This window comes from Treponema primitia ZAS-1 (genome assembly GCF_000297095.1).
In the GTDB taxonomy this organism is placed as follows: domain Bacteria; phylum Spirochaetota; class Spirochaetia; order Treponematales; family Breznakiellaceae; genus Termitinema; species Termitinema primitia_A.
Genome location: NZ_AEEA01000057.1, coordinates 1 through 57,671, shown reverse-complemented (window position 1 = coordinate 57,671; position 57,671 = coordinate 1). Strand labels below are relative to the sequence as shown.

Annotated in this window: 53 protein-coding genes and 1 pseudogene (1 of these 54 running past the window's edge); 49 read left to right on the top strand and 5 right to left on the bottom strand. The window is 53.0% G+C overall.

Features of this window, described 5'->3' with window-relative positions; translation table 11 throughout:
- The 43 genes and pseudogenes from ftsW to TPRIMZ1_RS0110450 all read left to right on the top strand — a co-directional run.
- Positions 1 to 429, top strand: the 3' end of a protein-coding gene (ftsW, locus tag TPRIMZ1_RS0110655; RefSeq protein WP_010259217.1) for a putative lipid II flippase FtsW. Its footprint begins 708 nt before the window's first position; the window shows 429 of its 1,137 coding nt (coding positions 709-1,137); the start codon falls outside the window, past its left edge; it ends in the stop codon at positions 427 to 429.
- Positions 422 to 1,246, top strand: coding sequence for a cell division protein FtsQ/DivIB (locus TPRIMZ1_RS0110650; protein WP_010259214.1), 825 nt, complete (start codon positions 422 to 424; stop codon positions 1,244 to 1,246). Before ftsW ends, TPRIMZ1_RS0110650 begins: the two co-directional genes overlap by 8 nt.
- Complete coding sequence (ftsA, locus tag TPRIMZ1_RS0110645) at positions 1,236 to 2,507, top strand: cell division protein FtsA (RefSeq protein WP_010259212.1); 1,272 nt, start codon at positions 1,236 to 1,238, stop codon at positions 2,505 to 2,507. Before TPRIMZ1_RS0110650 ends, ftsA begins: the two co-directional genes overlap by 11 nt.
- A 66-nt stretch (positions 2,508 to 2,573) precedes the next feature.
- On the top strand, positions 2,574 to 3,809 hold the full coding sequence (ftsZ, locus tag TPRIMZ1_RS0110640; RefSeq protein ID WP_010259210.1) for a cell division protein FtsZ: 1,236 nt from the start codon (positions 2,574 to 2,576) through the stop codon (positions 3,807 to 3,809).
- On the top strand, positions 3,810 to 4,739 hold the full coding sequence (locus tag TPRIMZ1_RS0110635; RefSeq protein ID WP_232616811.1) for a tyrosine recombinase: 930 nt from the start codon (positions 3,810 to 3,812) through the stop codon (positions 4,737 to 4,739).
- Positions 4,740 to 4,748: 9 nt separating this feature from the next.
- Positions 4,749 to 5,498, top strand: a complete 750-nt coding sequence (locus TPRIMZ1_RS0110630; RefSeq protein WP_010259206.1) for a tetratricopeptide repeat protein — start codon at positions 4,749 to 4,751, stop codon at positions 5,496 to 5,498.
- Positions 5,491 to 6,443 (top strand): annotated as a pseudogene (gene dprA, locus TPRIMZ1_RS18820) (DNA-processing protein DprA). Before TPRIMZ1_RS0110630 ends, dprA begins: the two are co-directional and overlap by 8 nt.
- A gap of 5 nt (positions 6,444 to 6,448) precedes the next feature.
- Positions 6,449 to 8,572, top strand: a complete 2,124-nt coding sequence (gene topA, locus TPRIMZ1_RS0110620) for a type I DNA topoisomerase (protein WP_010259203.1) — start codon at positions 6,449 to 6,451, stop codon at positions 8,570 to 8,572.
- Entirely contained in the window at positions 8,562 to 9,482 is a 921-nt protein-coding gene (locus TPRIMZ1_RS0110615; protein WP_010259200.1) for a tyrosine-type recombinase/integrase, read from the top strand. The genes topA and TPRIMZ1_RS0110615 overlap by 11 nt, the downstream gene beginning before the upstream one ends.
- On the top strand, positions 9,479 to 10,024 hold the full coding sequence (hslV, locus tag TPRIMZ1_RS0110610; RefSeq protein ID WP_010259197.1) for an ATP-dependent protease subunit HslV: 546 nt from the start codon (positions 9,479 to 9,481) through the stop codon (positions 10,022 to 10,024). The genes TPRIMZ1_RS0110615 and hslV overlap by 4 nt, the downstream gene beginning before the upstream one ends.
- The gene (gene hslU / locus TPRIMZ1_RS0110605; RefSeq protein ID WP_010259195.1) at positions 10,024 to 11,586 is read left to right on the top strand and encodes an ATP-dependent protease ATPase subunit HslU; all 1,563 of its coding nucleotides are present in this window, start codon (positions 10,024 to 10,026) and stop codon (positions 11,584 to 11,586) included. Before hslV ends, hslU begins: the two co-directional genes overlap by 1 nt.
- A 39-nt stretch (positions 11,587 to 11,625) precedes the next feature.
- The gene (flgB, locus tag TPRIMZ1_RS0110600; protein ID WP_010259193.1) at positions 11,626 to 12,042 is read left to right on the top strand and encodes a flagellar basal body rod protein FlgB; all 417 of its coding nucleotides are present in this window, start codon (positions 11,626 to 11,628) and stop codon (positions 12,040 to 12,042) included.
- A gap of 8 nt (positions 12,043 to 12,050) precedes the next feature.
- Entirely contained in the window at positions 12,051 to 12,509 is a 459-nt protein-coding gene (gene flgC / locus TPRIMZ1_RS0110595; RefSeq protein WP_010259190.1) for a flagellar basal body rod protein FlgC, read from the top strand.
- 20 nt (positions 12,510 to 12,529) lie between these two features.
- Positions 12,530 to 12,928 (top strand): flagellar hook-basal body complex protein FliE, encoded by a 399-nt coding sequence (locus TPRIMZ1_RS0110590; protein ID WP_010259188.1) that lies wholly within the window; start codon positions 12,530 to 12,532, stop codon positions 12,926 to 12,928.
- Between the two features lie 45 nt (positions 12,929 to 12,973).
- Positions 12,974 to 14,680, top strand: coding sequence for a flagellar basal-body MS-ring/collar protein FliF (fliF, locus tag TPRIMZ1_RS0110585; RefSeq protein WP_010259186.1), 1,707 nt, complete (start codon positions 12,974 to 12,976; stop codon positions 14,678 to 14,680).
- Positions 14,681 to 14,683: 3 nt separating this feature from the next.
- Positions 14,684 to 15,742 (top strand): flagellar motor switch protein FliG, encoded by a 1,059-nt coding sequence (gene fliG / locus TPRIMZ1_RS0110580; RefSeq protein ID WP_010259184.1) that lies wholly within the window; start codon positions 14,684 to 14,686, stop codon positions 15,740 to 15,742.
- Complete coding sequence (gene fliH, locus TPRIMZ1_RS0110575) at positions 15,742 to 16,719, top strand: flagellar assembly protein FliH (protein ID WP_038078510.1); 978 nt, start codon at positions 15,742 to 15,744, stop codon at positions 16,717 to 16,719. Before fliG ends, fliH begins: the two co-directional genes overlap by 1 nt.
- A gap of 10 nt (positions 16,720 to 16,729) precedes the next feature.
- Positions 16,730 to 18,079 (top strand): FliI/YscN family ATPase, encoded by a 1,350-nt coding sequence (locus tag TPRIMZ1_RS0110570; protein WP_010259179.1) that lies wholly within the window; start codon positions 16,730 to 16,732, stop codon positions 18,077 to 18,079.
- Positions 18,076 to 18,507 carry a flagellar export protein FliJ gene (fliJ, locus tag TPRIMZ1_RS0110565; protein ID WP_010259176.1) on the top strand — a complete coding sequence of 144 codons (432 nt, stop codon included), beginning with the start codon at positions 18,076 to 18,078 and terminating at the stop codon, positions 18,505 to 18,507. The genes TPRIMZ1_RS0110570 and fliJ overlap by 4 nt, the downstream gene beginning before the upstream one ends.
- Positions 18,508 to 18,835: 328 nt before the next feature.
- Positions 18,836 to 19,249 (top strand): aspartyl protease family protein, encoded by a 414-nt coding sequence (locus tag TPRIMZ1_RS0110560; RefSeq protein WP_010259173.1) that lies wholly within the window; start codon positions 18,836 to 18,838, stop codon positions 19,247 to 19,249.
- Between the two features lie 80 nt (positions 19,250 to 19,329).
- Positions 19,330 to 19,806, top strand: a complete 477-nt coding sequence (locus TPRIMZ1_RS20865; RefSeq protein ID WP_232616808.1) for a hypothetical protein — start codon at positions 19,330 to 19,332, stop codon at positions 19,804 to 19,806.
- Complete coding sequence (locus tag TPRIMZ1_RS20860; protein ID WP_232616807.1) at positions 19,713 to 20,303, top strand: ABC transporter substrate-binding protein; 591 nt, start codon at positions 19,713 to 19,715, stop codon at positions 20,301 to 20,303. The genes TPRIMZ1_RS20865 and TPRIMZ1_RS20860 overlap by 94 nt, the downstream gene beginning before the upstream one ends.
- On the top strand, positions 20,293 to 21,048 hold the full coding sequence (locus TPRIMZ1_RS0110550) for an ABC transporter permease (RefSeq protein WP_010259171.1): 756 nt from the start codon (positions 20,293 to 20,295) through the stop codon (positions 21,046 to 21,048). The genes TPRIMZ1_RS20860 and TPRIMZ1_RS0110550 overlap by 11 nt, the downstream gene beginning before the upstream one ends.
- Positions 21,045 to 21,749, top strand: a complete 705-nt coding sequence (locus tag TPRIMZ1_RS0110545; protein ID WP_010259169.1) for an ABC transporter ATP-binding protein — start codon at positions 21,045 to 21,047, stop codon at positions 21,747 to 21,749. The genes TPRIMZ1_RS0110550 and TPRIMZ1_RS0110545 overlap by 4 nt, the downstream gene beginning before the upstream one ends.
- A gap of 21 nt (positions 21,750 to 21,770) precedes the next feature.
- Positions 21,771 to 21,962 (top strand): DNA-directed RNA polymerase subunit omega, encoded by a 192-nt coding sequence (locus TPRIMZ1_RS0110540; protein ID WP_010259167.1) that lies wholly within the window; start codon positions 21,771 to 21,773, stop codon positions 21,960 to 21,962.
- Between the two features lie 6 nt (positions 21,963 to 21,968).
- A complete protein-coding gene (gene miaA / locus TPRIMZ1_RS0110535) occupies positions 21,969 to 22,949 on the top strand; it encodes a tRNA (adenosine(37)-N6)-dimethylallyltransferase MiaA (RefSeq protein ID WP_010259165.1) in 981 nt (326 codons plus the stop codon).
- 68 nt (positions 22,950 to 23,017) lie between these two features.
- Positions 23,018 to 24,148, top strand: a complete 1,131-nt coding sequence (locus TPRIMZ1_RS0110530) for a class II aldolase/adducin family protein (protein ID WP_010259163.1) — start codon at positions 23,018 to 23,020, stop codon at positions 24,146 to 24,148.
- Complete coding sequence (locus TPRIMZ1_RS0110525; protein ID WP_010259160.1) at positions 24,145 to 25,518, top strand: PHP domain-containing protein; 1,374 nt, start codon at positions 24,145 to 24,147, stop codon at positions 25,516 to 25,518. The genes TPRIMZ1_RS0110530 and TPRIMZ1_RS0110525 overlap by 4 nt, the downstream gene beginning before the upstream one ends.
- Complete coding sequence (locus TPRIMZ1_RS0110520; protein ID WP_010259157.1) at positions 25,515 to 26,762, top strand: SDR family NAD(P)-dependent oxidoreductase; 1,248 nt, start codon at positions 25,515 to 25,517, stop codon at positions 26,760 to 26,762. Before TPRIMZ1_RS0110525 ends, TPRIMZ1_RS0110520 begins: the two co-directional genes overlap by 4 nt.
- 27 nt (positions 26,763 to 26,789) lie before the next feature.
- Positions 26,790 to 28,067 carry a zinc-binding dehydrogenase gene (locus TPRIMZ1_RS0110515; protein WP_010258837.1) on the top strand — a complete coding sequence of 426 codons (1,278 nt, stop codon included), beginning with the start codon at positions 26,790 to 26,792 and terminating at the stop codon, positions 28,065 to 28,067.
- Positions 28,068 to 28,154: 87 nt separating this feature from the next.
- Positions 28,155 to 29,393 carry an L-rhamnose isomerase gene (locus TPRIMZ1_RS0110510; RefSeq protein WP_010258833.1) on the top strand — a complete coding sequence of 413 codons (1,239 nt, stop codon included), beginning with the start codon at positions 28,155 to 28,157 and terminating at the stop codon, positions 29,391 to 29,393.
- Between the two features lie 13 nt (positions 29,394 to 29,406).
- Positions 29,407 to 30,906, top strand: coding sequence for an FGGY-family carbohydrate kinase (locus TPRIMZ1_RS0110505; RefSeq protein WP_010258830.1), 1,500 nt, complete (start codon positions 29,407 to 29,409; stop codon positions 30,904 to 30,906).
- 130 nt (positions 30,907 to 31,036) lie between these two features.
- Complete coding sequence (locus TPRIMZ1_RS0110500; protein ID WP_010258826.1) at positions 31,037 to 31,561, top strand: ribosome assembly cofactor RimP; 525 nt, start codon at positions 31,037 to 31,039, stop codon at positions 31,559 to 31,561.
- Between the two features lie 4 nt (positions 31,562 to 31,565).
- Positions 31,566 to 33,140: a transcription termination factor NusA gene (gene nusA / locus TPRIMZ1_RS0110495; RefSeq protein WP_026043670.1), complete on the top strand. Its 1,575-nt coding sequence runs from the start codon at positions 31,566 to 31,568 to the stop codon at positions 33,138 to 33,140.
- Between the two features lie 9 nt (positions 33,141 to 33,149).
- The gene (infB, locus tag TPRIMZ1_RS0110490) at positions 33,150 to 35,963 is read left to right on the top strand and encodes a translation initiation factor IF-2 (protein WP_026043669.1); all 2,814 of its coding nucleotides are present in this window, start codon (positions 33,150 to 33,152) and stop codon (positions 35,961 to 35,963) included.
- A gap of 3 nt (positions 35,964 to 35,966) precedes the next feature.
- Positions 35,967 to 36,320, top strand: coding sequence for a 30S ribosome-binding factor RbfA (gene rbfA / locus TPRIMZ1_RS0110485; protein ID WP_010258819.1), 354 nt, complete (start codon positions 35,967 to 35,969; stop codon positions 36,318 to 36,320).
- Complete coding sequence (gene truB, locus TPRIMZ1_RS0110480) at positions 36,307 to 37,209, top strand: tRNA pseudouridine(55) synthase TruB (RefSeq protein ID WP_010258815.1); 903 nt, start codon at positions 36,307 to 36,309, stop codon at positions 37,207 to 37,209. The genes rbfA and truB overlap by 14 nt, the downstream gene beginning before the upstream one ends.
- On the top strand, positions 37,196 to 37,990 hold the full coding sequence (locus TPRIMZ1_RS0110475) for an FAD synthetase family protein (protein WP_010258814.1): 795 nt from the start codon (positions 37,196 to 37,198) through the stop codon (positions 37,988 to 37,990). Before truB ends, TPRIMZ1_RS0110475 begins: the two co-directional genes overlap by 14 nt.
- 12 nt (positions 37,991 to 38,002) lie before the next feature.
- Complete coding sequence (gene rpsO, locus TPRIMZ1_RS0110470; RefSeq protein WP_010258812.1) at positions 38,003 to 38,272, top strand: 30S ribosomal protein S15; 270 nt, start codon at positions 38,003 to 38,005, stop codon at positions 38,270 to 38,272.
- 96 nt (positions 38,273 to 38,368) lie between these two features.
- The gene (gene pnp / locus TPRIMZ1_RS0110465) at positions 38,369 to 40,558 is read left to right on the top strand and encodes a polyribonucleotide nucleotidyltransferase (protein ID WP_010258810.1); all 2,190 of its coding nucleotides are present in this window, start codon (positions 38,369 to 38,371) and stop codon (positions 40,556 to 40,558) included.
- Positions 40,536 to 41,018: a dUTP diphosphatase gene (dut, locus tag TPRIMZ1_RS0110460; protein ID WP_010258808.1), complete on the top strand. Its 483-nt coding sequence runs from the start codon at positions 40,536 to 40,538 to the stop codon at positions 41,016 to 41,018. Before pnp ends, dut begins: the two co-directional genes overlap by 23 nt.
- The gene (locus tag TPRIMZ1_RS0110455; RefSeq protein WP_010258804.1) at positions 41,015 to 42,298 is read left to right on the top strand and encodes an LptF/LptG family permease; all 1,284 of its coding nucleotides are present in this window, start codon (positions 41,015 to 41,017) and stop codon (positions 42,296 to 42,298) included. Before dut ends, TPRIMZ1_RS0110455 begins: the two co-directional genes overlap by 4 nt.
- On the top strand, positions 42,295 to 43,359 hold the full coding sequence (locus TPRIMZ1_RS0110450) for an LptF/LptG family permease (protein ID WP_010258801.1): 1,065 nt from the start codon (positions 42,295 to 42,297) through the stop codon (positions 43,357 to 43,359). The genes TPRIMZ1_RS0110455 and TPRIMZ1_RS0110450 overlap by 4 nt, the downstream gene beginning before the upstream one ends.
- A gap of 29 nt (positions 43,360 to 43,388) precedes the next feature.
- Here TPRIMZ1_RS0110450 and TPRIMZ1_RS0110445 read toward each other — a convergent pair whose 3' ends face one another.
- Positions 43,389 to 44,567 (bottom strand): MFS transporter, encoded by a 1,179-nt coding sequence (locus TPRIMZ1_RS0110445; RefSeq protein ID WP_010258797.1) that lies wholly within the window; start codon positions 44,565 to 44,567, stop codon positions 43,389 to 43,391.
- Positions 44,568 to 44,756: 189 nt separating this feature from the next.
- On the opposite strand from TPRIMZ1_RS0110445, the gene tgt reads away from it, so the two are divergent.
- Positions 44,757 to 45,890 (top strand): tRNA guanosine(34) transglycosylase Tgt, encoded by a 1,134-nt coding sequence (tgt, locus tag TPRIMZ1_RS0110435; RefSeq protein ID WP_010258794.1) that lies wholly within the window; start codon positions 44,757 to 44,759, stop codon positions 45,888 to 45,890.
- Entirely contained in the window at positions 45,887 to 47,548 is a 1,662-nt protein-coding gene (locus TPRIMZ1_RS0110430) for a HEAT repeat domain-containing protein (protein WP_010258790.1), read from the top strand. The genes tgt and TPRIMZ1_RS0110430 overlap by 4 nt, the downstream gene beginning before the upstream one ends.
- Here TPRIMZ1_RS0110430 and greA read toward each other — a convergent pair.
- Together greA and TPRIMZ1_RS0110420 are read right to left on the bottom strand one after the other, a co-directional pair.
- On the bottom strand, positions 47,545 to 50,241 hold the full coding sequence (greA, locus tag TPRIMZ1_RS0110425) for a transcription elongation factor GreA (protein WP_010258786.1): 2,697 nt from the start codon (positions 50,239 to 50,241) through the stop codon (positions 47,545 to 47,547). The genes TPRIMZ1_RS0110430 and greA overlap by 4 nt on opposite strands.
- A gap of 22 nt (positions 50,242 to 50,263) precedes the next feature.
- On the bottom strand, positions 50,264 to 51,241 hold the full coding sequence (locus TPRIMZ1_RS0110420) for a tetratricopeptide repeat protein (RefSeq protein WP_026043666.1): 978 nt from the start codon (positions 51,239 to 51,241) through the stop codon (positions 50,264 to 50,266).
- Between the two features lie 158 nt (positions 51,242 to 51,399).
- Between TPRIMZ1_RS0110420 and rpe the strand changes: the two genes are divergently transcribed.
- From rpe to TPRIMZ1_RS0110400, 4 genes are all read left to right on the top strand, one after another.
- Complete coding sequence (gene rpe / locus TPRIMZ1_RS0110415; RefSeq protein WP_010258781.1) at positions 51,400 to 52,056, top strand: ribulose-phosphate 3-epimerase; 657 nt, start codon at positions 51,400 to 51,402, stop codon at positions 52,054 to 52,056.
- Between the two features lies 1 nt (position 52,057).
- Positions 52,058 to 53,179, top strand: coding sequence for a tetratricopeptide repeat protein (locus TPRIMZ1_RS0110410; protein WP_026043665.1), 1,122 nt, complete (start codon positions 52,058 to 52,060; stop codon positions 53,177 to 53,179).
- A 74-nt stretch (positions 53,180 to 53,253) separates the two neighbouring features.
- Positions 53,254 to 54,096, top strand: coding sequence for a type IV toxin-antitoxin system AbiEi family antitoxin domain-containing protein (locus TPRIMZ1_RS0110405; RefSeq protein WP_081503657.1), 843 nt, complete (start codon positions 53,254 to 53,256; stop codon positions 54,094 to 54,096).
- Entirely contained in the window at positions 54,093 to 54,881 is a 789-nt protein-coding gene (locus TPRIMZ1_RS0110400) for a nucleotidyl transferase AbiEii/AbiGii toxin family protein (RefSeq protein ID WP_010258772.1), read from the top strand. Before TPRIMZ1_RS0110405 ends, TPRIMZ1_RS0110400 begins: the two co-directional genes overlap by 4 nt.
- Positions 54,882 to 54,912: 31 nt before the next feature.
- Here the strand turns inward: TPRIMZ1_RS0110400 and TPRIMZ1_RS0110395 are convergent, their stop codons facing one another.
- Together TPRIMZ1_RS0110395 and TPRIMZ1_RS0110390 are read right to left on the bottom strand one after the other, a co-directional pair.
- Positions 54,913 to 57,306: an ATP-binding protein gene (locus tag TPRIMZ1_RS0110395; RefSeq protein ID WP_010258768.1), complete on the bottom strand. Its 2,394-nt coding sequence runs from the start codon at positions 57,304 to 57,306 to the stop codon at positions 54,913 to 54,915.
- Positions 57,307 to 57,393: 87 nt separating this feature from the next.
- Positions 57,394 to 57,671: VOC family protein (locus TPRIMZ1_RS0110390; RefSeq protein WP_010258765.1), on the bottom strand; the 278-nt coding region annotated here is incomplete at its 5' end.

Genomic DNA, 57,671 nt, shown 5'->3' with positions numbered 1-57,671 from the left:
TACCAGGTTCATTCTTCCCTGCTCTCCATCGGCTCAGGCGGGCTTTTGGGAAAGGGTTTTGGCCAGGGCACCCGGAAAATTGCCAGCGTTCCGGAAATACATTCGGACTTTATCTTTTCGTCTTTTTCCGAAGAGGCGGGCCTTGCGGGGGTGTTTTTGTTCTTCTTAATTTTCATGGTTTTTGCGATCCACGGATACCGGGCGGCTATTAAGTCAAATGATATGTTCAGAAGGCTTTTGGGTTTCGGTCTGGTTACCATGATCAGTTCCCAGGCGCTTTTGAATATCGCCGTGGTTTCCGGGGCCGTACCCGCCACGGGGGTTCCCCTGCCGTTCTTTTCCGCCGGCGGTTCCTCCCTGGCAATAACATTACTGATCGCGGGACTTATCGTTAATATTTCAAGAAACAGAGAGGTGGACCATGTCTGAGGGGTTTGTGTTTGAAAATACTCTTCCTGAAGAAAATCCGGTTCATTCCAAAATGGACAGACGGCTCAAATGGCTTCTGATTGCCCTGGCAGTAATTTTGGCAGGCGAGCTGATCTGGGTCCTGGGGGTTACCCCCTGTATGCCCCTGTCGGTGATAGAGATATCGGGAATTCCCGAACTTGACCGGGGCGCCGTATTAACCCAGGCGGGGATTGGGGTCCATACTTCCTACATGACCATGGATGCCCGCGGGGCGGAACTTGCCCTGGGGGCCATGTATCAGGTTGAGTCCGCCAGGGTAACAAAACAGTTTCCCGATACGGTTAAGATTGTTTTAGAAAAGCGCAAGGCGGTTGCCATGGCCCTTGCTCCGATAAACGGTAAAATAGAGCCGGTGTTTTTCGACAGATATGGTGTGGTTTTTAAAATTGGAGAGGATGTGGCGGAAGGGGGAATACATACCCTGCCGATTATTTCGGGGTTGGTCTTTGAAAACACCTCCCTGGGTATGCGGCTTCCCGCACTTTTTCAGCGCTTCCTCACGGATTTGGGGCGTCTGAATAGTTCGGCGCCGGAGCTGCTGGGAACAATTTCGGAGATCCAGGTCAAGGCCAAACCCTATGATGGGTTTGAGCTGGTGCTTTTTCCGGTTCACTATCCCGCTAAAATCCGGGTAGGGAATGAATTAACCCAGGATACGATTCGGTATATGCTCTTGCTCATTGATGTATTTATAAAACAGGGCGTTATGGTGGATGAAATTGATTTCAGAACCGGCACGGCGTCCTATAAAAAGGAGGCCGCCCTTGGCCAATGATGGATTAGTGGTAGGCCTTGATATCGGCACCACCAGTATCCGTGCTGTTATCGGCGAACGGACAGAGAAGGGAACCATTGAAATTACCGGCGTAGGGATAAGTCCTTCCTCGGGGCTGCGGAAAGGGGTGGTGGTAAATATTGAAGCTACCCTGCAGTCCGTGGCGGCTGCCATTGAAGCGGCGGAGATGATGAGCGGCCGGGAGGTACATGCCTGCTGGACCGGCATCGGGGGCAACCACGTCGATGGGGTGAATTCCCGGGGTGTTGTGGCGGTTACCGGCCGGAGCCGGGACGAAAAGGAAAACCGGGAAATAGGGCCCGAGGATATAGTCAGGGTGCTGGAAGTTGCCCGGGCCATGGTCTTCCCCATGGATCGCCAAATCCTGGAGGTGATACCCCAAACCTATATTGTGGATAAACAGCCGGGTATCCGGAATCCTCTAAACATGATTGCCAGGGGCCTGGAAGCGGAGGTACATATCATCACCTGTTCCGCCAACAGCGCGCAGAATCTGATCAAGTGCGTTAACCGCGCGGGGTTCCGGGTTAACGATCTGATCCTGCAGACTCTGGCTGCGGGCCGGGCGGTACTTACGGAGGAAGAAAAGGAATTAGGGGTTGCCCTGGTGGATCTTGGCGGCGGTACCACCGATGTGATGGTCTGCTGCCAGGGAGCTCCCTATTCAACCCTCTCGGTCCCCCTTGGGGGGGCCGAAATAACCCAGGATATATCGATTGTAAAAAATATTTCCTTTGAAAATGCAGAACGGGCTAAGATTGACGCCCGGTGCTGTATAGCGGAACTGTTGGAAAATGATGATGATATTATCATTGAAGGCCTGGGGGGAAGACCTCCTCTGCCCATTCCGAAGTCTCAGATTGCAGTAATTGTGCGGCCCCGCTTGGCGGAGATATTCCGCATGGTTAAGGATAAGCTGGATGCTCTTCCGCTGAGCAGGCCTTTGGGCGGCGGAATTGTGCTTACCGGTGGGGGTGCGGAATTTCTTGGGGCGGTTGAACTGGCAGCCCAGATTTTTAAAATGCCCGTGCGGATCGGTAATCCCCTGTCAATGGGGGGGCTGCAGGAACGGTACAACAGCCCGTTATTTGCCACAGCGATAGGATTAGTGTTGGAAGGAAATATCCGGGAAGATGTAAAAACCCCCGATAGGGGGCCGGATACCAAGGTACGGGAGAAGAAGGGACAGGTTTCCTTCTTCGGTAAAATATGGGAATGGTTAAAAAAGGAATTTTTTTAAACTATAAGGGGCGCATGGGAACGCCCTGAAATTTTATCAAAAAAGTGATTTGGGAGGGGAAGCTGCATGAAGAATTTTGAGGTTCATGAAGAAACAGTAATGGGGCCGAGACCGACGAAGATCAAGGTTTTCGGCGCCGGCGGCGGGGGCTGCAATGCGGTAAACCGTATGATCGAACACGGTTTGCAGCAGGTAGATTTTATCGCGGCAAATACGGATCAGCAGGCGCTGAACCTGAGTAAGGCCGGGACAAAATTAGCCCTGGGCGCCAAATCCACCGGTGGGCTTGGGGCAGGGGGCAGGCCGGAGGTCGGCGAAAAGGCCGCCATGGAGGACAGGGATTCTATTGCCAATGTTCTCAAGGGCGCCGACATGGTTTTTGTTACCGCCGGAATGGGCGGCGGTACCGGTACCGGTTCGGCTCCCATCATCGCCCAGGTAGCCCGGGAGAATGGGGCCCTTACCGTAGGGGTGGTAACCAAGCCTTTTGCCTTCGAGGGTCAGAAAAAAATGAGCCTCGCCGAAGAGGGGATCGCTAAAATGCGGGAGGCGGTGGATACCCTTATCATCATCCCCAATGAACACCTTATGTCAATAATTGATAAGAAAACGTCAATGAAAGAAGCGTTCCTCAAGGCCGATGATGTGCTTCGTCAGGGCGTACAGGGTATAGCGGATCTTATCACCGTACCCGGGGATATCAATGTTGATTTTGCGGATGTAAGAACCACCATGCTGGGGCAGGGGGACGCCCTTATGGGTATCGGTATAGGCGAGGGGGGTGACCGCGCTAAGGATGCGGCCTCAAAGGCTATTGATAATCCCATGCTCAAGGATACTACCATTGCCGGCGCCCAGCATATCCTGGTTAATATCACCGGTGGGGAGGATCTTTCGGTTTTTGAAGTTGCGGACATCGTCAATTACATTAAGGAAAAGGCGGATCCCAATGTATTCATCAAATTCGGGACTGTTTTGAACACAAGCCATGCGGATCAAATACAGGTAACGGTTATTGCCACCGGTTTTCGTGGGCAGAACATCAAAGAGACTGCGGCCGCGAAATTCCAGGAGGAGACGAAGACTAAGGATACCGGCTTTATCGACATAACCGAGTGGGAAAAGGTGACCAGCCACTCCAAACGGGCTGCGGAAAACTTCACCAACGGCTCCGGGGAATTTTCTTCCCGCCGGACCGCTCAGGATTTGAATGTTCCCGCGATTTACCGGGACAGGGATTATTTACTCCAATTTGAGAAGGGGAGAAGCGAGAAAACCGGTTCTGATAACAGGGAAATATAGGTGCCCGTACCGATGACCGCTGGCCCGAATTTGTTGGAACGTTTTTATTCCCGGCTTATCGCCATGGAACGTCGTTCCCCGATGACCGCCCAAACCTACCGTTTTGAGGTTCGTCGTTTTCTGGAATGGCTTCCCCTTGCGGGACTTAAGGTGGAGACCGTGGAATCCCTGGAAATTTCCCGGTACCTGGACGAGCGCAGGGAAAAAGATCGTATAGATTCTCGTTCCACCGCTAAAGCAATTTCCGCCCTGCGATCATTCTTCCGGTATATCGGGGATGAAGGGTTACGGGATGATAATCCTGCGGCTATTCTGGAACCGCCCAGAGGAAGCCGGCATTTACCGGAGGTGCTTTCCCAGAAACGGGTGGAGAGCATCCTGGAGGGTACGGATTCGGATAATCTCCTGGGTTTACGGGATAGGGCTATGTTTGAGCTGATCTACTCTTCGGGTCTGCGGGTTTCCGAAGCGGTGGCCCTGAATATTCGGGACCTCTATTTCCACGAGGGTATTGCCCGGGTACGGGGAAAGGGGAATAAGGAACGGCTGGTTCCCTTTGGGGGGGAGGCAGCGCTCTGGCTAAGGCGTTACTTGGAAGAATGCCGCCCCAATTTGGTGAAAAGCGGACGGACATCGGCCCTGTTTCTCGGCAGGACCGGGAAGCGGCTTTCCCGTAAGGGTATTTGGCGTAATTACGCCGCCCTGTCCGGTCCTGGGGGAACCAGTACCAGGGTCCATACCCTGCGGCATAGTTATGCCACGGAGCTCCTCGCCGGCGGCGCGGATCTCCGGTCCGTACAGGAACTTCTGGGGCATGTGGATCTGGCTACCACCCAGATCTATACCCATGTGGATGTGGCCTTGCTTAAGGAAAGCCTTAAGCGGTATAGACCAAAGCTGCGGGATCTTAAAACCGCCGGAAAGGCGTAGGGGTAGGTAATGAAGGTAAAAAAAGAAGTGGTTGTAGGGCTTATCGTAATTGTCCTCATCGCTTCCCTTGTTATGGTATTCTTAGGGTATAACCGGAATAAGCAGTGGGATACCCTGGCAGGACAGATTGCCGCCCTGAGTCCCGGAAATGGCCCTCCGGAGACTATTCAGGGGCTGCGTACCGCCATCAACGCCTACGAGGCTAAGATTGAGCAGCAGGTTAAGGACGCGGCTCAAACGGGGATTTATTGGAAGATCCTGGCCTACCGGCTCCAGGACAAGGGGCTCCACGGTGAAGCCTTGGAAGCCCTGGAGCGGGCTATCGCCTATAATCCCATGGATGCGGCCCTCCATTATATGGTAGGGGTTTCCGCGGGAGTTGTGGCTAAATCCTCACTGAACTTTGAAGGGAATCCGGGTAATTTGACCCGGGATAATTACTATACCCTTGCGGAGAATGGGTACCTCAGGGCCATTTCTCTGGACGAGCGCTATGTCAGGCCTCTGTACGGCCTGGGGGTGCTCTATGCCTTTGAGCTTGACCGTCCCCGGGAGGCCATACCCTACCTGATGCGGAGTCTGGAAATAAGCCCCGATGTGGATACCATGTTTGTTTTAGCGCGGTCTTACTATATGATAGAAGCCTACCGGGAGGCGGTGGCGGTATACGAAAGGATCATTGATTTTACCAAGGATCTTGAAAAGGTGAACGAAGCCCAGATGAACCGGCAAAGGATATTGGACATAATTTATGGATAAACGGGGTTTGTTGGACTTGGTCATTAACCGTATCCCCAATCTCGGGCCTCGGGAAAAGATTGTATTAGGTGAAAAATTTGACCGGGAGGAAGATTTTTACGTACTTTCAAAGGGAGATATAGAGCAGATAGTCAAGCGCCCCCTGAACAGCCCCTGGACTATGGATGCGCTTAGGGTACAGGCTGAAAAGGATGCAAACGCCGGACGGCTCCGTGGGATAGACTATATTTCCCATGGGGATTCTCAGTATCCCCCATTGCTCCGGGAGCTTTTTGATCCCCCGGCGTTGCTTTTTTACCGGGGTGTACTTCCGAACCCGGAACAGACCATGACGGCGGTGGTCGGAACCCGGCGGCCCTCCGGCCAGGCAGCAGCCCAGGCCTACGATTTGGCGCGGGAACTGGCCCGGGGCGGAATGCCCGTGGTTTCCGGTCTGGCCCTGGGTATCGATGCCCTGGCTCATCGGGGTAACATGGATGGCGGGGCGCCTACCGTAGCGGTGCTGGGTTCCGGTTTGGACCAGGTCTATCCGGTGTCAAACCGTACCCTGGCCCGGCGTATCCTGGAAACCGGCGGCGTCCTTCTGAGTGAGTACCCCCCGGTACGGAACCGTTCCGGTGGAATTTCCCCGCCCGTAACCGGATCATCTCCGGCCTCGCCCGGGGGGTTCTGATAGTGGAGGCCCCTAAGCGTTCCGGCGCTTTAATCACCGCCCAGTTTGCCCTGGATCAGGGCCGGGATCTTTTTGCAGCCGCCGTTGGGGTATCCTCACCTTTGGGGGAGGGAACCAAAAAACTGGCGGAAGACGGGGCGCGGGTAATAGTCCGGGCTGCGGAAATTTTTGAAGAATGGGGCATGGCATACCCGGAAGATACAAGTAACGCCACCGGAACCGATCTGGCCTTAAGTTTAGGGCGGTCCCTTAATATTGTTTGCGAGGAATAGGATACATGGCAGTAAAAACCGTTAAGAAAGCAAGGGACAAAAGGATTTTGGTGATCGTGGAATCGCCGGCTAAAGCAAAGACCATTGAAAAATACCTTGGCCCGGATTATACCGTCAAAGCATCCATGGGCCACCTGATCGATCTGCCCAAATCGCGGCTTGCCATTGATGTGGACAAAAACTTTGAACCCGAGTATATCACCGTCCGCGGCAGGGCGAAGATTTTAAAGGAACTCCTTGGGGACGCCAAAAAGGCGGACTCGGTGCTGCTGGCCAGTGATAATGACCGGGAAGGGGAGGCCATAGCCTGGCATCTGCGGAATGCCATTGTTGCAAAAACCGATAAGGTACCCATCCAGCGGATCAGCTTTAATGAGATAACCCCGGCGGCGATTAAGGATGCGGTGTCCCACCCGGCGGCCATCAACGAATCCCTGGTAAACGCCCAGAAGGCCCGGCGGGTGCTGGACCGTCTGGTGGGATATAACCTTTCACCATTACTGTGGAAGAAGGTAAAAAACGGCCTTTCCGCCGGAAGGGTTCAGTCCGTAGCCCTGCGGCTCATCTGTGATCGGGAAAAGGAAGTGGAAACCTTTATCCCCGAAGAATACTGGACCCTGGAAGCGGATTTCAAAGTGGGCAAGTCCGTATTCACCGCCCAGCTGGTTACCTGGAAGGGCGCCAAGCCGGAACTGAAACACGAAGCGGATGTAAAGGCCATAGTGGATCTGATCACCGGCGCCGACTGCTTTGTCCAGGACATACGGGAAACCGAAAAAACCGTTAAACCCAAGCCGCCCTTTACCACATCCCAGCTGCAGCAAACTGCGGCAAACCGCCTGGGCTTTACCAGCAAGAAGACCATGCAGGTAGCCCAGCAGCTCTACGAAGGGGTGAACATCGGCAGCTCCCGCATAGGGCTTATCACCTATATGCGTACCGATTCTGTGCGCATATCCCAGCTTGCCCTGGACGAGGTTCGTACCTGGCTTGGGGAAAAGTATCCCGGGGATCTTCCGGAAAAGGCGGTGGAGTATACCGTGGGGAAGAAAGCCCAGGATGCCCACGAAGCCATACGGCCAACCTATGTACACTATACCCCGGATGATATGAAGGATCACCTGACCCGGGATCAGCTCCGGCTCTATACGATCATCTGGGAACGTTTTGTTTCCAGCCAGATGAAGAACGCGAAAACCAGAACGGTGAGCACCGATATAAAAGCCGGGGATGGTATCTTCCGTATCGCCGGCACCAAAATTGTGGACAAGGGATTTTACCGGGTGTTGAAGCTCCTCAATTCAAAGGAAGAGAAGGGCAGCGCCTATCCTTCACTGAAAATCGGGGACAAGGTTGAGATAGATAAATTCCACCCTGAACAGCATTTTACCCAGGGACCGCCCCGGTACACCGATGCTTCTATCGTGAAAACCCTGGAAGAAAAGGGCATAGGCCGGCCTTCAACCTACGCCCCCATCATTTCGGTGCTTTTGGACCGTTACTATGTTACCCGGTCAAACAAACAACTTGTTCCCACCCTGCTGGGCAGGATGATCTGCGATATGCTGGTAGAATATTTTCCCCATGTGGTGGATACCGCCTTTACCGCTTCCATGGAAAACAAACTGGACGAGGTTGAGGAAAGCCAGGTCCGCTGGCCCGACATGATCCGGGAATTCTGGGGTCCCTTTAAGGATCAGGTGGACGAGGTGGGGAAGACCCTGGAATCCTACAAGGGTTCCCTGGACGAGCCCACGGATCTTGTTTGCGAGAAATGCGGCAAGCCCATGGTAAAGAAGCTTGGACGTTTCGGTTTCTTCCTGGCCTGCTCCGGTTTCCCGGAGTGCCACAACACCAAATCTATTCCCCTGGCCAAATGCCCTAAGTGCGGCGGAGATGTGGTGGCCAGGAAAACCAAGGGACGGGGTAAGGAATTTTACGGCTGTACCAATTACCCGGACTGTGATTTTATCAGCCACTTTAAGCCCATAAACCAGGATTGCCCTAAGTGCGGACAGTTCATGGTGGAGAAATACGACAAGAAAAACGGGTCCCACAAGGCCTGCATCAATCCGGAATGCGATTACCTCCATTCCAATGATGATGAAGGGGAGGACAGTGAACAGTAATCCTGTGGCCGGCAAAACGATGGATGAATATCTTGTTTATCTCCGCGCCGTCCGGGGTGTCTCGGATAGGACCCTCCAGGCCTACGAGGGAGATCTTGTCCGTTTTGCCAATTACTGTGAAAACCGCAGTGTCCTTCCCGATACGGCGACCCCCTATGAAGTTCAGGGTTTTATCGGGGATCTCAGCGCCGAAGGGATGGCCTCGGTGAGCGTGAACCGGGCCCTTTCGTCGATCCGGGGATTCTACCGCTGGCTTATCCGCTTTGGACGCCGGAAGGATAATCCCGCGGGAAACCTCCGTAACCTCAGGGTACCGAAGACACTTCCGGTGTTTCTCTGGGAAGGGGAGATGGCGGACTTTGCGGACCTGCCGGATACGGCGGGCATACTCTGGCCCCTGCGGGATAAGGCGTTGATCCTGGCCATGTACTCCGCGGGACTGCGCATTTCCGAACTGGTTACCCTTTCCCTTAAATCCATTGACGGGGATCTCAGCGGGGGCAGGGTTATCGGAAAGGGCGATAAGGAACGGTACGTATTTTTTTCCGATGAAGCCCGCGAGGCTATTGCCGCCTATATTCCCGCTCGGCACAGCCGGATCAAGGCGGAGCATCCCACGGAAAAACTGTTTGTGAACCGCCGCGGGGGGGCCATCTCGGTGGCCGGGGTACGGTGGATCATCGCCAAATATGCCGAGCGGTCGGGGCTGCAGAAAAATGTACACCCCCATGCTCTACGGCACAGTTTTGCTACCCATCTGGTTAACGCCGGCTGTGATGTCAGGATAGTCCAGGAACTTTTAGGCCATGCCAGCCTTTCCACAACCCAGCGCTACACCCATGTGGATATAGAACGCTTGAAGAAGGTATATGCCAAGGCGCATCCTCACGGTAAAAGGAATACGAAATGAATAAATACGGTAGAATACGTTCGACCACGGTTATCGCGGTGCGCCGGGACGGCAGGGTCGCCATGGCCGGGGATGGTCAGGTGACCATGGGTGAAACGGTGATGAAAAACAACGCCCGTAAGGTACGGCGTCTTATGGACGGCAAGGTTCTTTGCGGTTTCGCCGGGGCCACCGCCGATGCCTTTACCCTCTTTGATCGCTTTGAGGAAAAACTCAAGGAATATTCCGGGGACCTTGCCCGGGCGGCGGTGGAGCTGGCAAAGGACTGGCGTACGGACCGGGCTTTGCGGAAACTTGAGGCCCTGCTCCTGGTGGCGGATCTTTCCAAGACCCTGCTCGTATCCGGTACCGGGGACGTGATAGAGCCTGCGGAAAATGCCCTGGCCATCGGCTCCGGCGGCAACTACGCCTACGCTGCGGCCCTGGCCTATCTTGAGGGCAGCAGTTTTTCTGCGGTGGAAATCGCCGAACGGAGTCTTAAGATTGCGGGAAGCATCTGCATCTATACCAACGGAAATATTACCCTGGAGGAGTTAAGCTGATGAGCGAAAAAAATCTGGACCGGCTAACCCCCCGGGAAATCGTTGCGGAGCTGGATAAATACATTGTTGGCCAGAAAAAGGCCAAGCGGGCGGTAGCGGTGGCGCTGCGTAACCGTATACGGCGGCTCAAGCTGGATCCGGAGGTTCGCGAGGACATCGCCCCCAAGAACATCCTCATGATAGGTCCCACGGGGGTAGGCAAAACAGAAATTGCCCGGCGGCTGGCCAAACTTGCGGGCTCCCCCTTTATCAAGGTGGAGGCCACCAAATACACCGAAGTCGGCTACGTGGGCCGGGATGTGGAATCCATGATCCGGGACCTTATGGCTGCGGGTGTCCAGATGGTTAAACAGGAAATGCAGGAAACGGTTACCGCGGATGCGGAAAAACGCGCCGAAGATGCGCTGTTGGATCTGCTCCTGCCGGGCACGGGGAAAAAGCCCAAGGAAACAAAGCCCCCGGAGGGCCCGGTGGTGCGGCCCATGGGCGCCTTTTCAATCAGCCCCAGTAATGGTAATGGCTCTCTTATGGGCGCAGCAATACAGGTGGGCATCCCGGTATCCCGGCAGCAGGCGGGCGGCAATGATGATACGCCTGAAATAAGCAGTAACATTGCCGATAGCCCCGCTGAGGAACCTGCCGCCGACGCCGGAACTCAAAAGGGTTCCGGGAATCAAAAAGATTCCACCCGGGAAAAATTCCGGACCATGCTTCGGGAGGGAAAGCTGGAGGACCGGCTGGTAGAAATTACCATAAATCAGAGCCCCCAGTTCCCGGCCTTCGAAATGATGGGGGGCGGCATGGAGGACTTAGAAAGCAGCCTTTCGGGGATCGCCGGTTTTTTCGGCGGGGGCAAGAAAAAGAAGCTCCTTCCGGTAAGCCGTGCCAGAGAAATCCTTATTGCCGAAGAATCGGAAAAACTTATCGACCGGGACCGGGTGAGCGACGAAGCCCGTCAGCGGGTCTGTGAGACCGGTATCGTCTTTATCGACGAGATCGACAAGATCGCCGTTAAGGGCGACCGTGGCGGGGGGGGGCCCGATGTTTCCCGGGAAGGGGTACAGCGGGATATACTGCCCATTGTGGAGGGCGCCGTGGTGAATACCAAGTGGGGTCCCGTGGACACCAGTCACATCCTCTTTGTCGCCGCAGGGGCCTTCAATGTCAGCAAGCCTTCGGATCTGATCCCCGAATTGCAGGGGCGCTTTCCCCTGCGGGTGGAACTGGAATCCCTGGGCAAGGCGGAGTTTCTCCGTATCCTCACGGAACCAAAAAACGCCCTGACCAAGCAATACGTGGATCTTCTGGCCACCGAGGGGGTGGAAATCGAATTTACCCCCGATTCTATCGATCGCCTGGCGGCCCTGGCGGCGGAGGTCAATTCCCGGCTGGAAAACATCGGCGCCCGGCGTCTCCACACCATCATGGAGGCTCTCCTGGAGGAACTTTCCTTTGAGGCTCCGGACATAGCCCCAACCAAAATTTCCATCACCGAATCCTACGTCAACGAGCGTCTCCAGGACCTCGTGGTGGACAACGACCTGGGGAGATATATCTTATGAAATATTTTAAAAGGCCGATGATCAATTTGGGAGAACCTTATGATATCGAATAACTTTGAAAAAACCGTTGACCTGCTGCACCGGGCCATGGATGCCAGCCTTATCCGCCGGAATGTGATTGCGGACAACATGGCGAATTCCGGGGTTCCCAATTTTAAGCGGTCCAACGTCAACTTTGAAAGTGAACTCAAGCGCGCCCTGGAAACGGAAAAACAACGGCCGGCCCTGGAACTGACCCTGACCGACCCCAAGCACATCCCCAACTGGCGCGCACGGGATTACCGGGACGTGGAACCCCGGCGGGTCCTGGATTACGCCAGTACGTCCAAGAATAACGGAAACAACGTGGACCCTGAGCAGGAAATGATGCTGGCCCTGGAAAACCAGATGATGTATACCCTTTTAGCCCAGGCCACGACCTTCGAATTCAGCCAGATAAATATGGTATTAAGGTAGGATAGAATATGGGATTGTTCAATGCAATTAATATAGCCGCCACAGGGATGACTGCGGAACGGCTCCGTTCCGATGTGATCGCCGACAACATCGCTAACGCCTCCACCACCCGCACCGCCGAGGGCGGCCCCTTCCGCAGGAGCCGGGTGGTATTACGGCCAAAGGCGGAACAGCCCTTCTGGCGTTCCCCCTTCCTGCCGGACATGATGGACGGCGGACCTGGTAAGGGGGTCAGGGTTGCGGAAATCCAGAAGGATACCACACCGAACCGGCTGGTATACGATCCCACCCACCCCGATGCGATACAGACCGGGCCCCGGGCGGGGTATGTGGAGATGCCCAACGTGGATGTGGTCACCGAAATGGTGGATATGATCGCCGCATCCCGGGCCTATGAAGCGAACGCTTCTATTATTGACGGATCTAAAACAATGTTTCTGCGGGCCCTTGAGATAGGCAGCAGATAAAAGTATAGGGGAGGGGATAGATGAATATTTACAAACCTGAACTGGTAAGTGGGGATAAGGTCCCCATGGCAATAACGAATCCCAAGCACATGGTACCCCAGGGCGGCCCCTTTTCCATAGGCGGCAATATCGCCCAGGGCAGGGGATCGGTAATATCCGAAATGGGCAACATGATTGGTTCCGAGGCGGTACTTCGCAGCGGCAGCTTTGAGGATGTGATGCTCCGGGCATTGGACAAGGTTAGTGCGGAGCAGCAGTTTTCCGCAGATCTGGTCCAAAAGGCCATCACCGATCCGGGCTCCATGGACCCCCAGGATATTACCATTGCCCAGGCCAAGGCCAGCATGTCATTGAACATAGCCAGGACCGTGCTCAGCCGCGTGGTCCAGGGGTGGAAGGATATAATTAATACGAGATAGTACATATACAGGGCGCATTAGCGCCGTTCTTCTGGGGAGGGGAATATGAACGAATGGTTTAAAAAAGTTATAGAACAGATCACCGGCCTGTGGGGCAGGTGGACCTGGATGCAAAGGGGTATCCTCATCGGTATAACCGTTGCGGTTATCGCCGGGCTTATCGCCCTGGTAACGGTTTCTTCCGCACCCACCATGGTACCGGTTATTGACGTTCCCATTAAAGATGAAAATGACCGGGACCGGATCATCACCAGGATCAACGAGGAAGGGGTAAAGACCACGGTCAACGCCGCGGGGGTTATCATGGTGGAGGACGCCAAGACCGCCCAGCGGATCCGGTCCATCCTTATCCGGGAAGACATGATTCCCGCAGGAACCGATCCCTGGGCCATCTTCGACCGGGACCGGTGGACCATCACCGATTTTGAACGGAATGTTAACCTCCGGCGGGCCATTACCCAGATGGTTACGGATCACATAAAATCCCTGGATGATGTGGACGACGCCAATGTTACTATCGTTATGCCTGAGCGGGAACTTTTTGCATCGGACCAGAATCCGGTTACCGCCAGCGTTATCATTACCCCCAAGCTCATGAGCGATATTACGGCGAACCGTAAAAAAATAGAGGGCATCCAGAAGATACTCAAATTTGCTGTGGAAGGACTTCGTGACGATAATATCGTTATTGCGGATCAGAACGGTCTGGTGCTCAACGATTTTGCGGGCATGGCGGAATTCGACCGGCTGGCAGTTATTGAGCGGGAAACCAAGCTGGTCCAGGGCCTGGAGACTAAATACCGGGCTACGGTGCTTAAGGCCCTCCAGTACACCTTTACTACCGACCGGGTACGGGACCTCAATATTAAGATCGCCATGGATATGTCCAAGAAGGCGGTGAGTACCGAAGAATTCTATCCCATCACCATAAAGCCCCGGACTCCGGGCCTCTCCTATGACGATTCCGAAAGCGCCCGGTCCATTACCCGGTCCGAATCAGCGTCCAGTACCGCCTGGAAGGGTACGGGGCTTAACCCCGAAGGTCCCGCGGGGGTTGAGGGCCAGATGCCGCCGGCGTTCCGGGATATGAGCAACCTCTATGGGGAGGTTGAACAGAAAACCCTTACCCATAATGAGGAAATTAACAGCCGCCGCATTGAGGAAGAAAAAAGCCCCGGCATCGACCGGGTAACCATATCGGTGAATATCGACGGGACCTGGAAATTGAAGTATGATGAAAAGAAGAACCCCGTGATACTGGAAGACGGTTCCCTGGAACGGGAATACGCCCCGGTAGCGCCGGAGGATCTCAAAGCCGCCCAGGCTCTGATCCAGGATGCCATCGGCTTCAGCGCCGCCCGGGGAGATTCGGTGACGGTACAGAATATCCGTTTTGACCGGACCAAGCAGTTTGCCGACGAGGACGCCGAGTATTTCCGGCAGAAGCAGATGCAGACCACCATCCTGATATTGCTTTCGGGAGTAGCGTTACTGCTCATCGGGTTTATCGCCTTCAGGATGATCACCCGGGAAATGGAGCGGCGCAGACGGGCACGGGAAGAGGAGCTTGCACGGCAGCATCAGGAGATGCGGGAGCGGGCCTTCCAGGAAGCGGAAGAGCAGGGTGTGGAAGTTTCCATGTCCGTGGAAGAACGGAAACGTATGGAACTCCAGGAGAACGCCATCAACATGGCGAAGGAACATCCCGGAGATGTGGCCCAGCTTATCAGAACCTGGCTGTTGGAGGAATAGTATATGGCTAAAGCAGCTGCAGGGGGCGGAGCCGCCGCCGCCGGAGGAAAGAAGAAGGGCGCCAAGGAATTTACCGGCCGGCAGAAGGCCGCAGTTTTCCTGGTAAGTATTGGATCTGAAATATCCGCGGAGATCTTCAAGTATCTCCGGGAAGATGAAATAGAAACACTCACCTTCGAGATTGCCCGGCTTGAAACCATAGAGCCGGCCCAGAAGGAAGCGGTCCTCATAGAGTTCCAGGAACTCATGATGGCCAACGAGTTTATCACCACCGGGGGTATCGACTACGCCCGGGAACTTCTGGAAAAATCCCTGGGAAGCCAGAAGGCCATTGATATTATCAACCGCCTTACGTCCAGCCTCCAGGTCCGGCCCTTTGACTTTATACGCCGCACGGATCCTGCGCATCTTCTTAACTTTATCCAGCAGGAGCATCCCCAGACTATCGCCCTTATCCTGGCGTACCTGGAACCGAATAAGGCTTCAATCATTCTGCAGAACCTCCCCCATGAGGTGCAGAGCGATGTGGCCCGGCGTATCGCCACCATGGACCGTACGAGCCCGGAAGTGCTCCGGGAGGTAGAACGGGTTTTGGAAAAGAAACTCTCCACCCTGTCCAGTGAAGATTATACCGCTGCGGGCGGTGTGGAAAGCATCGTAGAAATACTGAACCTGGTAGACCGGTCTTCGGAAAAGCAGATCATCGAAGCCCTGGAAGACGAGGACCCGGAACTTGCGGAGGAAATCAAGAAACGGATGTTCGTATTCGAAGATATCGTTATGCTGGACGACCGGGCCATACAGCGGGTCATGCGGGAAGTGGATTCCCAGGAATTGTCCAAGGCCCTCAAGTCGGTGGATACGGAAGTGCAGGATAAGATATTCCGGAATATGAGTAAGCGTGCAGCCCAGATGCTCAAGGAAGATATGGAGTTCATGGGACCGGTACGGCTTAAGGATGTTGAGGAAGCCCAGCAGAAGATCGTGTCCATCATCCGGCATCTGGAAGAGACCGGTGAAATTGTGGTTGCCCGCGCCGGTGAGGATGAGTTAGTAGTATGATTAACAAGGCGGTTTTCAGGCCCGGGGAGCTTATACTCAGCAACGAAAAGGTTATTCTGGAATCTCCCCAGGCTTACGCGGAAATGGCCCTTAACCTGGGGCCGGCCCTGGAAGAACTGGACGAAATTCCTGATATGCCGGAATTTATCGGCCCCACCGCGGATGACCTCAGGCGGGAGGCGGAGCTGTTCAAGTCCCACTGGGACGAAGAACGGGAGGGCATGATCCAGGAAGCCCGGGATCGGGCGGATGCGATAATAAGCACAGCCCAGGCAAGCGCCGGCGAAGAAGTTGTCCGTTTAAGTGATGAGGCTCAGCAGATAAAACAGCAGGCGGAAGCGGAGGCGGAGAAAATTCTTGCCGAGGCAAAGCAAAAGGCGGCGGAGCTTGAAACTACCGCCCAGGCTAACTTCGACAATGCACGTAAGGAAGCGGTGGACGCGGGTTTAAAGGAAGGCCGGGAAGCAGGATATACCGAAGGCAGGGCCGAAATGGACCGTCTGATTGAACGTATCCAAACTGTGCTGGAACGGGCCCAGAGCCGCCGGGAAGAGATACTCGTGGAAAGCGAACAGCAGATCGTAGATTTGGTGCTGCTCATGACCCGTAAGGTTATAAAGATTATCTCCGAGACCCAGGAGGGCGTGGTCAGGGAAAATGTAGTTCAGGCCCTGCGCAAGATAAAAAGCCATGGTAATATCATTATCCGGGTTAACCTCCGGGATGTGAAACTCACCACGGATCATATCAACAGTTTTATTAAGCAGATAGAAGGGGTAAAGGGCGTACAGGTGGCGGAGGATTCCACGGTTGATCCCGGCGGTTGTATCATTGAAACCGATTTCGGCGAAATAGACGCCCGGATTAGCAGCCAGCTTGCGGAGCTTGAGGCGAAGATCCTGGAAATGTCCCCGATAAAGACGAAACCCAAGGCCTCATCTGCCGGGGCGCCATCCTTGTCCGCTATTGCCAATTAAGGGGCGGATTATGGAAGCAATCTTAGAGAAGTACCTCGAAACAGCGGAAGAAACGGAAACCATAAAATATGTGGGCCATGTTATAAAGGTCCAGGGCATACTCATCGAAAGCATCGGTCCTCAAGCGGTGATAGGAGAAGTGTGCCGCATTGAAGTTCCCCGGGGTAAGGGGATCATCCGGGCGGAGGTGGTGGGGCTCTCCGGCGGCGTGGTCCAGCTTATGGCCTACGAGGAAATTGAAGGTATAGAGATAGGCAACCGGGTAATCGCTTCGGGGGATCAACTGGGGGTACCGGTTTCACCAAAACTGCTGGGCCGGGTCCTGGATGCCATGGGCCGTCCCGCTGACGATAAGGGTGAAATAGAATCCCCCGTACATTATCCTGCCATTGCCAGCCCTCCGGATCCGCTGAAACGCCGGCGGATAAAGGAGCGTCTCGTTACGGGGGTCAGGGCCATAGACGGTATGCTGGCGGTAGGCCGGGGACAGCGCATGGGGATCTTCGCCGGTTCCGGGGTGGGGAAGTCCACCCTCCTGGGGATGATAGCCCGGAACACCAATGCTGATGTAAACGTGGTGGCCCTCATCGGTGAGCGCGGCCGTGAGGTAAACGAATTTATAGAACGGGACCTGGGACCTGAAGGCCTGGCCCGCAGCGTAATTATTGTAACTCCCTCCAATTCGCCTCCCCTGGCGCGGCTAAGAGGCGCATACACGGCCACTGCGGTGGCGGAATACTTCCGCGACCAGGGCCTGGACGTGATGCTCCTCTTCGATTCGGTTACCCGTTTTGCCCGGGCTCAGCGTGAAATCGGCCTGGCCATAGGCGAGCCGCCGGCAACCCGGGGCTATACCCCCAGTATGTTCGACTCCATGCCGAAGCTGCTGGAACGCTGCGGTACCTCCGACAAGGGAACCATCACCGGCTTCTACACTATCCTTGTGGATGGGGACGACATGGACGAACCGGTTGCGGACACGGTACGGGGAATCCTGGACGGCCATATCATCCTTTCCCGCAGCCTGGCGCAGCGTTACCACTATCCCGCCATTGACGTCCTCGCCAGCATATCCCGGTTGGCTCCCGTCGTATCCGGACCGGTTACGGTAAAAGTGGTGGGCTATATACGCCGTCTCATGGCGGTCTATGCCGAAGCGGAGGATCTGATCAATGTAGGGGCCTACCATGCCGGTTCAAATCCGGCGATTGATGAAGCCATCGCCAAGCGGGAACTTATCGAACAGTTTCTCATGCAGACCGTAGAAGAAAAAACTGCGGTGGCAGACAGCCTCCGGGTCCTGGGTAAAATCGCGGACATGGAGATCCCCGAAGAAGAACTATCCCGGTATCAGGTATGAAGCGTTTTAGATTCGGCCTCCAGCGGGTATTGGAACTGCGGGAATACGCGGAACGTGAAGCGGAAATAGAACTGGGCAAGGCCGTGGGCGCCCTGACCCTGATAGAGCAGCGCATTGCCGCTGTGGCAGAGGATCGGTTCGATGCTGCGGCGAAACGTTTCGCCCCGGGAAACGGTTTAGCGGAAATGCAAAACTACGACCGGTACATACTCCGGCTCGATCAAACCCGGGATAAGCTCCTCATGGACGCCGCCCGGGCGGAACTGGTGGTAGCGGAAAAGCGGGATATCTTTCTGGAAGCCTCCCGTGAACGCAAGGTCCTGGACAAGATTAAAGACAAGCGTAAGGCCGAGTACCGGAAATTCGCCCAGGCTGAAGAAAACAAGGAGCTGGACGATATCGCTGCGAGAATGACGCGGACACAGTAAGGTCTGTATAACCGGGAATGCCAAAAGAATATTTTTTTTCGATTTTTTCGCCAAGGCTCAAGCAAAAAACACCATGCCCCCGTATGTCTTTCAGAGGCGTTTATGCAAAGCAACCCCACGATGGCGGTTATCCCCTGACAAGCAAGTTCCGTAAGGAAGTTGCAAAATTCTCGAAAACAAGACGGTTTCTCTGGCTTTTTTTGTTTTCCGCTAAAGCGCCCTATACGGTGGTCGCATAGAGGGTGCAGGGGATAGCAGGATCGTGCTGGTCCTCCGGCAGTTTGCCGGAACCCCCAAAGTATAGTAGAGTAAACAGAGAGGTAGAACGATGGGAACCGTGTATGAGGAAATCACTTTAAAGAACGCCATTGACGTGGGGAATGCCAAGCGCGGGTATATCAAGCCGGAAGAGGTCCGCGCAATAACCGTGCGGGCCATAGTTGACACCGGCGCGATAACCCTGGTAATCAACGAAGGGCTCCGTCAGCAGCTGGGGCTTGAGGTTGAAAAAACAAGCGAGGCAACCCTGGGCAATGACACCAAAGCGGTTTGCAAATTGACCGAGCCCGTCACCGTCCACTGGAAAGACCGGTCGGCATCGTGCCAGGCATTAGTCGCCTCCGAAAACGGGGAGACCCTGCTCGGCGCAATCCCCCTTGAGGGCTTGGATCTGGTGGTAAACCCCGTGGACCAGAAACTGACCGGCGCCCACGGTGATGAGGTCTTGTATCTGCTCCTGTAAAGCGGCGGGTGTTCCGGGGGGAGGAGGATGTTCCTATCCTCTCCCTTTTCACTCTCCTTTTTTCTGTTATACTTATATACATGAATAAACCTATCCGCATCCTAACATTTTTCGCCGCCCTCCTCCTGGGCTTAACAGGCATAGTAAGCGCCCAGACCACCCAGCCATTGACGATTTACGCTATCAAGGGCCCCTCGGGTGTTTCCATGATCCGGCTCTTTGAAAGTCCCCCCCTCGTGGGCGGCGTTCCGGTACGGTTGGAAGCCCTGGCCCAGGCGGATCTCATGGCGGCTAAGTTCATCTCCGGGGAAGCGAAGGTGGGGATGCTTCCCCCCAATGTGGCGGCCAAGATCGCCTCCACCGGGAAGCCCCTCCAAATCGCTGCGGTTACCGGTACGGGGATGCTGAGCCTGTTAACCAGCGACAGCGCTATCCGCAGCATAGCCGACCTCGGGGTAAGTCGGTGGAAGTTGCCGGCCAGGGCGCCACCCCGGACTATGTTTTCCGGCGCATACTCCTTTCCAAGGGGCTTAACCCCGACCGGGACCTGCAGTTGAGCTATGCCCTGGCCTATCCCGAAATTGCCCAGTCCCTTATCGTCGGCCGTATCTCCACAGCCCTGCTGCCGGAACCCTTCGCCACCATGGCCCGGAGCGGAAAGCCGGATCTCCGTCTGGTGGGTGATATCCAGGCTGAGTGGCGCTCCGCCACAGGAAGCGCCGCCTCCGGTAACTACCCCATGACGGTCCTGGTGGTGGACGCCGATTACGCCAAGGCGGAACCCGCCGCGGTGCAGGCTGTCCTCAATGCCCTGCAAGCGTCTATCGAATGGGTGGTCGCCAATCCCCGGGAAGCGGGAACCCTGGTGGAAAAACATGATTTGGGGCTGCGGGCCCCGGTGGTTAGCGCCGCCATACCCCGCAGTAATTATGTGTTTATCCCCGTCAGAGAAGCCCGGCCTTCTCTGGAAGCCCTCTATAGAACCTTCTTGGAATTTTCTCCCGTTTCAATCGGGGGCAGCCTGCCGGCGGATAGTTTCTACCTTGGGTTCTAGAAAACAGTATTGGTGGAGCCTGGCCGGGGTTGTCACTTTTCTTGCGGTCTGGGAAATCGGCGCCCGTGTATCCGGGTCTTATCTTATATTCCCCGGCCCTGTACTGGTTATACGGCGCTTCTTCACGCTGGTACAAACCGGGCGTTTCCTCGGCGCCCTGGGGGGAAGTTTTCTCCGGGTCCTGTTAGGGATTCTGCTTTCAGTTCCCCTGGGGGTGGCGGTAGGGATCCTGGCGGGGCTGGACAAGCGGGTCAATGCGTTTTTAGCGCCCCTGTTTTCGGTTATCGCCGCCACACCGGTGATGTCGGTTATCCTCATCGCCTTCCTGGTTTTTGGTTCCGAGCGGACCCCGGTGTTTACCGCCTTCCTCATGGTCTTTCCGGTAATGGCCGCCAATACCATTGTAGGGATACGTTCGGTGGATCCTAAGCTTCGGGAACTTTTTACCCTCTACGGATTATCCCGGCAGGAAACCATTCGGCGCCTCTATATTCCGGCTATCATGCCCTTTATCCTTGGGGGAATGCGGAGTTCCCTGTCACTTTGCTGGAAGGTGGTGGTGGCTTCGGAAGTATTAGTGCAGCCCCTGCTTGCCCTGGGAACGGGGATGCAGCGGGCAAAGGCCCAGCTTGAAACACCGGAGCTTTTCGCCTGGACCCTGGCCACGGTGATCGCCGCCGCCTTTACGGAATGGGCCGTTTCCACGCTCCTCCGGTCCGGAAAAAAAGGGCGGTTCCGGAAATGAGCCTATCCATACGGAATATTTCTTTCGGCTTTACCGAAAAGCCCCTTTTCAAAAATATGTCCCTGGAGCTTGGAGAAGAAAGTCCCGTGGCCATCTTAGGCAGTTCGGGCTGCGGTAAAACCACCCTGCTCAGGCTCATGGCGGGGCTCCTCCGTCCGGAGGTGGGCAGCGTCGAAATAGGGGGGAAGGCTTCCTTTGTGTTTCAGGAAAACCGCCTCCTCCCCTGGTACACGGCCCTGGAAAATATCAGCCTCCCCATAGAGGGAACCCTGGGGAAGAAGGAAGCCCGTGACCGGGCCATGTATTTTTTACGCAAGGTCTCCCTGGAAGAAAAGGCCGGTTCCTACCCAAATGAGCTTTCCGGCGGACAGGGCCAGCGGGTAGCCATTGCCCGGGCCTTTGCCTATCCTTCCCCGCTCATCCTCATGGATGAACCCTTTCAGTCCCTGGACATTCCCCTGCGCATCCAGCTTATGGACATGGTTTCCTCCCTGCTGGCCGTGGAGCAGCGGCTTGCCGTGGCGGTAACCCACGATCCCCGGGAAGCGGTTTACCTGGGCCGGCGCATCCTGATTCTGGGTAAGGGGGGTATTGTTTTTGACCAGGGTGTGGATTTGTCCCCGGAAGACCGGGCCTATGGTTCCTCCTCCAATGCGGGTCTTGAAAAGAAGCTCCTGGAAGTCCTTTACACGATCGCCTAAAACAATATATAATAAATAATTATGATATTCCCCCTTGAAGAACTTATCGAATACGATGGCAATATGTACGAAATCACCTCCGCCGCCTCCCGGCGTTCCTATCAGCTCTCCATGCTGAAGGATCCGGATATTGAGGATAACGATGGCAAGGTGGTGTCCCTGGCTGCCCGTCAGGTCTTCACTGAGCAGATCGAATTCCATCTGGAAGACTAAATCTCCATGCCGGCGGCGAAGATACCGGTACTGCTCCTCTTCGGCCCCACCGCATCGGGTAAAACCGGGATCCTCGAAACTCTTTTTTCCGGGCCTAATGCGTTCGGCCAGGCGGAGATTGTTTCCGCCGATTCCATGCAGGTCTACCGTGGCATGGACATTGGTACCGCAAAACCTCAGGCGGATCTTCTTGCCCGGCTGCCCCATCATCTTATCGATATTCGCAGCCCCAATGAGCAGTTCAACGCCGGTGATTTTGTCCGCCTGGCGGACGAGGCCTGCGAAGACATAGCCCGCCGGGGAAAGCTGCCGGTGGTTTCCGGCGGGACCGGGTTCTACCTCCGTAACTTTGTCCTGGGCCTCCCCGAAACGCCCCCCTCGGACCCACTCATCCGGGAAACCCTGCAAGCGGAGTTCCAGAGCCTGGGCGCCCAAGCCCTGATGGCGGAACTTGCCGCCTGTGATCCCGTAAGCGCCGCCCGCATCCATCCCAACGACAGCTACCGTCTCCAGCGGGCCCTGGAAGTCTTCCGCAGTTCCGGCCGCCCCCTCAGTTCCTATCCCCCCATAGGGGCTGCCCCCGAAAGCCGCGCCCAATACCGTTTCCTCATCCTTGGTATTGAGCGGAGCCGGGAGGATGTGTACCGCCGCATCAACGAGCGCTGCGCCATCATGTTTCGCCGGGGTCTGCCGGAAGAAGTGGCGCGCCTCCACGCAGCGGGCTACGGTCCCGGCGACCCGGGCATGAAGGCCATCGGTTACCAGGAATTCTTTGTGGAAGAAAGCCCCGGTGGCGGACCAAAGTCCCGGTGGCGCATTTCCGTGGATCCGGAGGGCGTCCAAACCCTGGTAGCCCGGAACAGCCGCCGCTATGCCAAACGGCAGATCACCTTTTTTGCATCAATTCCCCAGGTTAAATGGATTGTCGCTGCCGGTGACCCGGTGGGGGAGATACGTCGGGAACTGAAAGAGTTCCTGGCAATATAAGTTTTGTCCATGTATTTTCTTTGTTTTTCCATATACAGAGTAGAGAAGGGAGGTATATAATTATCACCATGAGTTTACAGGCGCTTATTGATATATCCAGATACTACGGATCAAATCCGGAATATGTAATTGCAGGGGGGGGGAATACTTCTCTAAAAGAGGGATCAACCCTGTTTGTAAAAGGTTCCGGGACAAATCTTGGGGACATACATGCCGAAGGTTTTGTTAAAATGGATCGGGAAAAATTGGCCCGCATCTGGGAAAAACAGTATCCCCTGGATGAGGATGCGCGGGAAGCGGCGGTGCTGGCGGATATGATGGCCGCGAAAAAGCAGGGGGAAGAACATAAGCGGCCCAGTGTTGAAACAATGCTCCACGATATACTGCCCTTTGCCTTTGTGATACATACCCATCCGACATTGGTAAACGGCCTTACCTGTTCACAGGACGGTGAAAAAGCGGCAAAGGATGTTTTTGGTGAGGATCATCTCTGGATACCTATTACCAATCCGGGCTATATTCTTGCGCTGGCGGTAAAGAAAGCCCTGGATGCCTATCGTGAACGCAAAGGAAAACCGGCGGATATTATTTTTCTTCAAAACCACGGAGTGTTTGTCGGTTCCGATTCCACCGACGGTATAAAAACAATTTATACCAAGCTCATAGATACCCTGGATAAAAAAATAAAACGAAAGCCGGATTTTTCCGATAAGACCGGCGTGTACCGTGATTCAGAAGAAATTGCGCGCCTCTTAGCCGGTTTCGCCGGTCCTCATTACCGGGTTATCTTTGAAAGGAATACTGAATTCGCCGGTCTTACCGGGGATAGTTCTGCTTTTTCTCCCGTCTCCTCAGCCTTTACCCCGGATCATATTGTTTACTCCGGCAGTGATCCTCTCTTTATAACAATTACTGACAACAGCCCCTTGGCGGATCAGATTCGGAATGCGTGGAATCACCACCTTGATAAGATCGGGCGGCCTCCAAAGATCGCCGCAGTCCAGGGCAGGGGGATTTTTGGCATAGGGACTTCGGAAAAAACAGCATCCCTCGCGCTTGAACTCTTTACCGATACCGCCAAAGTCGCGGCCTACTCGGAGAGTTTCGGCGGCGGACGTTTCATGACAAAGGACAAGATAGACTTTATCAATAACTGGGAAGTGGAACGGTTCCGTTCCCAGGCGGTGGAAAAAACATGATAGATTACCGTGGTGTAATTAACGATCCCCGTTCTGATCCCCGGGAAAGGCTCAATGCGCTTAAGGAACTGGAAAAACAATGCCCTGAAAAACCGTCTTCTCCGGAAATTAAAAGCGGGGAGGTTAACAACCACATCCACACGATCTACAGTTTTAGTCCCTATACCCCCAGTATGGCCGCGCTCAAATCCCGGGAAGCCGGGCTTGCAGCTGCGGGATCGGTGGATCACGATTCCATCGGCGCTGCGGAGGAGATGATCGCCGCCTGCGGGATACTCGGCATTGGGGGCTGTACCGGTTTTGAGGTCCGGGTTAGTTTTAAAACCGGGGCAGACGGGAAGCCGGGGCCCTTTGCGGATCGGAAGTTGAATAACCCGGATTCCGCAGGGGTGGCGTATATGACCGTCCAGGGGGTACCCGCCCCGGCAATTCCTAAGGTCAGGGGTTTTCTGGACCCCATTCGGAAGGAACGGCTCCTGCGGACCAGAAAAATGACCGAATCCGCCAATGGTATTCTCCATGAGGCGGGGCTGGGGGAAATTGATTTTCAGCGGGATGTGATCGATAAATCAATGTATAACCAGGGCGGCGGGCTGACCGAACGGCATCTTTTGACGGCCCTTGCGGAAAAGCTCATCGAAAAATACGGGAAGGGCCCGGTGATCAATGAAAAACTCGCCCTTCACTTCGGCATTAATCCTCCGGAAAAATTGGGGAAGGCCCTTTCGGATCCGGCTAACCCGCACTATCTCTACGATCTGCTGGGTATCCTCAAGTCCGGTTTCCTAAGCCGTATATTTATCCAGCCCGATGATAACGAATGTATCTGCGCTAAAGCCGTTACGGCCTTTGCGGATTCTATCCGGGCAATACCGGCCTACGCCTATCTGGGGGATATTGGTGAATCTCCCACGGGGGATAAAAAAGCGGAAAAATTTGAGGATGATTACATAGAAGAACTGTTCGACGAACTTTCCCGGCTTGGATACCGGGCTGTTACCTACATGCCTCCCCGGAATACCCCGGAACAACGCCGCCGTGTGCAGCGTCTCTGCGCGGAACGGGGGTTTATGGAAATTTCCGGCGTGGATATCAATAGTTCCCGGCAGTCCTTTAACTGTCCCGAGGTATTGCAGGATGAATTTCGCCATCTCCTGAACACCACCTGGGCTCTCATCGCCCATGAACGGCTGGGGTCGGCGGATCCCGCCTTTGGACTTTTCTCTCCGGATAATCCCCTGAGAGGTCTTTCTCTGCAAAAGCGGCTTGCCATGTATGCCTCTGCGGGAAAAGAACTGGATCCTAAAAACCCCGGCGGGTCGGTTCCGGGAATAATTAAGAAATTGCAGGAAGGAAGGTATCAGATATGAGTTTTGATGGTCATCTTATTTTAGCGCCCCTTATCCGGGGGATTTGGATCAACGCCTCGGGAGAGAGCAGGGTTGTTGTACCATCCGCCGGTGTTCCTTGTAAAGATCCGGATCGGATAGTCTCTGCCGACCTCAGCGCCGCCGGGACAACGGATGGTCTTGACGAAGCGCTGGCACTTAAGGCCCTTAAAGAAGCATATTCCGCCTGGGTAGTGCAAAAAGGAAACGTAAAAACACAGCCTTCCTGTATCAGGGTAAAGACGCCGTCCAATGAAGAGGTGGTTTATTGGATTGATCGGGATCTTGCTTCCGCCAGGAAGAGGAGCGAGAACGGGGACGGATCGCCCCTGGAATTGCAATCAAAAGGTACAAGCGGTTCGGGCATAGCGGCAGCCGGCGCTTCTGCCTCGGGTCGTTCAGATGTGGTAAAAAACAAAATAGTGTTAGTAACCGGCGGCGCCCAGGGCTTTGGGGAAGAGATAGTCCGTGGATTGGCCGCTTCGGGAGCCTTGGTGTTTATCGCCGACCTGAACCAAGCGGGTGCAGAAAAACTGGCGGAAACCCTTAATGCTGCGGAGAAGCGGATCGCCGCCGTGGCGGTTCCGGTCAATGTTGCTGACGAAGCTTCGGTGGAGACACTCTTTAAGGCCATTGCGAAAACCGCGGGGGGTCTGGATCTCTGCGTGAGTAACGCCGGGGTAGTTAAGGCGGGAAGTGTCCTGGAGCAGGATCTGGCTGCCTTTAAGTTTGTAACGGATATCAACTACTCCGGATTTTTTCTCATGGCAAAACACTGCGGCAGGCTGCTGAGACGGCAAAACCTCGCCGCCCCGGGATGGAAAACCGATATCATCCAGATAAATTCCAAATCCGGCCTGGAGGGTTCCAACAAAAACGGCGCCTATGCGGGGGGCAAATTCGGCGCCATAGGATTGGTGGAGAGTTTTGCCCTGGAATTGGTGGCCTACGGCATTAAGGTTAACGCCATTTGTCCGGGCAACTTTTTAGACGGCCCCCTGTGGGCGGATCCGGAAAAGGGGCTTTTTGTACAATACCTTAAGGCCGGTAAAGTTCCCGGGGCTAAGACCGTGGCGGATGTACGGGCCTCTTACGAGAGCAAGGTTCCCATGGGGCGGGGCTGCACCGGAGCGGATGTGATGCGGGCTATCTATTATATTGTTGAACAGGAATATGAGACCGGTCAGGCCGTTCCGGTTACCGGCGGTCAAGTTATGTTGCATTAAGATTTTTATAATGATAGAGGAGAAATTATGAAGACAAAAGCTGTTCGTATTTACGGTGTTAATGATCTCAGGCTTGAGGAATTTGATCTTCCTGAAATTAAGGATGATGAAATACTGGCCCGGGTGATTTCGGATTCTATCTGTATGTCCAGCCATAAACTGGCCATGCAGGGAGATAAACATAAACGGATACGTTCCGATTTATCCAAAACTCCGACTATTATCGGTCATGAATTTTGCGGGGTTATTGAAAAGGTTGGGGCAAAATTAGGCGGAAAATTTAAGGCCGGATCCAAGTTCGCCATCCAACCGGCCCTTAATTACCCCGATGAAAACGGCAAGGAAACCCTCTGGGCGCCGGGCTATTCCTATCAGTATATCGGCGGGGACGCTACCTATATCGTTATTCCCGCAGAGGTGATGGAGATGAACTGTCTCCTGGATTACCAGGTGGATAACTTTTTCATGGGGTCCCTGGCGGAACCCGTATCCTGTATTGTCGGCGCCTTCCATGCCCAATACCATACCCAGAACGGTTCCTATGTCCACGAGATGGGCATCGTTGAAGGGGGATCGCTTATCCTCTTGGCGGGAGTTGGGCCTATGGGTTTGGGCGCCATTGATTATGCCATCCACAATCCCCGCCGGCCGTCACGGCTGGTGGTAACCGATATTGATGATGCGCGGCTCGCCCGGGCTTCCCAGCTTTTGCCCCCCGCCGAAGCGGAAAAATACGGTGTACAGCTTTCCTATGTAAATACAAAGAATATCCAAGACCCGGTGGCCCATCTTAAGGAGATCAACAAGGGGAAGCTTTACGATGATGTGTTTGTATTTGCGCCGGTCAAACCGGTTCTTGAAATGGGGGATACACTGCTTGGCCGTGACGGCTGCCTAAATTTCTTTGCGGGCCCCATAGATCCCGCCTTTTCGGGGAATTTTAACTTCTACAATGTCCACTATGAATCCCATCATATCGTAGGGACCTCCGGCGGCAATACCGATGACATGCGGGAATCCCTGGCCATGATGGCAAAGGGAGAATTGAACCCGGTCTTTATGGTAACCCATGTCGGGGGACTTAACGCGGTAGCCCAAACCACCATCGACCTGGACAAGATCCCCGGAGGCAAAAAGCTTATCTACACCGGCAAGAAACTGGAGCTTGTCGCCATTGCCGATTTTGCGGAAAAGGGCAAAGCCGATCCCTTCTACAAGACCTTGGGAGAAATCTGCGTGCGCCATAAGAACCTGTGGAACAAGGAAGCGGAGGATTACCTTTTAGCCCAGGCTCCGGATATTTAGGAGTAGAGAAATTTTTTCCAATCCGAAGGCGCAATCCCGGTTTTTTTAAAAAGCCGTATGTATTAACGAAAAATAATGGGGGCATATATGTATACGAAAGCACAGGAACAGTATAAGAAATGGGGAATTGACACCGACGCGGCGATAAAAAAATGCGCCGAAATCAGTGTCTCCCTGCATTGTTGGCAAGGGGACGATGTCACGGGTTTTGAAAATACCGGCGCCGCCTTAACCGGAGGCATTCAGGTTACCGGTAATTACCCCGGCAAGGCCCGGAACAAGGACGAGCTTATGAGGGATTTGGATTTTGTCTTTTCCCTTATCCCCGGCAAAAAACGGCTTAACCTCCATGCGATATATGCCATAAGCGATGATGGCAGCCCCATTAAACGGGACCAGCCGGAATGCCGGCATTTTGATCCCTGGCTCGCTTGGGCAAAGACGCGGAATATCGGGATAGATTTTAACCCCACCCTGTTTTCCCACCCCATGGCCGCAAGCGGGCTTACCCTTTCATCTCCGGATAAAAACATACGCGACTTCTGGATCCGGCATGTAAAGGCCTGCAGAAAAATTGCGGCGTACATTGGCGAAAAGCAGGGAAGCCCCAGCCTGCACGATATCTGGATTCCCGACGGCTTAAAGGATGTTCCCGCGGACCGGTTTGGTCCCCGGCAGCGGCTCAAAGAATCTCTGGACGAAATATTTTCCGTTCACTATGACAAGAACCATATTGTTGACGTGGTGGAAAGCAAGGTTTTCGGCATCGGGCTCGAGAGCTATACCGTGGGTTCGGCGGATTTTTATCTGGGTTATGCGGCGAAGGCCGGTATTAACGTGCTCCTTGACAATGGCCACTATCACCCCACAGAATTGGTGTCCGATAAAATCCCCTCACTTTTGTTATTCTTCGACAAGATAGCCCTCCATGTTACCCGTCCGGTACGATGGGATTCGGATCACGTTGTTTTGTTTGAGGACGAAATTAAAGAAATTGCCAAGGAAATTATCCGTAACAATGCTGAGGATAGGGTGCTCATCGGCCTTGATTACTTTGACGCCAGCATCAACCGTATTGCCGCCTGGGTTACCGGGGCGCGGAATATGCAGAAGGCCCTGTTAAACGCCCTGCTCCAGCCTTATGGGGATCTGAAGAAGCTTCAGGATACGGGTAATTTTTCTAAACTGCTTGTCTGTCAGGAAGAAGTAAAAACCCTGCCCTTTGGCGTCGTGTGGGACGAATACCTCCTGCGCCAGCATATTGCGGGCAGCGATTGGTATGGGGCAGTAGAAAAATATGAAAATGATGTGTTAAAATTGCGGTAGAGAGGTGTCTGGGATGGATTATATCGCGGTTATCGATATTGGAATGACAAATAAAAAGGTTGCCGTCTATGACAGTAACCTAGTCCAGCTTGATACCCGGTACCGGAACTTTGCACCAAAAATGATCGACGGCCTTGAAACTCACGACCTGGAAGCCATGGAAGATTGGTTTGTCGATCAACTCAAGGACTTTGCGAAAAAATACGCCATAAAAGCTATTGCGGTCAGTACCCATGGAGCAACCTTTGTCTGTGTGGGGAAGGACGGCAAACCCGCACTCCCCTGTATTTACTATACCCACGAACCGGGAGAGGACTTTCATCGCCAATTCTACGAACGTTTTGGTTCCCCGGTTGATCTTCAGGCCAGCACCTGCACGCCCTATCTTAAGGCTATGATCAATCCTGGGAAGGGTATTTTTTTCGCGCAGAATAAGTATCCCCGGGGCTTTAAGGATACGGTGCATTTGCTGATGTATCCCCAGTATTGGGGTTACCGGTTTACCGGGAAAATCGGCGCAGAAAATACCTATATGGGCTGCCACAGCTACCTCTGGGATCCCCTGGAACGCCGTCTTTCTACGGTAGCGGAGGGACTGGGACTTTCCGCTTTACTGCCCGCAAAGCTCAATAATTCCTGGGACATACTGGGAACCATCACTGAGGATTTTGCCCAAAAGACCGGTCTAAGCCGGGATGTCGTTGTAACCATGGGCATCCACGATTCCAATTCTTCCCTGCTTCCCCATTTTGCTAAAAGGGGGGAGGACGGCTTTTTATTAAATTCCACCGGAACCTGGTGTGTCAGCATGAATCCGGTAAAGGAATATCGTTTTTCCCCGGATGAATTGGGCAAGGTAGTTTTCTTTAATATTTCTGCCTTTGGAAAGCCGGTAAAAACCTCGATCTTCCTGGGAGGCCAGGAATTTGAAACCTGGTCAAAAGTATTGATGGATATCCATAAACGGGACGACCTGCCCCCATATGACAAAGAATTGTACCTTACGGTTCTGCGGGAGAAAAGGGCGTTCCTCACCCCCGAACTGGCCGCCGGGACCGGCCAGTTTCCCCAATCCAAACCCCGGGTGGTGGAGGATGGCAGGACCTATCACTTTGCCGATTTTCCAGCGAAGTTTCCCGCTTGTTTTAAAAACTACGAAACAGGTTTTGCCCTGCTGAGGATATCCCTGGTGATGCAGTCCCTTACCGCATTTGAACGGATTGGCCTGTTACCGGGTTTAGAAGTTTTTACCGAAGGCGGATTCCGAAAAAACGAAGCCTACAATATTTTGCTCTCATCGGCCCTGAAGGACAATGCCGTATTTCTTACCGATATAGCCGAAGCCAGCGCCTTTGGGGCCGCCATGACCGCTAAGATGGCGCTGACCGGTCAGGGACTTTCAGAGTTATCCAAGGATTTCGAGATTGAATATCAGGAAGTCACGAAAGCCGATATCCCGGAAATATTCGCCTACCGGACCGCATGGCTGGAGCAGGTTGAGAAAAATCAATAACATCCATGGCATACGCACTTGACAAAATTTCCGGTAAAAGATATAGTGTCTAGGACATTCGGAATTTCTAGCAAAAGGGCCGTTCCGAACGGCCCTTTTTTTTGACTTTTCCGGTAAAAAAGGGTGTGGAATGCAGTATACCCCCAGACAGGCCAACACCGGGGATGAGACAGGTCTCCTCTATAAGACCCTGGAGTCCGTGGCGCAGGATTTGGGAATGGACCTGGTAGAGTTGACCCTCTCCCGCCATAAAGGCAGCGGTTCGCCCGGCGGGCGAATTCAGCTGCGGGTGGTGGTGTGTAAAACCGTTGGGAAAGGCGCTAATACGGTAGTTGGGGTGGACGATTGTTCCAAAGCGCATCGCGCCATGATTCCCTGCCTGGAATCGGCCTTTCCCGGGCAGGATCTGTATATGGAGCTTAGCTCCCCCGGTATAGACCGGGTCATCAAGGATGGATCGGAATTTGTGCATTATATCGGTCGGGGTGTGCGGTGTTACCGTACGGATATTTCCGATTGGACCGGGGGTGTACTCCGGTCTGCGGATGAAAAAGGGGTTGTTCTTAAAGGAAAGGATGGTATGACGGAAATCGCTTATGATGTTATCGCTAAGGCGAAACTAGATTATACATTAGATTATTTGCGGGAGGTTTAGGCTCGTGGCAACAGATATGTCGGAAGCAATCCACCAGCTTATCCAGGACAGGGGTATGTCCGAGGAGCTTGTCCTAAGAACCATAGAAAATACCCTTTTGGCGGCCTATAAACGACGTTTTGGCAATGCGGAAAACGCCATAGTCCGGTTTAACGATACAAATACAGAAGTATCGATTTATGCCCAAAAGAAGATTGTTGACGGGGTTTACGATCCGGTTTCGGAGATAGACCTGGAGGAAGCCAGGGAACTCGACCCGGAAGCGGAAATCGGGGATGAACTTCTTATTGAAGTAGACCCCAGGGACTTTGATCGTATATCGGTTCAGAGCGCCAAACAGACCGCCCACCAGTCCATCCGGGAAATCCAGAAGGACAGCCTGTATTCGGAATACAAGGATAAGGTGGGGGAAATCATCATTGGGTACTATCAGCGGGAGCGGAACGGGACCATCTATGTGGACCTGGGCAAGGTTGAGGGGACACTCCCCAAGAAATACCAATCCCCCCGGGAAGTTTACCATGTTAATGACCGTATCAAAGCCCTGATTACCGATGTTAACAAGACCCCCGCAGGGCTTCAGGTGGTACTTTCCCGAACCCATACGGATTTTGTGCGGGCAATTTTTGAGCTTGAGGTGCCCGAGGTTTATGATAAAACCGTGGAAATCCACAAGATTGTCCGGGAACCGGGGTACCGTACCAAACTGGCGGTGTATTCCAACCGGGAAGATGTGGATCCCGTGGGGGCCTGTGTGGGCCTTAAGGGTGTGCGTATCCAGGCGGTGATTCGGGAACTGGAGGGGGAAAAGATCGATATCCTTAAATTCGATCCGGATCCCCGAAGGTTTATAAAAAATGCCCTGTCTCCGGCGGAGGTTCGGGACGTGGTCATCATGGATGAGGGTAAACATCAGGCCCTGGCGGTGGTGAACGATTCCCAGCTGTCCCTGGCTATCGGCAAACAGGGGCTCAATGTGCGGCTGGCAAACCGGCTGGTGGACTGGAATATCGATGTTAAAACCGATGCCCAGTTTGAGGAAATGGATATAGCCTCAGAATCCCGGCGGGCGGTATCGGAACTGTTTGGGGATGCCGAAGGCTACGGGGAAGAACTTTCCCGGATATCCGAGCTTCCCGGAGTGGATGCCCAGGTCGCCGCCGCTTTACTGGAAAACAATATCGACTTTATAGAAGATTTCCTTTCCCTGGCGGAAGAGGAAACGGGTCAGCTTAAGGGGATTACGGCGGAACAGGTTGTCGCCCTTCGCCAGCTCATCGAAGAGTTTGTGGAAGTGGTGGAAGAAGAGGCGGCTGAGGAATCCTACGAAGAAGAGAATTCCGAAGAAACGGGGGATGCCGAAGCTGGTGGCATCGCCGGTGGCGTCGCCGATGGCGACGAAGAAGCCGTTACCGAAGGGGAAGCCGGTCTTGCCATTGAAGGTTCTGAATCTAAGGAATCTGATGATAAGACCGACGAAGAGTATGAATGTCCTGAATGCGGCGCAAAGATAACCGTGGATATGACCAATTGTCCGAGTTGCGGTATCGGATTGAGTTTTGAATTCGAGGACGAATAAAGGTGGATCATGGCTGAGGAATTAGACACTACGCAAAGACCAAAAGTAGAGCTCATTAAACATCAGAAGAGTGAGCAGGAGTTTTCAGTACTTCCGGCACAGCTTCCCGCTGAGGGAGTCCCCAAGGGCGTTCCGGCACCGGAGCATGGTGACCAACGCCGTAAGGTGGTTGTGATCAAGAAAAAGGCTGCCCTTCCTGGTGTTCCGGTTCCTGTAAAGAAAGCTCAGCCAAAAATTGTGGTCACCACCCCCTTGGGGACAGCTTCCCGGGGTACGGTTCCGGAGGGGGAGTCTGTTGCTTCAACTCCTAAAGTGAAGATTCCGGCGGCTGAAACAAGCGTGCAGGATGCTTCCGGTACACCCGGTGAAGTAAAATCCCCGGCTGATGGGGAAAAGACGGGAGAAAACCGTGTAAGTTCCCTGCCCAATACCCAGCGTCCGGTGGCGGCGGCCGGCAGAGTTGGCGGCCGTCCTGTGGGAAACCACTCGTCCCGGGACGATAACGGATCGCCTCGATCCGGTTCGCCCTTCCAGCCGCGGCCTGTAGGCGCTGCCGGCAGGGTTGGCGGCCGCCCTGTGGGGCCCCGTCCTGAAGGATCGGTTCCCGGTGGTCCCCGTCCCTACAGCGGTTCCGGCGGTATTGGTCAAAGCGGACCTCGTCCCGGTGGTTTTAATCAGGGTGGACCTCGCCCCGGCGGTTTTAACCAAGGCGGACCTCGTCCCGGTGGTTTTAACCAGGGCGGACCTCGCCCCGGCGGTTTTAACCAGGGCGGACCTCGTCCTGGCGGTTTTCAGGGTAATCGTCCCGGCGGGTTTAACCAGGGCGGCAGGCCCGGGGGTTTTGGTCAGGGCGGCAGGCCCGGGGGCTTTGGTCAGGGCGGCAGGCCCGGCGGTCCCGGCGGGCGCAACGGTATGTCTCCGCCCCCGCCTCCTTTGGCTGATAACAAGGGACCGATTAAGAAGTCCTTTAAAGCCAAGAGGGCGGTTTACCAGCGGAAAGAACAGGAGATGGAGGAAAAACTCCTCCAGACTAAGAAGAAGATTACCCAGATCGCCAACCCGGTGCCCAAGTCCATCGACATAATGGAAGTGATTTCGGTTTCCGAGCTGGCCAGAAAAATGAACCTTAAGGCTTCGGACCTGATCCATAAACTCATGAGTATGGGTATGATGGTTACCATCAACCAGCAGATCGACGCGGAAACCGCCACCATTCTGGCGGCGGAATTTGGTGCGGACGTGAAGATCGTCAGTCTTTATGACGAGACTTTGATCACCACCGAATCCGACGATGACGCATCCCTGATCCACCGGCCTCCGGTAGTTACCGTCATGGGCCATGTGGATCACGGAAAGACCAAGCTCCTGGACGCTATCCGCAGCGCCGACGTGGTTTCCGGCGAATTTGGCGGTATAACCCAGCATATCGGCGCCTATACGGTGGATACCCCCCATGGGAAGATCGCCTTCCTCGATACGCCGGGACACGAAGCCTTTACCCATATGCGGGCCCGGGGCGCCCAGGTTACGGATATCGTGGTCCTGGTGGTTGCCGCCGACGACGGGGTCATGCCCCAGACCATTGAGGCCATCAACCACGCCAAGGACGCCAAGGTGCCCATCATCGTGGCGGTGAACAAGATGGACAAGCCCGAGGCTAACCCCGACCGGGTTAAGAGTCAGCTTTCCGATCTGGGGCTCATGCCCGAAGACTGGGGCGGCCAGACCATGTTTGTGGAACTTTCGGCCCTCAGAAAAGAGGGTATCGATAAACTCATCGACGCCATACTGTTGCAAGCGGAGATCCTTGATCTCAAGTCAAACTTTGACCGCAGCGCCGAAGGAAAGGTCCTGGAATCCCGGATCGACCATGGCCGCGGCATTGTTGCCACCGTAATGATAGAGCGGGGGACCCTCAGGATAGGTGATTCCTTTGTGGCCGGTGTCTGGCCTGGTAAGGTCCGGGCGCTCTTTGACGATAAGGGAACGAAGGTTGAGGAAGCTACCCCGGCCATGCCCGTGGAAGTCCTGGGCTTTGAGGGTGTTCCCGACGCCGGGGACCCACTCCAGGTGGTGGAGGACGAAAAGGTAGCCCGGGGTATTTCCGCCAAGCGCCACGAGTTAAAGCGTTTTGAGGATGCCAAGAATATTAAGAAGATCACCCTGGACAACCTTTCGGACACCATCAGCGCCGGGGCCATCCAGGAACTCAAGATCATCATCAAGAGCGATGTTCAGGGTTCCGCCGAAGCTCTCCGGGCAAGCTTAGAAAAGCTGTCCAACAAGGAAGTGCGGCTTAACGTTATCCAGGCGCTCCCCGGGGCTATCAACGAAGGGGATGTGGATCTGGCCATCGCCTCAAACGCCATCATCATCGGTTTCAACGTGCGGCCCGTACCAAAGGCCAGGCTGCTGGCGGATCAGGAAAAGGTAGACATCCGGCGTTACAATATCATCTACAAGGCGGTGGAGGAAATCCAACTGGCTATGGAGGGGATGCTCAAGCCCGATACCAAGGAAGAGATCATCGCCTCGGTGGAGGTTCGGGATACCTTCAAGGTGCCCAAGATTGGAACCATTGCCGGCTGTTACGTCCTTACCGGTACGGTCAAGCGCAGCGCCAGCATCAATGTTATCCGGGACGAGATCGTTATCCATACCGGAAAGATCGCCTCCCTGCGGCGCTTTAAGGACGATGCCCGGGAAGTTGCCGCCGGTTACGAGTGCGGTATCGGTCTGGAGGGCTTTGACGCTATCCAGGTCGGCGATCAGTTTGAGGTCTTCGAAATTGTGGAAGTGGCCCGGAAATTAACGAGCAACTGATATATGTCGGAATATAGAACGGAACGGGTAGGGCGGCTTATCCAGGAAAAAGTTGGTGCTCTCATTGTGGAAGGGAAGGTGAAGGACCCCCGGGTTGATCCTTTTCTCTCCATAACCAGGGTTACGGTTTCCCGGGACTTTGCCTACGCCGATGCCTATGTTTCAAGCTATAAATCTGCGGGCTTGGCCACGGGAGTCGAGGGCTTACAGAGTGCCGCCGGCTTTATCCAGTCCCAGCTTGCAAAAATGATGCGCCTCCGCCAAACCCCCAAGCTCCGGTTTCACGAAGACCAGGGCATACGTGAGGGTTTTGAACTGGTGCAAAAAATTGAGGGCCTTGTACATGACGGGCAATAGGAGCGCCGGTATATTGCTGCTCAATAAATCCCCGGGCTATACCTCCTTTGATTCCCTTAATGCGGTAAAAAAAGCCCTGGGAACCCCAAAGGTAGGGCATACCGGTACCCTGGATAAATTTGCCTCGGGCCTGCTGGTGGTACTGGCTGGCTGGGCTTTAAAACTGAGCCCCTGGTTTGACCGCTGCGATAAGCGTTACGAGGGGCTTATCCGTTTCGGCGTGGAAACCGATACCCTGGACCCGGAGGGCGAGCCAATCGCCGAGGCGGACCCGCCCAGCCGGGAAGCGCTGGAACAGGCGCTGAGCCAATTCCGGGGCGATATTATGCAGGCCCCGCCGGCCTATTCGGCAATCCACCTGGATGGGAAGCGGGCCTACCAGCTTGCCCGGTCCGGTGTGGAAGTGAAGATGGAAAAGCGGCCCGTGACTATCCATGCCCTGGAGCTCCGCTCCTATGATCCCCCCGATGCCCGCGTGTATGTGCACTGTTCCAAGGGCGCCTATATCCGCTCCCTGGCCCGGGACATAGCTATCGCCGCAGGTTCCCGCGCCCACCTGTCCGCCCTGGAACGGAAGCGGGTAGCGGGGTTTGACATCGCCCAGGCGGTTCCCATGGATGCCCCGGATTTGGCTGCGGCGATCCGCCCCATCGGTGCGGATACCTTCGAAGCCCTGGATATACCCCGGATTACCGTGGATGAAGGCGCTGCGAAAAGTATGCGCCAGGGGAAGCCCCTGGATACGCTGCTTGGGGATGTCCCCGCTGCCGAGTCTCTGGGAGTATTTTGTGACCATGACTTTGTGGCGGTACTCGTGAAAAAACAAGGTCCCGGCAATGACCGTTGGTCTGACCGTTGGTCTTATGGGTATGTCCATGCGAGTGCTTGACCTAGCGGAGTTTGCCGCCAGAGGCAGCCTGGGTGAAGCCGCCGTAAATGGCGTTGCCATGACCATCGGGGTTTTTGATGGAATCCACCGGGGACACCGGGCGTTACTGGAAAAGGTACTTTCCTCCGGACTATATCCGGTGGTGATAAGCTTTAAACGGAGCCCAAAATTCATCCTGCGACCCGAAACCCATGAAGGAGATATCATGGGGATAGCCCAAAAACTCCGTTTGTTCGAACAAATGGGGGTCGGTCTTACGGTCATGATTGACTTTTCTGAAAAATTCAGTAAACTTAAGGGCAAGGAATTCATCGATCTGTTAAAAGATCGGGGTAATCTGCGTTATTTGGTAATTGGCAGTAATTTTCGTTGCGGTTACCGGCATGATACTCATGCGGCGCTCATTAAAGAGATGAACCTGGCGGCGGGAATCCCCACGGAAGTGGTGGAGTCCGTGATGTCCGGGGGTGAGCGCATAAGTTCAAGCCGTATCCGCACCGCGATATCCGCCGGCAGCCTCGTTGAGGCGGCGGAGCTTCTCGGTCGAAGGGTTGAAATCGATTTTGCCGGACTATCCGCTGCCCCCGGACCCGGCGGGTTTTATTTTGACTTGGCCTCCAAAAACCGAATCATGCCGCCCTATGGCCGGTACCCGGTATTGCTTTTCGAAAAGGATTCCCCGGAAGGAATAGAAACGGAGATTACCCTTGGTCCGGATGGACTTTTTATTCCCTCACCATTCAATGCCCTTCGCATTGAATTTTTAAGTAGTTCCCAATAGGAGTGTAAATAAATGGCTTTAAACAAAGAAAATGTATCTTCCATTGTAAACAAGTTCGGTAAAAACGAAAAAGACACCGGAACCTCGGAAGTACAGATTGCCCTGCTCACGGAGCGGATCAACCAGCTCACCGAGCATTGTAAGCAATTCAAAAAGGACAAGTCCAGTCAGCGGGGCTTACTAATCCTCGTCGGACAACGCCGGCGTATGCTGAAGTATTTTCAGCGGACTAATCTGGAGAAATACCGGGTCCTTATCAAGGACTTAGGTCTCCGTAAGTAGTTTCACAGCCTATAGGATGTGTCTCAGCCCGGCGCCGCTTACAATTTATATTCGTAGAAAAGCTGCGCCGGTTTTTTGAAAAAAAGACAGGAGTTTATGGTTCAAAAAGTAAGTTATCAAATTGCCGGCAAGGAATTGATCCTTGAGACCGGTAAAATCGCGAAACAGGCCGGCGGCTCTGTGTTCGCCCAATATGCGGGTTCCGTGGTAATCGCCACGGTTTGTTCATCATCCAATGCGGTTGAGGGCCTGGACTATGTCCCCCTCACGGTGGATTACAATGAGAAGTACTACGCCGCCGGGAAGATCCCCGGGGGCTTCATCAAGCGGGAGAGCCGCCCCAAGGACAAGGAAATCCTGGTGTCCCGGCTCATCGACCGGCCCATGCGGCCCCTTTTTGATAAGCGATTCGGCCGGGAGATCCAGGTGGTACCCACCACTATTTCTACGGACCAGCTTAACCCCCCGGACATTCTGGCGATCATCGCCGCCTCCGCAGCGGTCCATATTTCGGACATCCCCTTCGGCGGACCCGTGGCCGGGATTCGGATCTGTTCCGTGGATGGTCAGCTCATCGTTAATCCAACCTACCCGGAAATTGAAAAGTCCAAACTGGAAATCGTGGTTGCCGGTACCAAGGAAGGCATCACCATGGTGGAAGGTGGGGCCAAGGAAGTTGATGAGGACCTGATGATTGCCGCCCTGGAAAAGGCCCAGCAGGTGATCACCGAGCTCTGTAATTTGCAGGACAAGCTCCGGGAACTTGCGGGTAAGGAAAAGCTTCCCCTCACCGAAGTGTCCTACTCTTTGGAGCATGGCGACGCTATTCGTTCCGCCGCCTATCCCCGGCTGGAAACCGCCTGTTTCCTCAAGGGTAAGCAGGAGCGGCATCTGGCGGTCAACGAAGTTAAGGCGGATCTTGCCACCCAGTATAAAGCCCAGCTTGAGGACGAGAACCAGAAGAAGCTCTTCGATGCCCTCTTCGAAGATATGCAGTACGAGATACTCCGTTCCGGTATCCTGAACAAGGGTGTCCGAGTGGACGGCCGGGGTACCGAGGATATCCGGGACATCACCTGTGAAGTAGGGATACTACCCCGGACCCACGGTTCCGCACTCTTTACCCGGGGTGAAACCCAGGCCCTGGTGGTTACCACCCTGGGTACGGTTTTTGACGAACAGATATTCGACGACATTGATGGGGATAAGCGGGAAAACTTCCTCCTCCACTACAACTTCCCCCCCTATTCGGTGGGTGAGACCGGCCGTATGGGTACGGGCCGCCGGGAAATCGGTCACGGCAATCTGGCCCGCCGTTCCCTGGAAGCCATGGTGCCCTCCAAGGCGGAATTCCCCTACACCATTCGTGTGGTTTCGGAGATCATGGAGTCCAACGGTTCCTCCTCCATGGCTTCGGTCTGCGGAGGCACCCTGGCCATGCTCCACGCCGGTGTTCCCATGAAGAAGCCCGTGGCAGGAATTGCCATGGGGCTCATCACCGAAGGCAAGGGCGGCCCCACTGACCGTTACGCCGTACTTTCGGACATCCTGGGTGACGAGGATCACCTGGGAGACATGGACTTTAAGGTTGCCGGTACCCAGGACGGGATCACCGGTTTCCAGATGGATATCAAGATCGCCGGGGTCAGCCCCGAGGTGATGCGGAAAGCCCTGGACCAGGCTAAGCGGGGCAGGCTCCACATCCTGAATATCATGAACCAGACCATCAACAAACCGGTGTCGGAGATCAGCGAATTCGCACCTAAGATCGTAACCATGAAGATAGAGATCGACAAGATCGGCGCCCTCATCGGCCCCGGGGGCAAGAACGTCAAGGCCCTCTGCGAACAGTACAGCGTTACTATCAATACCGAAAACGACGGAACCGTAACGATTTACGGAAAGAACGCCAAGGACGCTGAGGAAGCCCGGACCGCAATAACCGGCATAGTCTCCGACCCCGAAACGGGCCGTATATACAACGGTGTGGTAAAGCGGATCATGGATTTTGGCGCCTTTGTAGAGATATTGCCCGGCAAAGAAGGTTTGGTGCATATTTCCAAACTTTCCCGGGATCGGATCACCGTGGTAACCGATGTTCTAAAGGAAGGCCAGGAGATACCGGTTAAGCTGCTTGAGGTGGATAAGATGGGGCGGCTCAACCTTTCCTATATCGATGCTATCGATCCCAACGGCGCTCCCAGCGGAGATGGCGATGGGCATGGTGGCGGACACAGCGATAGCCGCGGAGACGGCCGCCGCAATGACCGGCCCCGCCGTTACTAAGGCGGATGGTTCGGAACAGGCCCTTCCCGTGGTACGGATCCTGAAAAAGGATCCCGGCGCCTTTGTTCCGGAATACGAAACTAAGGGCGCCGCGGGGGCGGATCTCAGGGCCAGGATTGACGCTCCGGTGGTGATCCTGCCCTTGGACCGTGCCCGTGTTTCTACCGGGCTGGTTCTGGAGATTCCCCCGGGTTATGAAGCCCAGGTCCGGCCCCGTTCGGGGCTGGCTGCCCGGAACGGTCTTACGGTGCTGAATTCTCCGGGGACCATTGACGCCGACTACCGGGGGGAATTGGCGGTACTATTAATCAACCTGGGCCATGAGTCTTTTACGGTGCATGATGGGGATCGGATAGCCCAGCTCGTTATCGCCCCGGTAATCCGGGCCCGAATGCTTGAAGCCGCTTCTCTGTCGGAAACAGAACGTGGAGAAGGGGGCTTTGGATCCACAGGAATATGATGAATAATATTGTGGAAAGTGAACGTTCCCTATCCCGCACAATTTTTTTATATATCGTATCAGAAACATTGTTTTCTTTTTTTGTGTCCTTTCTCTTTTTCTTCTTTATTTTTTTTGTAAACCAGCTTTTGCTCATGGCCCAGGAAATATTAACGAAACGGGTTCCCTTCAATCAGGTTGCTTTATTGGTCCTCTATTCGCTCCCGTCCATAATCGCCATGGCGGCGCCCTTTGCATCCCTGGTAGGAACATTGATGACCGTGGGGCGGCTCAGTTCCGATAATGAAGTATTGGTGCTCCTTTCTTCGGGACTGTCCTACAGAAATATTTTTCTTCCCGCCCTGGTGGTGGGGCTCTTTATATCCCTTTTGTCCTTTTTTGCAAATGATGTACTCCTCCCCGCAGGGACGGTGCAGTTTTCCCGGCTCTACCGGCGTATCCTGGTTTCCACCCCGGCGCTTGAACTGGAAGCAAACTCGGTCAAACGGTTTAAGGATACGGTGGTTGTAACCGGCGATGTTACGGGGAACGCCATCAGCGATGTGCTTATTCTGGACAGAACCAGTGATGGTGAGCGGCGGGTTATCATGGCCCGCACTGCGGAGCTTAAGGACGGTGGCAGACAGGGCTTAAGTCTGGACCTGGATGACGCTTTTATACAATCCTCAAAGGAAGTATCCCGCCAGGATTATGATTACGGTTCATCGGGCTTTCTGCGCTACTGGGTTCCCCAGGAGGATCTTATCCAGGCAGTGTCCTCCATAGGCCCCCGGGAGATGAGTTCCACCGATGTACGGAGGGAAATTAAAAACAAGGAAGAAAATCTTAAGGTGAGACTCGACCAGCGGTACAATAAGGCGCTCACCCATGCCCTGTCCCTGGAATCGGCCATGCGCAAAGGTCCGGAGGATGCCGAATGGAATCGCCGCGCCAATTACTCCTTGAATTTTTTGCGGGAAGCAGGGGCCGCAGAGGCGCTGAAAAATGACCGGAGCCTGCTTATCTACCGGCTTGAATATTACAAGAAATTTTCCATACCCTTCGGCGCCCTTTCTTTTGTGTTCCTCGCAGTATCCCTGGGGCTCTTGGCAAAAAAAAGCGGTCAGACCGTGGGCTTCATCTTCGGTCTGCTTATCGCGGTTATTTACTGGGCCTTGCTTCTGAGTGGCCAGACCATGGGTATGCGTCTGGGGTATTCACCATTCTGGTCCATGTGGTTCCCCAATATCCTTGCCCTGTCTATTGGGGTAATCATGGGCATCATAAGGATACGGCGATGATCCTTGACCGGTATCTTCTGCGCCAATTTTTCCCCGTGTTTATTGTTGCAGTATCAATGTTTGTGATGCTCCTTTCCCTGATAGACCTTTTTGCAAATCTGTGGCGTTACCTTAACTACGAAGTGCCCCTCAAGGAAATTCTCCGGGTGTGTTTTTATTATCTGCCAAAAAGTTTTTCCTATGCCATGCCCATATCCCTGCTCTTTGCCGCAGCCTATACCCTGGGAGATCTGTACGCGAGGAATGAACTTACCTCCATATTTTCTTCCGGGATACCCTTCTGGCGTTTTTCTGTCTCCCTGGTTGCGGTAGGGCTCCTGGCATCGGTATTTGCTTTTTTCTTTGAAGACCGGGTGGTGGTTCCCACCTTCAGAATTAAAAGTGATCTGGCCAGGCTCTATTTGCACCAGCAGCGGACGGAGAATAATTCTGATATTGTCATTAAAGCCAGAAACGGTGAGGTGATCTATTCGGTGGATTATTATGATCATGTTAATAATACCCTGAATGGCCTAAGCATCGTTGAACAGACCGAAACCGGATCCTTCACTGCCCTTATACGCGCTCCTCAAGCCGCATGGAACGGCGAATACTGGGTCCTGTCAAATGCGCTGATTTATCGATGGGAGAACGGTCTGCTTCGGGTGCGGCCGGTTGAAAATCCGGACGTTTACCGGGAACATCCGGATACCTTCAGACGGAATGCCGTGGCGGTGGAGGATCTGCCGGTACGGGAAGCGGGCTTTTTGGTACGGGATCTCCGGGATGCGGGACTTCCTTTTATCGGCGCCCTGGCGGAGTTTTATCACCGGTACTCTTTTTCCACAGTATCACTGGTAGTAATGATTTTGTCAATTTCCATGGGGGGTAGGTTCAGGAAGAATATCCTTCTTATGAGCCTTCTGGCAAGTTTGACGGCGGCGGTGATCTTCTATGTTTCGGAAATGATCAGTATGATGATGGCCAAGCTGGGGTATATTCCCCCCATTATTGGAGCATGGTTTCCGGTTTTTATTTTTATTGTGGTCGGTATCCTGCTTCTGCGGAACGCAAAAACATAGGTGGAAGGCCAAGCATTCCCTGGTGAGTTCTAGCGTGTTTTTTTCTGTTGAGTCTTCCCGTTCAGAAAAATCAGCATTCCCAGGAGTACAACGGCGTAGACCAGGCAGCTTCGGTATCCCCAAGCGGCGCCGGCTATGCGGCTGAAAATCCCGATAAGATATTGGGCCAGGGTGTTCAAGAGTCCGCTGATAACAATCATGGCGCTGGTTACCACCGGGGCGTCCTTCCCGAAATAGCCCATGGCAACAGCCATGTGGGTAGGCCAGAATATGCCGATGAAAAAGCCCGCCAGGGGAAGTACCAGGATACCCCGGGCGCCCAGGCTAAAGCCCAGGATCAATATAAGGATAATGCAGATATTTGCCCCGATAAGACTCCGCATATACCCCAGCTTTTCGATCACAAAGCCGCTCAAAAGCCGGGAAATGGAAAAGACAATAAAGAAAGTAGAGATAAAGGCGGCCCCCGCAGTTTTAGGATCCAGGCCGTACACATCCTGAAAGTAGATTCCCCCCCAATTGCTAAAGCTCATCTCCACCACCACCATCAACCCCAGGCTTATGGCAAAGGTCCAGGTCATGGGAAGCCGCAAGGCCTCGATAAAACTTAGCCCGCCATTTCCTGGGGCCTCATCCTTGGATCTTTCGGGAAACCGGGCGGCAATGGTGGAAACCAGGAAGATGACCGAAAGGGGGATGGTGAGGAGGTAGATGGTCCGCCATTGCAGCCCTCCGGTATTAGTCAGAATTCCTGCTGCCCGGGGACCAACGATCGCTCCGACGCCGTAGAAGAAGTGGAGCAGGCTCATCAGCAGGGCGGCTTTGTTCGTGAACACCTGGGTTGCCAGTGCATTTACCCCCACCTCGAAAAAGCCGAACCCCGCGAAGATAAAAAACAAAGAAACTGCCACGGTCCATAAGCTGGGCATAAAAAAAACCGAAAGCGTCCCCAGGATGGCGCAGAGAAACCCCGCCAGGAATACCCGCTTGGCCCCGAAACGGGCAACTATGAACCCCGCTATCAGGCTGAAAAAAACATAACTGATGGACATGATGGAGACCAGAAGTCCCTGCTGTTCGTAGGAAGCGCCGAATTCTGTCTTGATTAGGGGATAAGAAACTCCCTTGACATTCTCCACCAAACCAAAGAACAACATGGTTCCATAGATTATAAAAAACAGAAGAACCCTGGGCTTTTGCTTTTCCATAGGGACACACTATAGAGAAACGCCGATTCGCGCAAGATGTAAACTACACATTTTCATTGAGTAGTTTTAGTATAATAATAATTGTGTTCTCCGTGACCTCTGTGCCTCCTCTGCGATCTTGGTGGTTTTTCTTAAAAATTTGCTGGTCATTTGACATAAAAGATTTTCCGGAGTATAGTTAAAAATATTTTGAAACCTTTTTTTGAAATCCGCCATAGTGATCTTTCCTGCTCCGCTCGGACAGGAACCCTGACCTTACCCCACGGTCCGGTGAGTACCCCGGTCTTTATGCCCGTGGGAACCAACGGGACCGTTAAGGCTATAACCGTAGACGATCTGGTATCCATTGGGTTTGAAATTATCCTTTCCAATACCTACCACCTGTACCTCAGACCGGGGATGGATGTCATTTCCGCAGCCCGGGGACTTCATCCCTTTATGAACTGGCAGCGGAATATCCTTACCGATTCCGGTGGGTTTCAGGTGTTTTCCCTGGCGCCGTTCAGAAAGGTCCGGGACGAGGGGGTGGAATTCCGCTCCCATATTGATGGTTCAACCCATCGCCTGAGCCCTGAGGGGGTGGTGGAAATTCAGGCAGTTCTGGGGAGTGATATCCAGATGCAGCTTGATGTTTGCACCAAGTGGGGCATATCCTATAAAGAAGCGGAAAGCGCTTTGACTATTACCGCAGATTGGCTTAAACGAGCTAAGAAGACTTGGGAGGAAAAGGCCGATAATGGATATGGGGGCAAATTGTTTGCCATAGTTCAGGGGAATTTTTTTAAGGACCTCCGGGAGAGGAGCGCTGCCCTTGCGGCGGCGGAAGATACCCCGGGTATCGCCATTGGAGGTTTATCGGTGGGGGAGGGGGAGGATGTTTTTCTGGAATATTTAGCCTATACCGCCGCCCTGCTGCCCCGGGAAAAGCCCCGGTACGTTATGGGTATAGGAACGCCCCAGTATATTTTGGCGGCCATTGAACAGGGGATAGATATGTTTGACTGTGTACTTCCCACCAGGACCGGCCGTACCGGCCGGGTTTTTACCCGGCGGGGAGATCTTTCCATTAAGCGGGCGGACCGGGAATTTGATTTCGGTCCCATGGATCCCCAGTGTGATTGTAAGGTTTGCCGGCAATACAGCCGTGCCTATATGCGCCATCTTTTTAAGACCCAGGAGATACTCTGTTCCATGCTGGCCTCCTACCATAACCTTTATTTCCTCCACAATTTAGTTGAGGAAGCCCGCAGAGCTATTGATGAAAACAGGTTTCTGTCATTTAAAAATGATTTTCTCAAGCAGTATACGGAGGGTTGCGGGTGAAGAAGTTCTTTGTCCTTGTTTTATTCTGTTTATTTTTATTTCAGATGTATTCCCAGGAACCACCGGATGCTCAGTCCTGGGGCGATTCCGATCTTCAGTCCGTAACAGACCCCGTATCGGATCCTTCACCGGTTGCCCCGGCTGTTTTAACTCCGGCGCCGGTAGTCCCGGCCGTTGTTCCTGCTGCCTCTCCTGCTCCGGCGGTGGTAAAGGCGGATTCGGGAGATGCGAACGCGGTACTTCCCACAGAGGATGCCAAGCGGCTGGAAACTATCCGCTATGGTACAGAGACGGAGATTGCCACCCTGATCCAAACCTTAAAAAATGAAAATACCGCCACGCTGGATTCGGAACTGATTACGGTGGCTAGAAACACCCGGAACCGGAATATCCTTTCCGGCGTTTTTTCCTTCTTTGGGGACCGGGACAGGGCAGGTCTTGAGGACCGGGCTCTTAAGGCCATTGCGGAGCGGGACGATGAAGCCAATGAGACAGTGCTGGCGGCTCTTAGCTATTTGGGAAACATAAAATTTGCCCCGGCGGTTCCCTATATTCAGGAATTGCTTGATGCGGAGGAGCAGCGTTTCATAAGCGCCTGCATTAAAGCTCTAGGCCTTATCGGCGGCAGTATGCCTGCGGGCAGCAATACTATTGCCGCTGCAAAATCACCGCCGGAGACTAAACCGGAAGACGAATTGGGTGAAACCACAGCGGAGGATACTTCCGAACCGCCGCTGCCACCATCACCCCCGCCGGCCCGTACCCGTAAAGAGCAGGAAAGCGCCGCCGCAGTGGCGGAGTATCTGATCGATTTTTATAATGACCGCAGCCCGGGGGAAGAAAACCGCCGGGAAATTATCATTGCCCTTGGGGATGTGAAGTCACCTGCGGGGGTGCCCTTATTGCGGGAAATTGCGGAAAACAACGATGAACGGGCGGTGCTCCGAATGTCCGCCCTGGAAGCTCTGGCGAAGATCGGCGATACCGGCGGGCTTGACGCAGTATTGCTGTCGGTGGAGTCCGCAGACCCTAACGTGCGTTCCACCGCAGTGGCCGCCCTGGGTCCTTTCGCCGGTCCGGAAATAGACGGCGCTATCCTTGAAGCGTTTCGGGATTCCTATTACAAAACCCGCATGGCCGCAGCCCAGGCTGCAAGGGACAGGCGTTTAGTGGAAGCGGTTCCCTATCTGCGCTACCGGGCTGAGCGGGACGATGTTCAGGCGGTAAAGGATGAGGCAATCAAAGCTCTGGGCGCTATTGGAAACCAGGAAAGCCTGGACTTCCTTTCCTCCCTTTTTACTGAGCGGAAAAACGCCGACCGTATCAGGCTTCTTTCTGCAGAGATGCTTCTTCAGAACAACGCCAATACCTACACCGCCAAGGTGATAGAAGAACTGGACGAAGCAAAACGGAAGAACCAGACACCGTTATACAACGGGTTTCTCCGGATTCTGGGTTCCGCCAAAACCACAGCCCTGGAAGATCTGGCCCGCCGTTTCTTTTCTTCCGGCGGTGTTGTGGAGAAATCCTACGCCCTGGACATGGTATTAAACAACGAATTCCGCTCCCTGGCGGAGCAGGTACGGGAATTGACGGATGAAAAATACGGCAGCCTCTCCCGCAAATCACGGGTAGTTGTGGAAAAGCTGGGGCTTTAGAACGCCACTGCCGAAATTTCCTTAACGGTGTACGAAACCTTCTCGTCATTAATTGAAAAGTTAAATTTCTCTCCAATCTTTTTATTCAGGATAGCTCCGCCCAGTGGGGACAGGTAGGAGATGATCCGGTTATCCGGGTCGGACTCCCAGGGTCCAAGGATGGTGTACTCTTCGTTTTCGCCGTTTGATTCATTGGATAACAGCACCTTGGTTCCGAAGGAAACGCGGTTTAAGTTTATTGTGCTGGGATCGAAAAGCTGGGCCCGTTCAATTTCGTCTTTCAGCTTGGCAGCGGTGGAATTGAGGAGGTCCTGCTTTTCTTTGGCGGCCTTGTATTCCGCATTTTCACGCAGGTCCCCCAGGGAAAGGGCGAAGCCGATTTCCTTTGAGTTGGCAGGCACATCCACGTCCATAATGTGGGCCAGTTCCCGTTGTTTTTCTTCAAACCTGGACATGGTAACCAGGAGCCCCCGGGAAACAATAGTTTTTTCCGTATCCCCAAGGAACTTGAAGGTAGGATTCTTCTGGAGTACCCGGTTCCGTAAGCTCAGTTTATCTGCGGGGTCCAGATCCTTTACATCCTCAATAAGCGTGTAGATACGGGTAATCGTGTCCGGATCCGCCTCGTCGATAAATTTGGTTAATACATCATCCTTAAAGAGCAGGGTATAAACCTGTTTGTTAATTTTTCTGTTTTCTGCGGTATCCCGGTGATTCTCAATTTCCCTGTAGGTGATGTTAAGGATATGGATAAGGACGATAAGTTTACGCTCCAGGGTAAGAGCGGCTTTTTCAAACCAGCTTTCGTCTTTGAAGTTTTTTAGAATCCATACCACCGCATCACGGATCTCCCGGTGATCCCGGTAGTTTTCAAAACAATACTGGGTCAGGGTAACGAGCTTATCCTCATACCCTTCCTTTTTCAAATTGGTAACAATGGAAGCGGTCATGGCATAGGGAAAAAGCTTGATATAAATATCCGGCCAGCTGGGGACAAAGAGCTGGATATGATGGATGAATTCTTCCTTTAACTTAGCATCCTTCAGGCTTAAGAACAGGGCCGGCACATCTTCAATACCTTCAAATATCTCAATAAAGTTCAGGGATAGTCCGGCGCCCAAATAGGGATACCGGCCTACCAGATCCTTTACCAGGAGGTAGGAGGCCACCACAAATTCGTTAACCTGGTTTTTTGACCGGAGGTAAGCCGAGAAGTAGGCAAACATTTCGGTAAAGTATTCGGAATCCAGTTCCACGTCCTTTTGGGCTACATAATTCCGGATAGTCACGGCCCGATCAAAGAAATTCCGTTCCGCCTTAAATTCATTGTAGAGTTTTTCCTCTATACTGATAGGCCTGTCCCGGACCGTAAAAATGTCGATATTATCGGGGCTCACACCAAAACTGGGATCCGCCTTGAGGATGTCCCGGGCCTTACCGCTCCAGGTGGTCCATTCTCCGGAAGAAAGGATGCTGGGTACCAATTCCGCCTTCATGTGCTTGATGTCACAGGTGTTATTAAAACTGCGGATCACCGTTTTTAAGGCCCAGACGGGATCTTCCTTCACCTTGTCGTGGAGCTCTTCCTTTTTCTTGGTGGCCTTGAGTACCCATATATGACCCTTCGATATGGTTTGCAGGGCATTTACCGCCATTTTGAGGGACATGGAATGTTCCCGTTTCTTTGCAAAATCAATGACAATCTCATCACCCTGTACCTTAGCGATACGCCCGATTCCCCAGGTCCGGTGGAATACAAAGTTCCCCTTATCAAAGGCGATATGCTTTTCAAAATCCGTGATCGCCTCGTGGACATTGCGGTATTTCTGGGTAAGGTTGGATATCCTGATATATTCTTCCAACTGGCTGTGTCCCGCGTATTTCAGCCTGAAACACTCGGTGATTTCTTTCCGGGCCGGTTCATCCCGTTCATCGTACTGCAAAATTATTTTACAGATACTGATGGCAGTTTCGATATCGCCCTTCTCCTTACAGTAAATGTACACATCGTTGAGCAGGAGTACTGCCTTGTCTTTACTAATATTCTTGGCGATTTTCTTCTGGACATGGAGAAAAAAGTCGATATCTTCTTTATTATATTCGATCAGCTTTGCCCATATTTCCCGGACATTGGTAAACAGGGCCTTGTTGATATACCGGTGCAGGGCTTTTTTATAGTAGTCCACCGCCTCTTCTATCTTTCCCTGTTTTTCGTAGTATTCCCCCAGGGACTTTGCCAGATCCGCTTCTTCGTAGTCTACCTTGACCAGCCGTTCCCAGATGTCGTATATGGCCGTCTCTTCGTTATCGTTTTTATAACATTCCGCCAGGGTACGCAGGGCGAATTTCGATTCTCCGTAATCCAGGATACGTTCACAGAGGTACTTTACGATGCTCCACTTATGGTTATCCACAAAAATGGTAACCAGGTTGATCAGGGCGGAGTCGTCGATGAGCTGCCGGGATAGGGCGATCATCCCCGAAAGATAGAGGGCGATGATGCTGTTCTTCGTATGAACCAGGTGCTCATCGCAGAGCTTTTTTAATTCATCGTAGGCCCGTGCATCCCGGGCTTCTTTTAAGAGGACATCCAGCTCTTTAAACTGGTTGGTAGAATAATTGCTGAGGGTGGCCCTGGTCCACTTTTCCTCATTGAGCATTTCCTGGACATTTTTCAAAAGAGCTTCAGACATCTCACAACTCCATCATTCAAAACTAACCTATATACCGTTCGTATATGGCGGGATCATAAATCTTTATCTTCAACAGGGTCTCCGCTATTAATGCGGGATCTTCCTGAACATTTTCGTAATGGTCGATTAACCAAAAATACCGGTTAATCAGCCGGGGGATAAGGAGGTCCAGATCTTCCGGCTTGCCTCGAATGGCGTTTTCCAGGGTAAAAATTGATTGTTTCAAGCGCCCTAATTCAACCTGCTTTAACTCACGCTTGACCGAAAATATCCCGTATAAACATCCATAAATGGGTATCCATTCCAAAAGTTCCTTGCCCGTATACCCCAGGGCTTTTACCCGATCCCGCAGCCGCAGGATCATCTCCGATTCCATAGACCGAATGTCCACTTTTTGTGCATCCATAAAGAAAGCCTCCCGAAACAGCGCCTTGGCGCTCCGGGTCTCCTCTATTAGAGCATTTACATCCGCCAGTTGGGACAATGCCTCCCCATCTTCCCGCTTAAACCGGACGGCCTGTTCCAGGTACTTCAGGGCTTCTTCATAATTCCCCACCCCTTTGTAACAGCGGCCCACTTGCAGCAGCAATTCAGGGTCATGCTGGTTAATTCCATCCCCCAGGATACCCTCGAAGGACTGCAAAGCGGTGGAAAACACAAACCGCTTTACCGCATAGTGGCAGGGGTCATATTTGGATGTCTCCCCCTCGCCGATACGATCCAGAAAACCGTAAAAAGCGTCCCACTGGGAGAGGATAAACTCCCCTCGGGCATAGGTATCGCTCTGCTCTAGAAAGGTACTGCCCTGGGCTTCACCCTCGGCGCCCTTAATCCGGTTAAGCCACCATTGAATGCACGTTAGGGCGTACACCACTTCCGGATTCTCAAAATCTATCTTAAGCGCTTCATCCAACGCCATTATGGCCGAAGCAGCGTCAGAGGTTTTCAGATTTTCATAGGCCTTCTGAATGAGCCTCTGTATTGGTTGTTCTTCGCTCATGGCTTGCTTCGCCAGCCGCATAACGGCGTGTGAATAATTTCCTTACAAAACCAAGCTGAAGGCTTGTATAATAAATGACATTCTGATAAAAGTATCCTTTGTATTATACCATTTATACGGTTCTTTACAAGGGGGGGCCGCGCCGGTATCATCAAGATATGCGGATACCCATAATTGCGCCTTCGGTGCTTTCAGCTGATTTCTCCTTCATGGCCGATGGAGTGGCCCTTATAGGCTCCTCCGGAGCGGAATGGGTCCATCTTGATGTGATGGACGGTTGTTTTGTCCCCAATATAAGCTTTGGTCCTAAAATGGTGGCGGATCTCCGTCCCCATACAGCCCAAATTTTTGATGTTCATTTGATGGTCCAGAATCCCGCTAATTTTATCGATTCCTTTGCCCAGGCCGGGGCGGATTATATCACCTTTCACACTGAAGCGGCGGTTCACTCCCACCGGCTCCTTCAGGCTATTCACGAGAAGGGCAAAAAGGCCGGGATCAGTATCGTACCCTCTACACCGGTATCCCTTATAGAACCCCTGCTTCCCTTTGTGGATCTTATCCTGATTATGACCGTCAACCCCGGTTACGGGGGTCAGCCCATTATTCCGGAATGTTTTGAAAAAGTCCGGGATCTGGTTAAGTTTAGAGAAGCGGGGAGGGGAGATTACCTTATTTCCGTTGACGGGGGCATAAACGAAGCTACCGCCCCCTCTGCCCGGGAGGCGGAGGTTGATATCATGGTCGCTGGATCGGCTTTTTTCAGCGCCGTGGATAAGGGAGCCCTGGTAAGGCGGCTAAAGGGTTTAGCATAAGATGAGACTTGATCCGATTTTATCCAGGGCAGTCCGTCTTTTAATGCGGAAAAAATATGGGGATGTAATCAGTATACTCCAGCCAGAGGTAGTCCGGTACCACGATTCCTTTAACTATTATTATATATTGGGAAGCGCCTGTTTGCGGGCCGGTGATTTAGGGGGGGCCTTTACCTATTTTAAGCGCGCCCGGGAAATCAAAATGCTGGACCCCTCGGTTTTGCTGGGGATGGCGGTGTGTTATCTCCACCGGGGCGATACGGGAAAAGCGGTGGATTTATACCTGGAAGTCCTGGATTCGGAAAGCCGGAACCGGATTGCCAAGAAGGCCCTGCAGGTACTGCGGAAAAACAGCGGTCCCGAGGGGATCCAGAATTGGATAGATTCAGGGAAAGCTCCCCAGCTTTTCCCGCCGGCTCCCAAACTGCCCCTTACTGTAGAGCGGTTATTTGTTCCCGTTGTTGGGGTGATCCTGTTTTTAGCCTTGGCCGGGGGTATTTTGGTTAAGCTTGGGGTAATTCCCCTGGGCAAGGTTGTTTCGTCTGAAAGGGGAGGGCTTGTGGGTCTTGCCCTGGAACGGGAGGACCGGGAAACGCCGGTTCAGACCGGCGGGACTTTCCGGTACATTCTCACCCGGAACCAGGTTTTGGAGATCTATGAGGCTGCGCGCAAACTCTTTATAGAATACCGGGATGAGGCTGCCAAAGTTTCCCTGAACCGGCTTATCGAATCCAACGCTTCGGATCCGATTAAAAACAAGGCCCGGCTCCTCATCTCCTACATGGAAGTTCCGGGCTTTGATACCCTGAAGGATCGTTTCCCCTACGCCGAGGTCAACCAGGACCCCCTCTTATACCGTGACTGTTATATCATTTGGCGTGGCATGGCCACAAATCTTAATGAAGCCCAGGACAGCACATCCTTTGATTTCCTGGTGGGCTACGACACCCGCAGCACCCTGGAAGGTATAGTCCAGGTAGTCTTTAACTTTTCCGTTCCCGTCAATCCGGAACGCCCCCTGGAAGTCCTGGCCAAGGTAATCCCAGTCTCCTCAGCAGCGGGAGAAGATGGCATACGTCTGGAAGGAATCGCCCTACACCAGGCAGCCTTTTTAGGCAAGTAATAAGGATTGACATATAGCAGGTTAATGTCCTATAATGCAATAAAAGCGCAAAAAGCATCATAATTTAATTATAAATGCGCGTTAATTGTAGGAAAGTCATGAAAAGATATAGCCAGGTTCGGTATTGGGTTGAAGACCTGCCAAAGATGGGCAAATCCTCTTTTTCCATCGAAGAGACAAAGGAACAGTTTCCCGAAATGCCCGCTTGTAATATCAAAAATACGCTCTTCAGGCTTTCCAAGTCAGGAAAAATCAGGTCTGTCTGGCAGGGGTTTTATGTCATCAGTTTGCCGGAATATGGACTTTCCGCTGTGGCGCCGCCGTCCGAATACATTGGGCATCTTATGAAGTATATCGGTTCGCAATACTACATAGGGTTGCTGAGCGCCGCCGCATTGGAAGGGGCAGCGCACCAGGCACCCCAAGTATTTCAGGTTGTCTGCGAGAAACATCTTCGGGATAAAATGGTTTCCGGCATCAGGCTGGAAATGATAGAAAAGAAAGTTATACCCGGTTCATACCTTGTCACAAAAACAGTAAACAGCGGTATAATAAAGGTTTCTTCTCCGGAATTGACTGCCATCGATCTGTTGCTCTATCCTCAAAGAGCAGGGGGTATTTCGCATATAGCGACCGTACTTTCAGAATTAGCGGAAACCACGGATTTTAACCGAGTAGCGAAAGACTTTTTTTTAGGGGTTCCTCCGGCAGTTCTTCAAAGATTGGGCTTTATTTTTGATGAAGTGCTGGAAGAGAAAGAGATATCCGGCGTTCTTTTTGACAAAATTATTGCAGCAGGGATTAGTTTTCGCAAAGTCCCGCTGGTTCCAAATACCGGCAAAAAAGGGAAGGGGATTTACCCGGTCAGTCAAAAATGGAAGGTTGAAATCAATTATACTGTGGAGCCGGATATATGATACCAAGAGCGGCAATTACCGAATGGGCTAATAAGGCGCCCTGGAAAGACATGCACAATATAGAGCAGGATCTACTCATCAGCAGAACCCTTGTTGCGATATTTAGCGATGATTTTTTATCCGCAAAACTGGCGTTTCGGGGCGGGACTGCAATACATAAATTATACTTGCCGCCGCCGAAGCGCTATTCAGAAGACATTGACTTGGTCCAGGTTAATTCTGAACCAATCGGGCAGACCCTGGACAGATTAAAAGAAGTTTTGTCATTTATAGGCGATTCCAAGACCAGACAAAAGATGAGCAATAATGTTTTGTTATTCCAGTTTGAGACGACTTTTCCCCCCGTATCGATACGGAAACTCAAAATTGAAATTAACTGCAAAGAGCATTTTACCGAGCTTGGAAAAACAGTGGTCCCATTCTCCATGGAGAATCAATGGTACTCCGGGGGGTGCAAAATAAATACCTATACACTGGATGAACTTATGGGTACGAAAATACGAGCCTTATATCAGCGGAAAAAAGGGCGGGATCTTTTTGACCTCTACTGTGCCATTGAAAGCGGGAAACTTGACCTTCTGCGGACAGTCAAATGTTACAAACGTTATATTTCTTTTCCTGATCATGAAATTCCTTCTGCAAAGGAATATGCTTTGAATTTGAAGTTGAAAATAGCCGATCCTGGATTTCGTCAGGATATTACTCCAATTTTAAGCCCTGGAACTGATTATAATATTGATTTGGCTTACAAAAAACTATTGGAAACGATACTCGTTGCTATGTAGGATAGTTCTAAAGACATGCTTTGTTTAACCGTTACTTTTTCGAGGCCGCCGCATTTCGCAGGGCGCTGTAAAACGTATCGATATCAATGGGTTTGGTCAGGTGGTCTTCCATGCCCAGCGCAAGGCAGCGTTCCCGTTCCTCGGGGAACGCATGGGCTGTCAGCGCATAAACCGGCATACCCTTGTATTCGGGGTTTTCCTTGATGAGCCGGGTAGCCTCGTAACCGTCCATAACGGGCATTTGGAGATCCATCAGCACCAGGTCAAAGGGCGGGAGCCGTGACTTGGCTTTATCTGCAAGAATATCCAAAGCTTCCTGACCGTTTTGCGCCGTAGTAACTTCCATACCAACCACATTCAGGAGTTCCTGAACGATCATGACGTTAATTTCATTGTCTTCCACCAGTAAAACGCGTACCCCATGCAATACGGCATTTTCAGTGTTCGTAGGCGCCGCATCTTGGATCGCGGGTTTTTCCACTGCCAACGGCACTGCCAACGGCACAGCCAGCGGCACAGCCAGCGGCGCCACAAGCGGGAAGGTGCAGGAAAACATGAATGTTGTGCCTTTTTTCAGTTCACTGGTGGCGGAAATCTTCCCGCCCATGAGCTCCACTATTTCACGGGTGACCGCAAGCCCTATGCCGGCCCCTCCGTATTTACGGGTTGCGGAATTATCCGCCTGGTCAAAGGCGGCGAATAGTTTTTCCATCTGATCCTGGCTCATGCCTATACCCGTATCGCGTACCGCAAAGTCCAGAGCCACACTATTACTGTCATGCTTGGACACGGCTGCACGAACTGTGATGGAACCTTTTTCGGTAAACTTATATGCGTTATCGGTAAGATTGGTAAAGATCTGCCTTAGCCGCCGCTCATCCCCCATAAGGGAGGCGGGAAGGGCGGAATCCAGTTCAAACCGCAGCTCCAGGGGAGAGTTTTTGTTTTTCTCCCGGAAAAATACCGAAAGCTCATCAAACATTTTCCGTATATCAAAGGGGGCGTTTTCCAGTTTCATGTGCCCTTCTTCGGCTTCGGAAAAGTCGAGGATATCATTGACCAGGCCGAGCAGGGTTGCGGAAGCGCCTTTTATTTTTTCAATGTAGTCCCGCTGTTTATCATCCACATTAGTTTTAAGCAGGAGATCGTTCAGCCCCATAACGGCATTTAGCGGTGTGCGAATCTCATGGCTTATATTGGCCATAAAGAGGCCCTTCGCCTTATTCGCATCCACGGCTTCTGTCATGGCGCCGTTCAGTTTTTCTACCATAAACTTGAATGCCCTTGACAGGGCCCCGATTTCATCATTACTCTTGATAAGAGGCACCTCGGTATCAAAATGGCCTTCCCCAAGGGTTTTGGCCGTATCCGAAAGTATAAGTATAGGTTTTGTAACGCTCCGTACAATAAAGTATAACACAAATGCGATTACACATATTGCGATAATTGAAACCAGAATAACGTAATTACGAATACTGTTGGCATTGGTCATAATTTTCGCCATGGGAATACTGACCGCAACTGACCAGGGATTCGTAACACTACTGAATTGGATGGGCATATATACGGTATAAAAATGCTTGCCCGTTGAAATATACATTTCGCCGCTCTTTATGGCGCTTTTGATCTCATCAATATATTGAAGCCGGCTCTGGCCTTCCACCAAAGTTTCCGCTAAATCCTTTCCCAAATAGTCTTTGTTGGGATGCGCTATAACGGCGCCTGAATTTGAAATGATTTCCGTATATCCTTCCTGTCCATGGGGATTTACCTTGGCGGCCATTTCCTGGAGCTTGTCCAGGACGATGTCGGAAGAGATGATACCGATAAATTTTTCACTATGAATAATCGGAAAAACCAAACTGGCCAGCATAACCGTTTGTCCCTGAAGCCCATACGGGTAAGGGTCGGTGATATATTCGTGGCGTTCAGTCTTTGGAACGATATACCAGTCTTCGCTGTCGATGGCGGGCAAAAATTCAACGTCGATATTGCCCCCCAGTTTGTTCCAATACGGGGCATAGCGTCCGGTCTCGTCATAGGCCGGCCCCAGCCCCGCATACAGGGCATCTTTTCCGTCCAGGGCATCGGGATCATAGGCGATACAGAAAGCGGTGATGTATTCCTTGTTCGCCAGGGCATTTTTGAGTATATCATTCATCATATCCCGGTCGGTAAGGTTATAATCCTTTAAGGTTTCAAAAACCGTTGAGAATGTTTCCGCCGTTATCCGGGCGCCCTGCAACTCCGCTATAATTGCATTTTTGTATTTATCAGCCGTTTCCTGGGCCAGGCTGAAAGCGTCTTTCTGCGCCATCCCGATAGACCTGTTGGAAACGATTATGGTAAGGGTCAGAAACGAAACAATGACAACCGCCGAAACCAGAAAGAAGATCTTAAACCTCAGGCTTAGATTTTTAAACATAATGTACCTTATCCTTGAGCATATACTACTAAGTATTATAACATTTCATGGAAGATCGTGTAAACGGAGCTATGGGAGGGAGACGCATTAAACGGGCGTCTTGCTGAGTTGCCAGATGATCCCGAATTTGTCCTTTACCATGCCGAAGAGCTCGCTGAAGAAGGTCTTCCCCAGGGGCATGCGTACTTCACCTTCTTTGCGCAGGGTTTCAAAGATACGGCGGATTTCCTTTTCATCCCCGGAACCAAGTACCAGGGCGAAGTTATTGCCCCCAACCCAGGGATAATCCGAGGGGCAGTCGGAGAGCATGAGCTTACTGCCGAAAACCGGAATTGAAGAGTAGATGATACGGTCCTTCTCAGGCT

What these genes read in the sequence shown, in the direction of transcription:
- TPRIMZ1_RS0110650 (WP_010259214.1), top strand. Translation starts at nt 422, where the DNA reads ATGTCTGAGGGGTTTGTGTTTGAAAATACTCTTCCTGAAGAAAATCCG.
- ftsZ (WP_010259210.1), top strand. Translation starts at nt 2,574, where the DNA reads ATGAAGAATTTTGAGGTTCATGAAGAAACAGTAATGGGGCCGAGACCG.
- TPRIMZ1_RS0110630 (WP_010259206.1), top strand. Translation starts at nt 4,749, where the DNA reads ATGAAGGTAAAAAAAGAAGTGGTTGTAGGGCTTATCGTAATTGTCCTC.
- topA (WP_010259203.1), top strand. Translation starts at nt 6,449, where the DNA reads ATGGCAGTAAAAACCGTTAAGAAAGCAAGGGACAAAAGGATTTTGGTG.
- hslV (WP_010259197.1), top strand. Translation starts at nt 9,479, where the DNA reads ATGAATAAATACGGTAGAATACGTTCGACCACGGTTATCGCGGTGCGC.
- hslU (WP_010259195.1), top strand. Translation starts at nt 10,024, where the DNA reads ATGAGCGAAAAAAATCTGGACCGGCTAACCCCCCGGGAAATCGTTGCG.
- flgB (WP_010259193.1), top strand. Translation starts at nt 11,626, where the DNA reads ATGATATCGAATAACTTTGAAAAAACCGTTGACCTGCTGCACCGGGCC.
- flgC (WP_010259190.1), top strand. Translation starts at nt 12,051, where the DNA reads ATGGGATTGTTCAATGCAATTAATATAGCCGCCACAGGGATGACTGCG.
- TPRIMZ1_RS0110590 (WP_010259188.1), top strand. Translation starts at nt 12,530, where the DNA reads ATGAATATTTACAAACCTGAACTGGTAAGTGGGGATAAGGTCCCCATG.
- fliF (WP_010259186.1), top strand. Translation starts at nt 12,974, where the DNA reads ATGAACGAATGGTTTAAAAAAGTTATAGAACAGATCACCGGCCTGTGG.
- fliG (WP_010259184.1), top strand. Translation starts at nt 14,684, where the DNA reads ATGGCTAAAGCAGCTGCAGGGGGCGGAGCCGCCGCCGCCGGAGGAAAG.
- TPRIMZ1_RS0110570 (WP_010259179.1), top strand. Translation starts at nt 16,730, where the DNA reads ATGGAAGCAATCTTAGAGAAGTACCTCGAAACAGCGGAAGAAACGGAA.
- fliJ (WP_010259176.1), top strand. Translation starts at nt 18,076, where the DNA reads ATGAAGCGTTTTAGATTCGGCCTCCAGCGGGTATTGGAACTGCGGGAA.
- TPRIMZ1_RS0110560 (WP_010259173.1), top strand. Translation starts at nt 18,836, where the DNA reads ATGGGAACCGTGTATGAGGAAATCACTTTAAAGAACGCCATTGACGTG.
- TPRIMZ1_RS20865 (WP_232616808.1), top strand. Translation starts at nt 19,330, where the DNA reads ATGAATAAACCTATCCGCATCCTAACATTTTTCGCCGCCCTCCTCCTG.
- TPRIMZ1_RS0110545 (WP_010259169.1), top strand. Translation starts at nt 21,045, where the DNA reads ATGAGCCTATCCATACGGAATATTTCTTTCGGCTTTACCGAAAAGCCC.
- TPRIMZ1_RS0110540 (WP_010259167.1), top strand. Translation starts at nt 21,771, where the DNA reads ATGATATTCCCCCTTGAAGAACTTATCGAATACGATGGCAATATGTAC.
- miaA (WP_010259165.1), top strand. Translation starts at nt 21,969, where the DNA reads ATGCCGGCGGCGAAGATACCGGTACTGCTCCTCTTCGGCCCCACCGCA.
- TPRIMZ1_RS0110530 (WP_010259163.1), top strand. Translation starts at nt 23,018, where the DNA reads ATGAGTTTACAGGCGCTTATTGATATATCCAGATACTACGGATCAAAT.
- TPRIMZ1_RS0110525 (WP_010259160.1), top strand. Translation starts at nt 24,145, where the DNA reads ATGATAGATTACCGTGGTGTAATTAACGATCCCCGTTCTGATCCCCGG.
- TPRIMZ1_RS0110520 (WP_010259157.1), top strand. Translation starts at nt 25,515, where the DNA reads ATGAGTTTTGATGGTCATCTTATTTTAGCGCCCCTTATCCGGGGGATT.
- TPRIMZ1_RS0110515 (WP_010258837.1), top strand. Translation starts at nt 26,790, where the DNA reads ATGAAGACAAAAGCTGTTCGTATTTACGGTGTTAATGATCTCAGGCTT.
- TPRIMZ1_RS0110510 (WP_010258833.1), top strand. Translation starts at nt 28,155, where the DNA reads ATGTATACGAAAGCACAGGAACAGTATAAGAAATGGGGAATTGACACC.
- TPRIMZ1_RS0110505 (WP_010258830.1), top strand. Translation starts at nt 29,407, where the DNA reads ATGGATTATATCGCGGTTATCGATATTGGAATGACAAATAAAAAGGTT.
- TPRIMZ1_RS0110500 (WP_010258826.1), top strand. Translation starts at nt 31,037, where the DNA reads ATGCAGTATACCCCCAGACAGGCCAACACCGGGGATGAGACAGGTCTC.
- infB (WP_026043669.1), top strand. Translation starts at nt 33,150, where the DNA reads ATGGCTGAGGAATTAGACACTACGCAAAGACCAAAAGTAGAGCTCATT.
- rbfA (WP_010258819.1), top strand. Translation starts at nt 35,967, where the DNA reads ATGTCGGAATATAGAACGGAACGGGTAGGGCGGCTTATCCAGGAAAAA.
- truB (WP_010258815.1), top strand. Translation starts at nt 36,307, where the DNA reads ATGACGGGCAATAGGAGCGCCGGTATATTGCTGCTCAATAAATCCCCG.
- TPRIMZ1_RS0110475 (WP_010258814.1), top strand. Translation starts at nt 37,196, where the DNA reads ATGCGAGTGCTTGACCTAGCGGAGTTTGCCGCCAGAGGCAGCCTGGGT.
- rpsO (WP_010258812.1), top strand. Translation starts at nt 38,003, where the DNA reads ATGGCTTTAAACAAAGAAAATGTATCTTCCATTGTAAACAAGTTCGGT.
- pnp (WP_010258810.1), top strand. Translation starts at nt 38,369, where the DNA reads ATGGTTCAAAAAGTAAGTTATCAAATTGCCGGCAAGGAATTGATCCTT.
- dut (WP_010258808.1), top strand. Translation starts at nt 40,536, where the DNA reads ATGACCGGCCCCGCCGTTACTAAGGCGGATGGTTCGGAACAGGCCCTT.
- TPRIMZ1_RS0110455 (WP_010258804.1), top strand. Translation starts at nt 41,015, where the DNA reads ATGATGAATAATATTGTGGAAAGTGAACGTTCCCTATCCCGCACAATT.
- TPRIMZ1_RS0110450 (WP_010258801.1), top strand. Translation starts at nt 42,295, where the DNA reads ATGATCCTTGACCGGTATCTTCTGCGCCAATTTTTCCCCGTGTTTATT.
- TPRIMZ1_RS0110445 (WP_010258797.1), bottom strand. Translation starts at nt 44,567, where the DNA reads ATGGAAAAGCAAAAGCCCAGGGTTCTTCTGTTTTTTATAATCTATGGA.
- greA (WP_010258786.1), bottom strand. Translation starts at nt 50,241, where the DNA reads ATGTCTGAAGCTCTTTTGAAAAATGTCCAGGAAATGCTCAATGAGGAA.
- TPRIMZ1_RS0110420 (WP_026043666.1), bottom strand. Translation starts at nt 51,241, where the DNA reads ATGAGCGAAGAACAACCAATACAGAGGCTCATTCAGAAGGCCTATGAA.
- rpe (WP_010258781.1), top strand. Translation starts at nt 51,400, where the DNA reads ATGCGGATACCCATAATTGCGCCTTCGGTGCTTTCAGCTGATTTCTCC.
- TPRIMZ1_RS0110410 (WP_026043665.1), top strand. Translation starts at nt 52,058, where the DNA reads ATGAGACTTGATCCGATTTTATCCAGGGCAGTCCGTCTTTTAATGCGG.
- TPRIMZ1_RS0110405 (WP_081503657.1), top strand. Translation starts at nt 53,254, where the DNA reads ATGCGCGTTAATTGTAGGAAAGTCATGAAAAGATATAGCCAGGTTCGG.
- TPRIMZ1_RS0110400 (WP_010258772.1), top strand. Translation starts at nt 54,093, where the DNA reads ATGATACCAAGAGCGGCAATTACCGAATGGGCTAATAAGGCGCCCTGG.
- TPRIMZ1_RS0110395 (WP_010258768.1), bottom strand. Translation starts at nt 57,306, where the DNA reads ATGTTTAAAAATCTAAGCCTGAGGTTTAAGATCTTCTTTCTGGTTTCG.